The following is a 56565-nucleotide window of genomic DNA, read 5'->3' as shown; positions in this document are numbered from 1 at the left end:
CGTCCTTGAACGCCACTCCGGGCCGGATGACGTCGATGCCGGCCTGCTGCGCGGCGTGGACGATGTCGTACACCTGCCGTTGCAGCGGGGTGAAGGTGCCCGAGACCGGCACCACTCGGGTGACGTCGGCGGTGTAGAGGTTGCGGCCCTCCACCCCCATGTCCATCAGCAGCAGTTCACCCGGCCGGGTGAGGCCGGTGTTGTGGATCCAGTGCAGGATCGTCGCGTGCTCTCCGGAGCCGACGATCGAGTTGTAGCCGACGCCGTTGCCGTCGTGCCGGGCACGCAGACCGAAGACGCCCTCGATCAGCCGCTCGGTCACCGGCCGGTCGGCCGGCAGCACCCGGGCAACGTCCTCGAAGCCGCGTACCGTGGCGTCGATCGCCTCCTGGAGCTGGGCGATCTCCCACTCGTCCTTGACCAGCTTCTGCTCGGAGAGCAGGGCGGCCAGTTCGCGGTCCCGGCCGAGCGGGGCGGGCTGCTCCTCCTGCCCGGCGGCCGGCGCCTCCGGCCGGCGCGGCTCGTACGGACGTACGGCGGCGTCGACCGACGGGTCCAGCCCGCGCAGCACCCGGGTCCGCCGGGGGGCGCAGTCGGCCAGCGCGTCCGCCAACTCCTCCAGCGGCGCGGTCTCGATGCCCAGTTCGGTGGACTTCTCGGCCAGGGTGTGCCGGCGGCCGACCCAGAGTTCGCCGTCGCGGCTGCGGAAGAACTCGTCGTTGTCCCGGGACGACCGGGGCCGCATGTACAGCACGGCGTCGTGACCGGAGCCGTTCGGGCGGAGCACCAGCACGCTGTCGGGAGCGTGGTCGCCGGTCAGGTAGGCGAAGTCGCTGCCGGGCCGGAACGGGAACTCGGTGTCGTTCGCCCGGACCTTCTCCCGGCCCGTGGGGATCACCAGGGTCTCACCGGCCAGCGCGGCCGACAGCGCCGCCCGGCGCTTGGCGTAGTTCGGCACCTCGGGACGCGGCCCGACCGGCAGCGTGGTGTCCCGCCATCCCTGCCGCATGAACTCGAGGAACTTCTCCGGGAAGTCCGGGTCGTGTGACTCGGTACGGGCCGAGTCCGTCTGTCCCGGCTCTGCCGTGATGTCGGTCCGCTCGTCGGACATCGCCGCTCCTCCCTCGTCCGGCTCGGCCCGATCTCCCGCGACGTCTGGTCGGATCCTCGCGAGGTCGATCCGGTTCCTCGTCCGGCTGACCTGATCCCGCTTCTGGCGTGATCCGACGGTACCGTGCCGGGCCGGGTCCGGTCTCCCGGCGGTGCCGGCACGCCGCACAGGTCCGCGTGGAAAGATGACCGCCATGTGCGGACTCCTGGCCTTTTTCAGCGCGCACGGCAACGCCGGCGCGCATCGGGACGCCCTGGCCGGCGCGTTGGAATGCCTGCACCACCGAGGACCGGACGAGACCGGTGTAGAGGTGATTTCGACGCCGGACGGGTACACCGACGCCGTCTTCGCGCACAAGCGGTTGTCGATCATCGACGTGGCGCTCAGCCACGAGCCGCTGCCGTACGCGAACGGCCGCTACCTGCTGACCTTCAACGGTGAGATCTACAACTACATCGAGCTGCGTGAGGAACTGGCCCGGGACTACGGCGCGCAGTTCTCCACCAACGGCGACGGCGAGGTGATCGTCGCCGGGTTCCACTACTGGGGTGAGCAGGTGCTCACCCGGCTGCGCGGGATGTTCGCCTTCGTCATCTGGGACCGGCAGTTGCGCCGGGCCTTCGGCGCCCGGGACAACTTCGGGATCAAGCCGCTGCACTACCTGCAGACCCGGGACGGGGTCTACCTCGCCTCGGAGAAGAAGGCGCTGCTGCCCTTCGCCCCCTCGGCGCACGCCGGTGACGCGGGCGTGGACACCGCCAGCCTGTCGCACTACCTGACCCTCCAGTACGTCCCCGAGCCCGGCACCCTGCACCAGGGGATCAGCCGGATCGGCTCGGGGGAGTACCTGACCTGGACGCCGGGCCAGCAGATCGAGGTACGCCGCTGGTACCGGCCGGTGTTCCGGCCCGCTCCGGTCCAGGAGCCGCAGAAGCTGTACGACCGGATCCGCGAGACGCTGCGGGAGAGCGTCCGGATGCACATGCGTGCCGACGTACCGGTGGGCTGCTTCCTGTCCAGCGGCATCGACTCGACCGCCGTGGTGGCGCTGGCCCGGGAGTTCAACCCGAACATCCTGACCTTCACCGTCGGCTACGACGTGGACGGCTACTCGGAGATCGAGGTGGCCCAGGACTCGGCCCGGCACCTCGGGGTCACCACCATCCCGACGAAGATCGGGCCGCAGGACATGATGGAGGCGCTGCCGAAGATCGTCTGGCATCTGGACGACCCGGTCGCCGACCCGGCCCTGGTGCCGCTCTACTTCGTCGCGAAGAAGGCCGCCGAGCACGTCACGGTGGTGCTCTCCGGCGAGGGCGCGGACGAGTTCTTCGGCGGGTACACCATCTACCGGGAGCCGCTGTCGCTCGGTGCGGTCAACGGCCTGCCCGGCGGCGTCCAGAAGGGGCTGCGCGCGGTCTCCAAGGCGATTCCGCAGGGGGTGAAGGGCAAGAGCTTCCTGGAGCGCGGCACCACCCCGATCGAGCAGCGCTACTACGGCAACGCCCGGATGTTCACCGAGGAGGAGAAGCAGCACCTGCTGCGCCGGTACGACCCCTCGGTGCGGTACACCGACGTCACCGCCCCGATCTACGCCGAGTCCACCGAGCTGGACGACGTGACCAAGATGCAGTACATCGACCTCTACACCTGGTTGCGCGGCGACATCCTGGTCAAGGCGGACCGGATCTCGATGGCGCACTCGCTGGAGGTGCGGGTGCCGTTCCTCGACCGCGAGGTCTTCGACGTCGCCGCCGGCATCCCGGTCGACCTGAAGCTCCCGCCGCGCTCCGACGCCACCAAGTACGCGATGCGGCAGGCCCTGCAGGGCGTCGTCCCGCCGGCCATCGTCAACCGGCGCAAGCTGGGCTTTCCGACCCCGACCCGGGTCTGGCTGGCCGGCGAGATGTACGACTGGGCCCGGCACATCTTCTCGATCTCCGGCGCCGGTGACCTGCTCGACCTGTCGTACGCGATGCGGCTGCTGGAGGAGCACCGGCGGGGCGAGGCCGACCACTCCCGCAAGATCTGGACGGTCCTCATCTTCTGCGTCTGGCACGCGATCTTCGTGGCCCGCACCCTCGACCCGGGCATCCAGCGCAACCAGTCGGCCCTGCTCACCAAGCCGGTAGTCGGCAGCATGGTCCGCTGACCCGAGTGTAAGGAAGGGCCCCTTCTTATCGCTTTTCGTAGAAGAAGGGCCCCTTCTTAACACCTCTGCACCCGCACCCGCACACACGCGTACGCGTACGCGAACGGGCCCGGCACCATCGGCGCCGGGCCCGTTGCGGTGTGCGGTGGTGGTTACGGACTGCTGCAGGTCAGCGTCGGTACGGCGTTGGCGCTGCCGCTGACGCTGCCGGTGAAGCCGAACGTGCCGGTCGCACCGGGTGCGAGATTGCCGTTGTGGCCGACATTGCGCACCGTCACGGAGCTTCCGCTCTGGGTGTGCGTACCGTTCCACAGGCTGCCGACGGTCTGGCCGTTCGCGAAGGTCCACTGGACGGTCCAGCCGCTCAGTGCCGAGGTTCCGGTGTTGCTGACCGTCACGTCCGCCTGGAAGCCACCCGACCAGTTACCGGTGAGCCGGTACGCGGCCGAGCAGCCGGCCGTGCCACCCGGCGGGGTGGTCGGCGGGTTGTTCGGGGGCGTGGTGGTGGGCGGGTTGGTGGGGTTCGTGCTGCCCGACCCGACCCCGGTCACCTCGCCGTTTCCGCCGTCGAAGACCACGTCCGAGCAGCCGAAGAAGTTCTCCTGGCTGTCCGAGCGGACCCAGCGGGAGTAGATGATGTGCCGGCCGCTCTTACCGGTCGGCAACCGCCCGCTGAAGTAGTAGTGGCCCTCGTTGCTGCCGACCGCACCCTGCTGCGGCGGGTTGGTCACCGTCAGGAACGGCGTGCTCTCCAGGCTGCTCCAGTTCAGCGCGCTGGTCGGGCTGAAACCGTCCCGGGTCACGTAGAAGTAGAACGTGCCGGGGTGGTGGGCCCAGTTGCTGTACTTGAAGTTGAAGTTTCCGCCGGCGGTGAGGTGGGTCAGCGGCCAGTCGTTGCGGGCCAGGTTGAATCCGCTGAAGGTGCTGTTGCCACCGCTGCAGAGCTGCCCGTCCGGGACGAAGCCGGTGGTCCGGCCGCCCGCGTCCGAGCGGAGCACGCTGAACCAGTTGTAGAGCGTGTTGGCTCCGCTCTGCGCGACTGCCGCCGCGCAGGCCGGGTTGTTGGGGCGGATGTCGCCCTGCGGGCTGAGCCCGTCCTTCCAGCACAGGAAGGTACGGCTGCCCGGCGCCATGGCGGCACCGTGGGCGACGGCCGGAGTGGGATTCACCACCGTGATCACACCGGCGGTAAGCGCGGCCACGGCGCCAAGCACCGCGATCCTGCGAAGACGTTTCACCGAGTTCTCCTTCTGGGGGGCACTGCCGCAGCGGGAAATTGACGCTGCGGGCAACCTGCGGGGGACCCGCGTCACGCGGGCGCCCGCTTCCGACACTGCTTGCGGTATCGCCGGTCTGCCCCGGAAGGTGGTGGGCTGGTATCTGCCGAACGGCAGGCGGCGACACGGCGCACAGTCCGATCACGGATGTGTGCTCCTCGGCGTGGCCCCTGCCGGCACCCGGCACAGCGCGTCAGCCCCCGCACTGGCTCGGTAGGGGCAATCGCATCACGGATCCGAGCCCGATGCAATAGGCAAGTCTCGATGAGATATTTTCGGCCGATCGACGGTGGTCGACCGGCCGGAAAGCTGACCAGGGGTCGGATCAGTAGTTCTCGGCCAGGTGCTCCCGACCGGCCGGCGGATCGTACGGCTCCGGCCAGAACTCGGTGATCCGGACGATCAGCCCCGCGTCGTCGAACTCGAAGAAGGAGAGCGCGGGTAGATCCTCCCCGTCGAGGGCGACCCGGACCCACGACGCCGCGTGCGAGCCCTCGCCCACCACCCGTTCGACCGTCACGTGCCAGTCGCCCGGATACTCGACGTTGAAGCGTACGAACGCGTCGCGCCCGTTGATCCGCTGACGGGGTTGCGGCAGGTCGTAGACCACGTCCTCGGCGAGCAGCGCGGCGAAGCCCGCCCAGTCACGCGCGTCGCAGATGGTCCAGTATTTCGAGACAGTCTCGTGTGCCGTCGTCATGGCACCGGAGTGTGCCCGGCGGGTGTGACATCAGCTCGACTGTGCCGTCGGCGCGGGCGCGAGTGCGGGTGCGACTGTGGCGTCGGGCGGGTGCGACTGTGGCGTCGGTGCGGGTGGGGCGTCGCCGGGTGCGGCGTCGGGGCGGGTGTGTCAGGGGTGGCTTCGGGGCAGGTGTGTCACGGTCGGCATGGTGCTCGGTGGTGGATCGGGGAGGCGCGATGGGTTACGCGGTGGTGCTCGGCGAGGCACTGGTCGACCTGTTGGACGGGGAGCACGACGGGCAACCGGTGTACCGGCAGGCGATCGGCGGAGCGCCGCTCAACGTCGCCATCGGGGCGGCCCGGCTCGGTGCCGAGGTGGAGTTCGTCGGATCGCTCGGTGACGACGTACTCGCCGGACGGATCCGGGACTTCCTCGACGCCGTCGGGGTCGGCCGGCGGGGCGTCGTGGTGCGACCCGCTCCGACCACGCTCGGGGTGGCCACCTTCGCCGGGGCCGAGCCGGACTTCCGGTTCTACGGCGAACCGCTCTCCTACGGGCTGCTCGGGCCGGAGGATCTCGACGTACCGCTGATCGAGGGCGCGGCGGTGCTCTACGCCGGTTCGATCGTGCTGCTCTGCCCGCCGGTGCTCGCCGCCGCCCGGCGGGCCTGGGCGCTCGCCACCGGCCTACGGGTCTTCGATCCGAACGTCCGGCCCCGGCTGCTGCCGGATCAGGCTTCGGTTGCCGACCTCCGGGAGGTGGTGGCCGGCTTCGTCGCCTCCGCCGACCTGGTGAAGCTGAGCGCCGCCGACGCCGAGGTGCTGTACGGGGACGCCTCGGCCGAGGCCGTGGCGCTGCGGTTGCACGCTCTCGGGGCCGGCGCCGTCGTGGTCACCGCCGGGGCGCGCGGCGCACTGGTTTCGACGGGCGCGAGCGGATCGCCGGTGTGGCTGCCCGCTCCCGTGGTCCAGGCGGTCGACGCGACCGGAGCCGGCGATTCGGTGATGGCGGCCCTGATTGCCGAGCTGATCGCCGACGGGGCGCCGACGGAGCCGACCGGCTGGCTGGAGCGGGTCGGCTACGCGCTCCGGGTCGCCGGGCTGGTCTGCGAGTCGCCCGGCGGGGCGGTCGCGATGCCGACCCGGGCAGAGGTGGCCCGCCGCTTCCCGACCTGACCCCGGCCGCGTCGGCCGTCCGTCGCGTCCCCGGCGGCGACGGGAGTCGCTCAGGCGTCCCCGGCGGGCGAAGGCGGGCACCGATGCCGCCCCGGCGGGCGAAGGGCGGGCATGCCGCCCCGGCGGGCGACGGGGGTCGCTCAGGCGTCGCCGCGTAGTTCGGCGTAGCCACGCCGGACGGCGGTCAGCCCGGCTTCCGGGTCGAACGGTGTCCGCGCGGCGACCCGCTCGGCCGGTGCCCGGTCGGCGTCACCGTTGCGGATCAGCCAGCTCATCGTGGCCAGGTCGTCGTGCTGGACCTGGATGAAGTCCGGGCCGACCACCGCGCCGTGTCCGGGTACCACCACGGTGCCCGGGGTGGTGAGCCGGAGCAGTGCGGCCACCGTCTCCACCCACTCCAGCGGGTACGCGTCCTCGAACGCCGGTGGCCCGCTCTCCTCGATCAGGTCACCGGTGACCAGTACGTCGGCGTCGGGCACCTGCACCACCAGATCGCCCTCGGTGTGCCCCCGACCGAGGTGCCGGAGGACCACCGCCCGGCCACCGATATCCACCGCGGATTCCTGGCGTACGGCGTGCGTCGGCGCGAGGATCGTCGTCCGGGCGAGTTCGGCGGCGAGCCCGGGATCGGCGGGCAGCATCTCGTCGTACGCCTCCCGGCGGCACGCGGCGGCGTGCTCGCGGAGCAGTTGGGCGGTCGCCTGGTGGGCGTACACCGGTCGTTGCTGGTCGGCGGCGACGGTGGCGTTGCCGAAGCAGTGGTCGAAGTGGTGATGGGTGTTGACCACGGTCAACGGGGCCGGGGTGACCACCCGGGCCGCGGTGACCAGTTCGGCGGCCTGGGCGGCGGTGGAGAGCGTGTCCACCACCAGCGCCTCGCCGTCGCCGAGCACCAGGGTGACGTTGACGTCGAGCATCGGCTCCCGCAGCACGTACACCCGGTCGGCGATCTCGGTGAAGGCGATGGTCATGAGTTGCCGAGCGCCCGGTCCACGAAGCGCTGCCGGTCGACCATGACCCGCTCGACCCTGCCGTCCGCGACGGTCGTCGTCCCCTCGGTGGCGGTCACCTCGAACAGCAGCCGTCGCCCGTCGACCTTTGCCAGCCGGGCCTGCGCCACGACCGTGCGGCCGACCGGGGTCGGTACCCGGTGGTCCAGTTCGACCCGCAGGCCCACGGTGGTCATACCGGGCGGCAACCGGCGGGCCGTCGCGGCCACCGTGGCCGCCTCGGCCAGCGCCAGCACCTGGGGCGTGCCGAGCACGGGTACGTCCCCGGAGCCGACCGCCTGCGCGGTGTCGATGTCGGTGACGGTCAGTTCGACCCGGGCGGTCAGCCCCGGCGGAAAGACAGCCTCGGGCTCGGGCGCATGCTCGCGGTCCTGCCGCTGACCCGTCCCCTGGTCCGTCTCCCGGCCCGATCCCGGCTCCCGGGCCGACTCCGGCTCGACGGGGCGCTGCTGTTCCATGGTCAGAGCCTAGATGTTTCGACTGCGTCGATTGGCGACACGCGCTGACCCGCGCCGAAAGGATCGGATGGTCGACAGCCCGGTGCGGAGGGTTCCGGCGCCTGAACTTCCCGGTTCCATGGGCTGCGGGTCACCCCGTCCGGTCTGGTCGGCCTCGCCGCATGCGGAACGCCTGATGGACGAGAGAGGGCTGATGCTGACCGAACGTTATCGGGCGATTCCACTTCGGAGGTGTCGGGTCCAGCCGGGGGTGGAGGTCGCCGGCCGGGTCAGGCACTGACCGGCACTCGACACCCGGCCACCCGGCCCGCACCCTTCGATCTCACCGGTCCCCGGGCGGGTCGGGTCGCCGCAGCGATCACCGACCGGCCCGGGACCCGGCCGTTCCCGCTGGCCCGCCCCGATCAGGGCCGGCGTAGCTGCTCGGCGGTGATCCGCTGGGTCAGCCAGGCCGGTACCGCGATCAGCACCAGCCCGGCCGCCAGCGCGCCGGCCGCGAGCCCCAGGGTCGGAGCTATCCGGTCGAGGACCTGGCGTACGGCGAGATCGCTGAGCACGGCCAGCACGCCGGCCAGCGTCACGGTCGCCAGGCTGGCCAGGACGAGCCCGATCACCAGCGGCAGTGCACCGAACCCGACCTCGCCGGCAGTGATGGTGCGCGGGCTGGTACCCACCACGGCGAGGGTGGCGTTGTCGCGGCGGCGTTCCATGGTCCGGTCGACGGCGGCGGCGGCGAACGCGCCGATGCCGAGCACGAAACTCACGGTCAGCCCGGCGACCAGCAGCGTCACCAGGAGATTGCCGTCGAAGCCCCGCTGCCCGCCGAGGTCGCCGCTGAGATAGCCGGCCGGGTACCGGGCGGCGATCAGTTGGGCGGCCCGGTCGGCGGTGGACCGGTCCGAGGTGACCAGCAGTGGCCGGGACGACGCGGCGCCGTACAGAGTCTCGGCGCCCGGCGCCTGCCGGGTGACCAGCATCGTGCCGCTCTGGCCGAGGCTGAACCTCATGTCCAGGTGGAGGACCTGCTCGGGGGCCGGAGTCTGGATGCCGCCCTCCAGGACCACCTCGGTTCCGGGATCGAGCGGCCTCCTGCCCCAGTTGGCCGGTTCGAACTCCAGCCGGTAGTTCCTGCCGTCCACGCACGACTCGCCCGCACCGAGCCGAAACATGCCGGTGAGGTCGGCGCAGGTCCCGAGGAGCACGTTGTCCGGCTGGCCGGCAACGGTGGCCTCAAGGTTGCGCAGGTCGACGAGTTGGGTGCCGGGGATCTGCCGCAGGTCGTCGGTCGGCATCGTCTCGGCGCCGAGGATCTGGTACATCTGGGCACCGCTCTGGTCACCGGTCGGCAGGAGTTCGCGGTCGTTGGCCACCAGGCCCACGCCGAGGGATCCCAACCCGACCACGTAGATCATCACCGTGAGCGCGGCGACCAGCCGGGGCGCCACCCCGGGCGCGTGCCGCAGCCGGGCGGCGGCCAGTTCCAGCCAGACCGGGGTACGTGGCAGCCGGGCGAGCAGGCCGGCGGCCCCGTACCCGAGGATGGGCAGGGCGAGCGGCAGCGCCAGTCCGGTCAGCAGCAGCGAGCCGGCGAAGAGAAACGCCTCGGTCCGCCCGGGATCGTCCCGGCCGAGCACGGCGGCCAGCGCCGCGCCGCCGAGTCCGGCCAGTAGTGGCCCGAGCCGCCACAGCCCGGGGCGACTGCCCGGCGCGTCCCGGCGTACCGCCAGGGGGTTGGTCCGGGCGGCCCAGGTGGCGGAGACCCCGACCGCGACCGCGTACGCCACGGTGAGTGCGAGCACGCCGCCGATCACCGCCGCCGGTACCGACACGTCGGCCGCGTACCAGTACAGCCGGCCGATCCGCCAACCCTCGGACAGCGGGCCCAGCAGCGCGTACGCGGACAGGCCGAGCAACGCGCCACCGGCGGTGACCACACCGGTCTCCACCGCGTTGACCAGAGTCGCCTGCCGACCCGAGACCCCGAGCAGGCGCAGCGCGGCGATCCGCCGGTCCCGGGTGGACGCCGACAGCCGGGCGCAGGTGACCAGGAAGGCGCCGAACGGCACCAGCACGAACAATCCGAAGGCGACGGCGAGCAGCCGGGCCGGGGTGAACACGTCCGGACCGAACGTCTGCGCACCCAGGGCGTACCGCAGTGGCCCGCCGAAGCTGGTGACCGGTTGGTTCTCCCGGGCCTGCGCCGTCTCCGGTGTCGGTGGGACGAACTCCGCGCCGACGTACGCCATCAGCTCGTCCGGGGCGAGCAGACCCGCCGGGCCGATCGTGCCGACGACCCGCTGCGGGAACCGGCCGGCGGCCCGGGAGTCGGTGGCCAGCAGGTCGCGTAGCGCGGGGGAGACCACGATCTCCCCGGGCCGCGGTAGTGCGGCGATTCCGGGTGGGTGCGGGCTGGTCGCGGTGACACCCGAGACCACGGTACGGCGGAGCACCCGACCGCCGATCGCGTCCTCGATGTCCGACACCCGCAGGCTGGCCGGGCTCGCACCGCTCTCGTCCCAGACCGGGGTACGTGCCAGGGCCCGCTCCTGTTGCGCCCCGGCGACCGAGACGGTGGCGAACGACGCCAGCACCAGCAGTACGCCGATCGCCGCGCCGGACGACATCAACGCGGTACGCAGCAGTCCGCCCCGGCCGGAGCCGATCGAGAGCCGCAGCCCGAGCCAGATCCAGCGCCTCACGCGGCCACCCGCCCATCGCGGAGGAACACGGTGCGGTCGGCGTACGCGGCGACCCGGGCCTCGTGGGTGACCATCACGACCGCGCTGCCCTCCTTGCGGGCCAGTCCGGTCAGGGTGTCCAGCACCACCTCACCGGCGGCGCTGTCCAGGGCCCCGGTGGGCTCGTCGGCGAAGATCACGGTCGGCCGGTGTGCCAGGGCCCGGGCGACGGCGGCCCGCTGCGCCTGGCCGCCGGAGACCTGGCCGGGGCGCCGGTCGGCCAGCTCGTCCACCTCCAGGTGCCGGAGCAGTTCGGTGCCGCGTACCCGGGCCTTTGCCTTCGGTACGGCGAGCAGTCGCATCGGCAGTTCGACGTTCTCCCGCAACGAGAGTTCGGGTACCAGGTCGCCGAACTGGAGTACGAAGCCGAACGACCGCAGCCGCAGTCGGCTGCGCCGGCTGTCGGAGAGGTTGTCGATCCGCTGGTCGCCCAGGCGTACCTCGCCGTGCTCGGGGCGGAGGATTCCGGCGAGCACGTGCAGCAGGGTGGACTTGCCCGACCCCGACGGTCCCATGATGGCGAGGATCTCGCCGGGGGAGATCGCCACGTCGGCGCCGTTCAGCGCGATGGTCTGGCCGAACCGGATGGCGAGGTTGCTGCCCTGGAGGATCATCGTCAGTTCTCCTTCTCCGCGCCGTCGGCGCGGTGTACGAGCGTCGCCAGCCGGTGGAGCCGGGCGACGGCGCCGTCGATCCATTTCAGGTCGGCGTCGAGGTGGTACATCTCGAAGTCGGCGTCGAGCTGCCCGAGCAGGTCGCCGGCCTGCCGTTGGGCGCGCAGCTCCCGCATCCGGGCCAGGTGTGCCTGGCGTTGCCGGTCGAGCATCGGCTCGGCGGGCCGACCGCTGGAGAGCGCGATGAGCACCTTGGCGAAGAGCACCTTGCGGCTGCCGGTCACCTCGGGCACGTCCGGCTCGTCGAGCCAGCGGTCCAACTCGACGACGCCGGCCTCGCTGATGGCGTAGACCCGACGGTCGGGGCCGACTCCGGCGGCGACCCCGGCGAGATTGATCAGCCCGTCGCGGTCGAGCCGGTTCAGGGTGGCGTAGACCTGGGCCGACTTGAGTGGCCGGCTGGTGCCGAACCACTCGTCGTAGCGGCGCCGCAGCACGTAACCGTGCTGTGAGCTGGGTTCGAGCAGTCCGAGGAGGATCCGGGACACTGACATGCCGGGACACTAGCAATCGAGTTACTACGCTAGCAAGCCAGTTGCTAGTGGTGCCGGGTCGAGCCGTTCCGGCGGCGCGCGGCCCATCCGGCCGCGCTAGTCGGGCTCCGTCTGCCCGGAAGCGGTGACGTTCGACAGGACGTCCCGTTCTATGACGTTGCTCAGCGCCAGGGTGATCTGCGGGCTGAGATGGTGTCTGTCGATGTAGACCAGGGTGTCGCCGATGATGGCGGGACATTCCTGCGCGGAGCAGAGGTAATCGTTGAGGTCGCGCACCTGGCGACCCCTGCCGCGTACCAATTCTGCCTCGCCCCGACTGAAGTCGGCGTTGACGGAGGTGGCTCGGGAAAGGGTGCAGGACAACGCGGCAGAGAGCCGTGCCGACAGGCAGCTCGGGACGTCGGCGTCGGCATAGGGGGTGTCCGCCAGCACCGTCAGACGTGGTAGGAAGGAGAGCCGGTCGAGAGTCTTTCCCATGCCGGCCAGCCACTCCTCCTTCGGAACGATTCCATCGTGTGTGGCGTTCGTACTGTTCGCAATGACCACCAGTTCGGGCTGCTCCCTGACGATCCGGTCCAGGGCTCGGGAGCGCCATTCGTCGCACTCGTGGTATTCCCGGCCGAGATAATTGCTCGTCTTGCGTACGCTCGCGCTCGGACATCCGGACTTCGTCAGCGACACGAGCCGGAACCCGTGCCGGTCGGCGACCGCTCTCAGCGGCGGAAACCACTGGGCGGCATGTGAATCGCCGAACAGGACCACGGTGACGTCCGAACCGGCCCGCCCGTACACGCAGTCGTGGACGACCACGTCGCGGAAGTCGGCGTGGCAGCCGTCGGAGAAGACCGACGGGAAGTTGGCCCCGGCGGACTGCAGGGGAGGGGTGAGGTTGCTCGGGACGTAGCTGGTCCAGTCGTCCCGCCCGGAGCCGGCGACGGGCTCGGCCGTGCGATCGACGTGGAGGACCGGTGGCATCGCGATCAGGACGGCGGCGGCCGCGCCGACGGCGGTGCTGGCGGCACCGGCGGCAATCGACCACCCGGGCCTCGCGCTGAGCCAGCGTTGATGCCGTAGCGGATTCTCCACCAGTCGATAGGTCAGCCACGCGACGACCACGGTCCCGGCGAGTACGGCTCCCCGGGCCGACCAGGGCAGCGAACCGCCACGGACTCCGCCGGCCAGGACCAGCAGGGGCCAGTGCCACAGGTAGATCGAGTACGACAGCCGGCCGATGAAGGTCAGCGGAGCGCTGGCGAGCGCCGTCTGGAGCGGCCCGCGATGACGTGTGCCGGCGGAGATCACCAGGACCGCCCCGATCACCGGTACGGCTGCGGCCCACCCCGGAAATGTCGCGATTTCCACCAGCAGCGGCGGCGCGACGAGGATGAGCAGAAGCCCGCACCAACCAAGGGCCTGCGCCAGCGGTGCCGGCCAGGAACCCACTCGACCGAGGAAGAGGGCGAGCAGACCGCCGGCGGCCAGTTCCCAGGCGCGGGTCGGCAGGCTGAAGAACGCCCACGGCTGGGCGGACGTCGTCAGGACGACGCTCAACGCGAACGACGCGGCGAGCACACTGGCGATCACCACCCGGGCCGCGGTGATGACTCCGAGCCGGTTCAGCACGAGGCAACCGGCGATGAGCAGCACCGGCCAGACGAGGTAGAACTGCTCCTCCACCGCCAGGGACCAGTACTGCTGGTACAGCGACGCCCCGGCGTGATCGTGCAGGTAGTCAGTGTTCCGAAGCGCGAACCAGTAATTGGCCAGGTAGCCGAGTGTGGCAAGGGCGTCCCGGCGCAGATCGAGCAGTCCCAACGGTGACAGGACGAGCTTTGCCAGGCCGAAGGTGGCGAGCGCCACCACGATCGACGCGGGCAGCAGCCGGCGTACGCGCCGGGCGTAGAACCGGCGCAGGTTGATTCGCCCGGTTGTCTGTCGCTCCTTGATCAGGAGTCCGGTGATCAGGTAGCCGGAGATCAGGAAAAAGACATCGACTCCGACGAAGCCGCCGTCGAATCCCGGCGTACCGCAGTGGTAAAGCGCCACCAGGATGACGGCGAGCGCTCGCATGCCCTCGATGTCAGGGCGGAAGGACGACACCTGTGACACCGAAAGCTCTTCTTGTTTGGACGGTGCCGCCATTGCTCTCCGGCCGACTGATATTCAGCGAATTCTCGGAAATCGTAAGTGGCCGAAGGGGCGTATTGTCCGAATTAAGCGAAATCCGCCTTCTCTGCCTGCCGGTAGCCGTGCGGTAGCGGCGGCCGTCGACCGCTCGGCGCGGTGCCGTCGTCCCTCCCGCAGTCCTCCGTAGTGGCGCCGTTAACCTGGTGGGCGATGCTCGTTACCGTTACCGACACCCCGCCCGCGTCGCCGCCCGGCCCACCGGTGCCGGAAGGCCTCCGTCGTCGTCGGCTCGTCGCCATGTCGATCTGGGCCGTGGCCTTCGTCGCCGGCTGGTTCCTGATCGGCCTGCCGACCGACCCGCTGTACGCCTTCGCCTGGCTCTGGGCCGCCACCATCGCGTGGCGCAGCGACCGGCCCTGGCGAACCCACCTGGGCTTCGCCCGGGACTGGCTGCCCGTGGTGGTGCTGCTGGCCCTCTACAACCTGTCCCGTGGCTTCGCGGACAACGGGGCGACGCCGCACGCCATGGAGTTGATCGTCGCCGACCGGTGGATGTTCGGCTGGGCCATGGACGGCCAGGTGCCGACCATCTGGCTGCAACAGCACCTCTACGACCCCGACGCCATCCACTGGTGGGACGTCGGAGTCAGTTGGGTGTACTTCTCGCACTTCGTGGTCACCCTGACCGCCGCGGTGGTGCTCTGGCTCCGGGAGCGGGCCCGCTGGGCGGCGTTCATGCGCCGCTGGGGCTTCCTCTGCGCCAGTGGCCTGGTCACCTACTTCATCTACCCGGCCGCGCCGCCCTGGTGGGCCGCCCAGTACGGGATGCTGGAGGAGGTCGCCCGGATCTCCACCCGGGGTTGGCGGGAGTTCGGCATGCACGGCGCCGGCAACCTGCTCAACGCCGGCCAGATCGCCTCGAACCCGGTGGCCGCGATGCCGTCGCTGCACACCGCCTGGGCACTCTTCGTGGTCGTCTTCTTCCTCGGCGTGACCCGGCGACGCTGGTGGCCGCTGCTGCTCTGCTATCCGCTGGCGATGACCTTCACCCTGGTCTACGCCGGTGAGCACTACGTGATCGACGTACTGGTCGGCTGGGCGTACGTGGGGCTGACCTTCCTGGTCGTCGGGCTCGCCGAACGCTGGTGGGCGGCCCGCAAGGCCCGACGCCGCCCGACCGGGCCGGAGCCGGCGACCGCCGGCTCGGAGCCGGTGGACCCGCCGCCCGCCCCGGTCGGTGCGCAGCGCTCCGGCCCGGACGAGACCGACCAGGAGCCGGGCCCCGGCTCGGAGCCGGACCGGGAGCTTACCCACCGCCGGTGAGCCTGGCGCTCACCCACCGCCGGTGAGCCGGGCGCGCTCACCCACCGCCGTCGAACTCGGCGCTCACCCTCGGCCGGTGAGCCGGGCCGACCGGGCCCGCGCGGTGAGTTCCGCCGCCAGCGCCCAGGCCTCGTGTATGTCACGGTCCCGGGCCGCCGCGCCCGGACCGCCGGCGGTGTCGGCGTAGACGGTGGCCAGCCGCAGCCGCCGTTGCAGCGGACCCTGTACCACGCGGACGCTCTGGATCCGGGCGTACGGCACGACGAGGAGTTCCCGGGTCAGCAGCCCGGAGCGGACCGCGAACACCCGCGCCGAGAGGCCGGCGCCGAGCGAGGTCCGGGCCAGCGGGTGCACCCAGCGGGCTCGGGCCGGGGGTGGGGTGAGCACCCCGCCGAGCTTCACGCCCGGAAGCACCTCCGCCATGATCATCTGAGCCGTGGCCAGGTCACCGACCGGAAGCAGCCGGTCCGGGTTCTTGCGGTCGTCCAACTCGCCGCTGGAGTAGCCGGCCACCGAGAGGCGCAGCCGCAGCCATCCCTTCATCCGCCAGAGCAGCGGCCAGGTCGCCCCGACCGCCTGCAACCGGTCCAGCGGTACGGTCTGAGCCCGCGTCTCCAGCAGGCCGTGCCGGACCCGCAACGCCGAGTCGTCCCGGGCCAGCCGGAAGTCCCAGTCGTCGAGCACCCGCCGGATCGGTTGCAGCACCACCCCGGCCATCGCGGTGAGAGTGCTGGCGACGGCGATGAACGACCAGGAGTCCTCGGTGAAGAACTGCGCCAGCACGAAGGCGACGCCGAACGGCAGCAGGAACGCCTGCGGTGTGAGGAGCTGACTGATCAGCAGGTTGCGGTTGGATACCGAGTGCAGGTGCCGACCTGGGGGCGGCGTGCCGACGTTCGGTATTCCGGGCAGACCGGCTCCGGTCGCCGGCTGACCCGGCCCCACCGCCTCGGGCTGGTTCGGCAGTCCCACCGTGGACTGTTCGGACGGCGCCGCTCCGGACCACTCCGGAGCCTCGGTGAACGACGCCGGTGCGGCATGCGGGGCCCGACCGGCCAACGTCAGCAGGCGCTCCCGGAGGGCCACCGCGTCGGCGACCGTGACGTACGCCAGCGGTGCCTCCGTCTTGCCGCCGCCGACCACCTCCAGCCGGAGTTCGGCGAGGCCGGTGAGCTGGGCGAGCAGCGGTCGTACCACCTCCACCGACTGCAACCGTTCCAGCGGAATGGCCCGGGTCCGGCGCCACAGCAGGCCCTCGTGGATCCGCAACTCCCGCCCGACCACGTGGTAGCCGGTGTTGTACCAACTGATCACCGAGAGCACGACGGCGCCGACCAGGAGCACCACCACCAGCAGGCTGAAGAAGCCGATCCCGACCTGGGACAGGGTCGACCAGGAGAGCGCCGCGACGATCACCACCAGGGACTTCGCCGACTGCAGCACCGGGCTCAGGGGATGCAGCCGCCGCCGGGGCTCGGTGATGTCGCCAGTGGTCACAGGCCCTCCGCCCGGTCCTCGCCGAGCGCGGTGAGCCGATCCCGCAGCCGGGACGCCTCGGCTGGCCGCAGGCCCGGCACCCGGGCGTCGCTCGCCGCCGCGGCGGTGTGCAACTGCACGGTGGCGAGCTTGAAAGCCCGCTCCAGCGGCCCGGCGGTGACGTCCACGAACTGCATCCGGGCGTACGGGACGATCGACAGTCGTCGGACCAGCAGCCCGTGCCGGACGAGCAGGTCGTTGTCGCGCTCGGCGTACCCCCAGGCCCGAACCGCCCGCGCGATCACCAGCAACCGCCAGATGGTCAGCAGGACGGCCAGGCCGAGCGCGAGGCCGAACGGCCAACTGCCGGTCAGGACGAGGCCGAGCAGGAGACCCACGATCACGACCAGCATCCCGATACCGAGCCGCAGCGCCTCCACCCAGATCAGGTCCTGGGACACGGGCTGCCATTGGACGGTGTCCGGCCACGGCTCCAGCGGATCCGTCGGCCCGCCCCCCGGCTGCTCCGGCGGTACGGGACCGCCTACCGGTTCCGGAGGTACGGGACCGCCTGCCGGCCGGGGCGGTACGGCGCCGGCCGGCGACTGCTCGCCGTGCTCACTCACGTCGCCGCCCCGTTCACCCGTCGGTCGCGCCGTTCGCCCGGGTTGCCGCCTCGCTCGTTCACGTGTCGAGCGTAGGCGATCCGCCGGCCGGTGCTACCTCCCGAAGGAACCCGCGCGCGCCGAGAAACTCGCCGAGCGACTCACGGTGCGCGGCGCAGGCGAGCCAGATCTTCCTGCGCTCGGGAGTGTGCAGCCGGGGATTGTTCCAGCGCAGTTCCCAGACCGCCGGGGCCCGACAGCCACGGGCCGAGCAGATCCGGTGCGGCTCTGCGGAGGAGGTGTCGCTCACGGCGGCGAGTCTACGGCGGCCGCAGTGTAGAGATCGCCGGGCGGCCACGGGGGGAGCCGCCCGGCGATTCGCTGCATCGTACACATGGAAACTCCCCCTATGTCTACCCATCCCGAGCCGTTTCGCGGATTGCGGTGGCTCGGAACCGCAAATCCGGTTCTCCCTTCGTCGGCTCACAGCCGGACGTGCGAGGCTTGGGGGCGTCGGCCTCGCGCCGACCCATTCGATTCCGTGACCCCGCTGTGGAGGACCGGTGGCCCAGCCGACCACGCCCGACGCCCAGACCCCGCCCGACGTCGGGGGTGCCGGCCCCGCCGCGGGCTCCACCCCGGCCGAAGACGCGACCCTGCTCGAACGCGCCCTGTTCGAGGTCAAGCGGGTGATCGTCGGGCAGGACCGGATGGTGGAGCGGATGTTCGTCGCCCTGCTGGCCCGGGGGCACTGCCTGCTCGAAGGCGTACCGGGGGTGGCCAAGACCCTCGCCGTCGAGACCCTCGCCCGAGTGGTCGGCGGCACGTTCGCCCGGGTGCAGTTCACTCCGGACCTGGTACCGGCGGACATCGTGGGTACCCGGATCTACCGGCAGTCGAGTGAGAAGTTCGACGTCGAACTCGGCCCGGTGTTCGTCAACTTCCTGCTCGCCGACGAAATCAACCGGGCACCGGCCAAGGTGCAGTCGGCCCTGCTGGAGGTGATGTCCGAGCAGCAGGTCTCGATCGGCGGGCAGACGCACCGGGTGCCGAACCCGTTCCTGGTGATGGCCACCCAGAACCCGATCGAGCAGGAGGGCGTCTATCCGCTGCCCGAGGCGCAGCGGGACCGCTTCCTGATGAAGATCCTCGTCGGCTATCCCACCGACGCCGAGGAGCGGGAGATCGTCTACCGGATGGGCGTCAGCCCGCCGGAGCCGTCGTCGATCTTCACGCCGCTGGAGCTCGTCACGTTGCAGCAGAAGGCCGACCAGGTGTTCGTGCACAACGCGTTGGTCGACTACGCGGTACGGCTGGTGCTCGCCACCCGCGCCCCGGCCGAGCACGGCATGGCGGACGTGGCCCAGCTCATCCAGTACGGGGCCAGCCCCCGCGCCTCGCTCGGCATCGTCCGCGCCACCCGTGCGCTCGCCCTGATGCGGGGCCGTGACTACGCGCTGCCGCAGGACGTGCAGGACATCGCGCCGGACATCCTCCGGCACCGGCTGGTGCTCAGCTACGACGCGCTGGCCGACAACATCCCCGCCGACCACGTCGTCGACCGGGTGATGTCCACCATCCCGCTGCCCTCGGTCGCGCCCCGGCAGAACGCCAGCCCGGTCGGTCCCACCTCCGGTCTTCCGCTCGGCTCCACGCCGGGCGCGCCGGGCCCGGCGGCCGGTTCGACGTGGCCGGGACGCCCGCCGGCATGACGAGCGGTACGCCGACCAACCCGAATCCGGCCCGAGCCGAGGCCGTACTGTCCCGGTTGCAGTTGCTCGTCACCCGGAAACTGGACGGGCTGCTCCAGGGCGACTACCTCGGCCTGCTGCCGGGGCCCGGTACCGAGGCGGGAGAGTCCCGGGAGTACCGCCCCGGCGACGACGTACGCCGAATGGACTGGCCGGTGACGGCCAGGACCACGGTTCCGCACGTCCGGCGCACGGTCGCGGACCGGGAGCTGGAGAGCTGGATGGCGGTGGACCTCTCCGCCAGCCTCGACTTCGGCACCGGCCGCTGGCTCAAGCGGGAACTCGTGGTCGCCGCCGCGGCGGCGATCGCCCACCTGACGGTGCGGGGCGGCAACCGGATCGGTGCGGTGATCGGCACCGGTCCCGGCGGGGCCACCGGCTCCGGCTTGACGACCGGCGGATCGGGCATCCTGCGACTGCCGGCCCGGCCCGGTCGCAAGGAGGCTCAGGGCCTGCTCAGGACCATTGCCGGGCTGGAGCTCAGACCCGGGCGTACCGATCTCGGCGCCCTGGTCGACGCGCTCAACCGACCGCCGAGGCGGCGCGGGATGGCCGTGGTGATCTCGGACTTCCTGGCCCCGCCCGAGCAGTGGGGACGCCCGGTGCGCAAGCTCGGGGTCCGGCACGAGGTGCTCGCCATCGAGGTCGTCGACCCCCGCGAGCTGGAGCTGCCGGACGTCGGGGTGCTCGCCGTCGTCGACCCCGAGAGCGGTGAGCTGCACGAGGTGCAGACCGCCGACCCTCGCCTGCGGCGTCGTTACGCCGCCGCGGCCGCCGCCCAGCGCGCCGCGATCGCCCACGAGCTGCGGGCCGCCGGCGCGGCGCACCTGCGGCTCCGTACCGACTCCGACTGGCTGCTGGACATGGTGCGCTTTGTCGCCGCGCAGCGGCACGCCCGTACCCGGGGGACGACTCGATGATTCGATTTCTGCAACCATGGTGGCTGCTGGCCGTACTGCCGGTGCTCGCCCTCGCCGGGGCGTACGTCTGGCGGCAACTGCACCGCCGCACGTACGCGCTGCGCTTCACCAACGTCGAACTGCTGCGTACGCTCGCGCCCAAGGGGCTGGGCTGGCGCCGGCACGCCGCCGCCGGTGTCTTCCTGCTGAGTCTGCTTGTCCTCGCCACCGGGATGGCGCGGCCCTCGGTGGACCGGAAGGAGCCGCTGGAACGGGCGACCATCATGCTGGCGATCGACGTGTCGCTGTCGATGGAGGCCGACGACGTGGCGCCGAACCGGTTGGAGGCGGCCCAGGAGGCGGCCAAGCAGTTCGTCGCCGAACTTCCGCCTACCTACAACCTGGGCCTGGTGTCCTTCGCCAAGTCCGCGAACGTGCTGGTACCGCCCGGCAAGGACCGTCCGGCCGTCACCCAGGCGATCGATGGCCTGGTGCTGGCCGAGGCGACCGCCACCGGCGAGGCGGTCTTCACCTGCCTGGAGGCGATCCGGTCCGTTCCGGCGGACGGCGCCCAGGGCATCCCGCCGGCCCGGATCGTGCTGCTCTCCGACGGCTACCGGACCTCGGGGCGGTCGGTCGAGGAGGCCGGTGCGGCCGCCCAGGCGGCCAACGTGCCGGTCTCGACCATCGCGTTCGGCACGGACTCCGGCCAGGTGGACATCGGCGGCCAGGTGCAGCGGGTACCGGTCGACCGGTTGGCCCTCGCCGAACTCGCCGAGACCACCCAGGGCTTCTTCTACGAGGCGGCGTCGGTCAGCGAACTGAAGCAGGTGTACCAGGACATGGGGAGTTCGATCGGGTTCCGCACCGAACCCCGGGAGATAACCCAGTGGTACGCGGGCATCGCGCTGCTCTTCGCGCTCTGCGCGGCGGGGATGAGCCTGATCTGGACGTCCCGACTGGTGTGACGGGCGGACGGCGCAGGCGCGCTCTGACGCCCGACACGGTCGTACGAGGTACCCGGCCGGTTTCCCGGTTACCGGCCCGGCCGGGTACGCACCGAGGTGACGGGTTCGGTGCTCACGGGGTCGCGCGGACCAGCATGAAGACCACGACGATCCAGGCCGCGGCGAGGGTGAAGCCCAGTGGGGCGACGTAACGGTTCATGATTCTGCTCTCCGGTGGCGACTGAGACGTCCCGGGTCGGCGCAGGGCCGGGCAGGGAGGTCTGGGGATCAGCGGACGCGCACACGAAGTCGTGACCGGGAGGCTCCACACGCTCGAACTCGGCGACAGCCGTCGAGGCGCGCAGCCCTCGGCGTGCCGGACAGCTGCCGGCAGGGCCTGGGATGCGGTGTGGAGCGAAGCTGGGTCAGTCGGCCAGGGAAGTCAATGGCTCAGGCGGACTGACCAGAGGCCCGGCCACGACTAGGAGGATCGCTATCTCGCACAGCGATCACCTCCTCCTGTCGGCCGAGCCTCGAACGCCAATCATCGTACACCCGCACCACCGGTCGGGGTGAAGCCGGTCGACGGGTTGCCGACTCTCGGCGGTGGAGACCCTGGGACCGGCCGTGCCGGTCGTCCGACCAGCACCGCCAGGACCAGGCCGAGCAGTGGCAACCAGGCCAGCCGGGCGAGCACCCAGCCCGGCCCGTCCGGCGCCGAGTGCAGACCGGGCACGGCACCGGCACCGGCCAGCCGGGCGACGAGCGCGGCGAGTGCCGTGACCCCGAGCAGGATGCTCTGGTGCCACAGGTAGACGGCCATCGCGGCGGTGTTGAGCCGGTGCACCGGTCGCCACCGGCGGGGCCGGGCCAGCCAACCGGCCAGGGCCGGCCGGATCAGCACGGCCACGCCGATCTGGGCGAGGGCCAGGGAGACCGCGAACAGCGACGGCGGGTCGAGGTTGGACATCCCGTCCCCGGGCACGCCGACCGCGCTGGCCGGATAGCCGCCGTACAGCACCAGGCCGGTCATCCCGGCCGCTCCGCCCAGCAACAGCCACCACCCGGTACGCCGGTCGCCGAGCCGACCGCCGGCCAGTGCCATGCCGAGCAGGTACGGCACCAGCCAGGCGGCGAGCACGGCGACCGGTACCCGCCAACTCCCGTCGCCGGGCAGCGGCACCGGCCAGTTTCGGGTGTCCGACAGGTTCCGTCCGGCCAGATCGCCGAGGGCGACCAGGGCCACCGCCGCGATGCTCAACCGCAGTGGTCCGTACCGGTGCAGTGCCCGGGACAGGGGACCGGTCAGGACGATCAGCACCACCATCGGCAACAGGAACCACAGTGGACTGACCACCAGCATGGCGGCGGTCCGCAGGGTCGCGGCCGGGGTGCCGAGCATCGCGGCGACGGCCAGCGCCGCCATCCAGCCGCCGAGCAGCAGCAGCACCGGCCGGACCAGCCGACCGAGCCGCCGCCGCAGCCAGTCAGCCGTCCCCAGTCCACGGTCGGTGGCCGAGCGCAGGGACCTGGCCGAGCCGTAGCCGCTGACGAAGAAGAACAGCCCGAGCGTCTCGAACAGCCAGGTCGCCGGCACCAGTTCCGGCATCGCGATCAGCGGACTGGCCGGCCGCAGCGCGCCGCCCGGGGCCAGCACCAGCGCGGTCACCAGCCAGTGTCCGAGCACCACACCCCCGATCGCGTACGCCCGCAGCCCGTCGATCCCGCGATCCCGCCCGTCGATGCCGCGATCCCGCCCGTCGACGTCCCGGTGCCGCGTGACCGGAGCCTGCTGCCGTTGCACGGTGCTCATCGGGCCGCCACCGCCGTCCCGGTTGCCGACCCGGTCCGGCCGAGCGTGAGCAGGGCCATCGCGTGCAGCGTGGCGGTGCCCGACACCAGGTAGCCGTCGTGTCCGGTCACCCCGTCGACCGGCATCCGCCGGGCGCCGAACCCCGGGGCCGCCGGCCGGACACCGTGCCCGAATCCGAGTATCCGGAGCGGCGGCAACCAGCGGATCCAGTCGTCCGGCGCCTCGGCGGCCCAGACGGTCGCGCCGGTGCGCAACTCGCCGACCTCGTCCACGCCCATCCCGACCCCACCCACGGTCACGAGTTGGGTGACCTGGGCCGGTAGTGCCGACGCGGCGAGCCCGATCACCAGTGCGCCGTAGCTGTGCCCGATCAGGGTGACCGTGGCGGCCGGGCGGTGCCTGGCCAGCGTCCGGACCAGGTCGAGCAGGGCCCGGGCTCCGGATCGGGCGGTGTCCTCCCTGGCCGCCGCCCGACCCAACCCGTTCGGAGGGTCGTAGCCCAGCCAGGCCAGCACCGCCACCCGTGCGTCGGGTTCGGCGGCCCGGATCTCGTCGTACAGGGTCCGGGCCTGGACCGACGGCGCTCGCCGGGTCACCCCGCCGAGTCCACGGTCGAAGTCCCGCAGCGTGGTGTCCACCCCGGGCACCAGCACGGCGATCCGGTCCGCGGTGCCGAGGTCGCCGAGCACCTCCACCGCCAGCCCGTCGCCGCGCGGATCGAAGGCGAGAAAGGACCGGCCGGCGGCGACCCAGTCGGCGTACGGCGTTCCGGCCGCCCGCATCGTCGCGGCGACGTCCGGGTAGGCGTCCACGAACCGGGCCGACCCCGCCGCAACCTGTGCCGCCCCGGCGGGTGGCGGTGGCACGAGCAGCCCCAGGGCCAACAGGCCCGCCACCGTGCCCCGTACCGCTGATCGCCATCTCATCCGCCGTCTCCCTCCGGTCGATACCGGAGAAAGAATGCGGAGCCGGGTACCGGTGGCGCGTCACGCCACGGAGTGGTCCTGGGTGGGCTACCGGAGGGCTACTCCCCGGCCGCGACCAGACCCGACTCGTACGCGAGGACGACCGCCTGGGCCCGGTCGCGCAGGTTCAGCTTGCCGAGGATCCGCCCGACGTGGGTCTTGACGGTCTGCTCGGCGACCACCAACTCCGCGGCGATCTCGGCATTGGACCGGCCGCGCGCGATCAGCCGCAGCACCTCGGTCTCCCGGGGAGTGAGCGCGGCCAGGGTGGTCGGTCGGGGCCGGGCCCGGTCGGGCCGGGCGGCGAACTCGGCGATCAGCCGGCGGGTCACCGCCGGTGCCAGCAGCGCGTCACCGGCGGCGACGACCCGGACCGCGTGCACCAGGTCGGCGGCCGGCGCGTCCTTGAGCAGGAACCCGCTCGCTCCGGCCCGCAGCGCCTCGTAGACGTAGTCGTCCAGGTCGAAGGTGGTCAGGATCAGCACCCGGGGCCGGGCCGAATCCGGACGGTCCCCGACGAGCTGCCGGGTGGCGGCCAGCCCGTCCAGCACCGGCATCCGGATGTCCATCAGCACGACGTCGGGATCCAACCGGCGGGCGGCGGTGACCGCCTCCGACCCGTTGGCGGCGTCGCCGACCACCAGCAGATCGGGCTGGGCGGCCAGCAGCGCGCCGAACCCCTGCCGGACCATCGCCTGGTCGTCGGCGATCAGTACCCGAATCATCCGGACGCCTCCGCGTCGTAGGGCAGGTACGCGGTCACCGCGTACCCGTGATCGCCGGTCGGTCCGGCGGTGAACCGGCCGCCGAGCAGCCGGGCCCGCTCCCGCATCCCGGTAAGCCCGTGCCCGCCGCCCCCGGCGCTGCCGTCGGGCCCGGCCGCCGGGTCGGGCGCTCCGGTCGGGTCGTTGCGGACGTCGACCGTCAGGGCCTCGTCGTCCGCGCTCATCGACACCCGGACGGTCGTGCCCGGGGCGTGCCGGCCGGCGTTGGCCAGGGCCTCCTGGATGATCCGGTACGCGGCCAGCCCGACCGCCTCGGGCACCGGCCGGGTCGCGGCCGCCCGGGACACCTCGGCCTCGGGGGCCGGCCCGGTGGTGACCGTCACCGACATGCCCGCCCGGCGGGCCGCCTCGACCAGCTCCGGTACGTCGGCCAGGCCGGGCTGTGGCGCGGTCTCCGGCACGGCCGACTCGCTGCGCAGCACGCCCAGCAGCCGGCGCATGTCGGTCAGCGCCTCCCGGGCCGAGCCGGCGATCGCGGTGAACTCGGCACGGGCCGGCTCCGCCAGTCCGGTCAGCCGGTACGGGGCGGTCTCCGCCTGTACCGCGATCATCGACATGTGGTGGGCCACCACGTCGTGCATCTCCCGGGCGATCCGGGTGCGTTCCTCCAGCACCGCCCGCCGGGCCTGCTCCAGCTCGCTCAGCTCGGCCTGCTCGGCCAGGGCCCGCTGACTCTGTCGGCGCCGCCGGACCTGGTCGCCGACGATCAGGATGACCACGAAGAGGATGGCGACGCCGTGCGCGTTCGCCGGGGCGTCGACGAACAGGTACGCCGGCAGCACGCTGAGCAGTCCCGCCCAGGCTGCCACCCCCGGACCGGCGCGAGCGGCCAGCACCAGCAACACGAACAGGAAACCGATGATCTGCACCGGATTCCACGGCCATGCCTCGTCCCGCTGCGCGCCGATGACACCGAGGTAGAGCAGCGGATAGGCGACCCGCCAGGCGAGCAGTGGCCGGACCGGGGCCAGCGCCGCCGGCAGGACGGCGCCGATCCCGAGCAGGATCGCCAGCGGCTCGAGCAGTCCCCGCTCGTCCGTCAGGTACTGCACCCCGGCGATGCTCAGGCCGATCATGGCGAGCAGCAGCAACGGGAGCAGGAACGGCCGCAGGCGTCGCCACCGCCGTCGCCACCATCCCGGTGGGCCGACCGGCGGGGACGGCGGATAGTCCGCCCCGACCAGCAGCCGGCGCAGGTCGTCCAGTGCGCCGCGGAGCACCACGCCGGTCCCGTCCTCCATCAAGGGCAGGGTACGGGCGCAGGAGTGTGCCCGTCGTGACCCCGTGGTGTGATCCTGCCGGTAGTACCCGGGTAGCACACCGGGTAGGGCGCCCCCGGGTTACGGATTACCTGCCGGTAGCGCCTAGTCTCCAACCCGCACGTGGCGTACGTGCCCGCGTGCGCATGTGCCCAGCGTCCGTACCGTCCGTGAGGAGGACACCGTGGCCCGAACCGTGCTGGTGACCGGAGGAAACCGGGGCATCGGCCTGGCCATCGCGCAGGCCTTCGCCAAGCAGGGGGACCGGGTGGCGGTCACCCACCGGGGCAGCAGCCCGCCCGCCGACCTGTTCGGGGTGCGGTGTGACGTCACCGACAGTGCCCAGGTCGACGAGGCGTTCTCGGCCGTCGAGGCGGAGTTGGGCCCGGTCGAGGTGCTGGTCAACAACGCCGGGATCACCGCCGACACGCTGCTGATGCGGATGTCCGAGGAGCAGTTCACCAGCGTGATCGACGCGAACCTGACCGCGGCGTTCCGGTGCGCCAAGCGGGCCTCGTCGAAGATGCTCCGGGCCCGGTGGGGTCGCATGATCTTCGTCTCCTCGGTGGTCGGACTGGCCGGTGGCGCCGGCCAGGTCAACTACGCGGCGAGCAAGGCGGGTCTGGTCGGGGTGGCCCGGTCGATCACCCGGGAGCTGGGCAGCCGGAACATCACCGCCAACGTGGTCGCGCCCGGCTTCATCGACACCGACATGACCGCCGTGCTCTCCGACGAGCGCAAGGCCGAGATCCGCAAGGCGATTCCGGCCGGCCGGATGGCCACTCCGGACGAGGTGGCCGGCGTGGTCACCTGGCTGGCCTCCGACGCCGCCGGCTACATCTCCGGGGCGGTCATCCCGGTGGACGGCGGCCTCGGCATGGGGCACTGACTGACACAATCGCCCAGGCACCGTCGGTCGGCCGGGACAGACCCGGTCCGGCCACGGGACGCGGGGGACCACGAGGGTATGGAGGGATCTTCACGTGTCTGGACTGCTGGCCGGCAAGCGGCTGCTCGTCACCGGTGTCATCACCGACCAGTCGATCGCGTTCTCGGTGGCGAAGCTCGCCCAGGAGAACGGCGCCACGGTCGTACTCACCGGCTTCGGCCGGATGTCCCTGGTCGAGCGGATCGCGAAGCGGCTACCCGAGCCCGCGCCGGTGATCGAGCTGGACGTGACCAACAGCGAGCAGCTCGCCGGGCTGGCGGACCGGGTCCGCGAGCACGTCGACGGGCTCGACGGGGTGGTCCACTCGATCGGGTACGCCCCCCCGAGCTGCCTGGGTGGCGGCTTCCTGGACGCACCGTGGGAGGACGTGGCGACCGCGGTGCACGTCTCGACGTACTCCTACAAGTCGCTGGCCGTGGCCGCGCTCCCGCTGATGAGCCCCGGCGGTTCCGTGGTCGGGCTCACCTTCGACGCCACCAAGGCCTGGCCGGTGTACGACTGGATGGGCGTGGCCAAGGCCGGGCTGGAGTCGGCGTCCCGCTACCTGGCGCTGCACCTGGGCCCGAAGGGGATCCGGAGCAACCTGGTCTCGGCCGGACCGCTCCGCACCATGGCGGCCAGGTCCATCCCCGGCTTCGAGCAGTTCGAGGACGCCTGGGCGCAGCGGGCTCCGCTGGGCTGGGACCTCTCCGACCAGGAGCCGGCGGCCCGTGCCTGCCTGGCCCTGCTCTCCGACTGGTTCCCGGCCACCACCGGTGAGATCGTGCACGTCGACGGCGGCTACCACGCCCTCGGCGCCGGCAGCTGAGGTGTAAGGAAGGGCCCCTTCTTATCGTTTTCTGTATAGGAAGGGCCCCCTCCAAGCACATCGGTGGGGCGGGGAGAATGGCGGTATGTCGTACGACGCCGTGGTGCTGATCTCGTTCGGCGGGCCGGAGCGGCCCGAGGACGTGCTGCCGTTCCTCGCCAACGTGACCCGGGGCCGGAACGTGCCGCCGAACCGGCTGGCCGAGGTCGCCGAGCACTACCAGCACTTCGGCGGTGTCTCGCCGATCAACCAGCAGTGTCGGGACCTGCTCGCCGCGATCCGGACCGACTTCGCCGCGCACGGGCTCGACCTGCCGGTCTACTGGGGCAACCGGAACTGGCATCCGATGCTCGCCGACACGGTGGCCCAGATGCACCACGACGGCATCCGCTCCGCCCTCGGCTTCGTCACCAGCGCCTACGGCGGCTACTCGTCCTGCCGGCAGTACCTCGAGGACATCGCGACCGCGCGGTCGGCGGTCGGACCGGACGCCCCGAAGATCGACAAGTTGCGCCAGTACTGGGACCACCCCGGGTTCGTCGAGCCACACGCCGCCGCGGTCGCCGCCGCGCTGGCCACCCTCGACGCCGACCGGCGGGAGAGCACCCGACTGGTCTTCACCGCCCACTCGATCCCGGTCGCGATGGCCGCCTCCGCCGGCCCCGAGGGCGGCCGGTACGAGGCGCAGTTGCGCGAGACGGCCGGGCTGGTGGCCGAGCGGGTGGCTCCGGACCTGCCGTACGACCTCGTCTGGCAGAGCCGGTCCGGCCCGCCCCAGGTGCCGTGGCTGGAGCCGGACGTGAACGACCACCTACGTGCGCTCGCCGCCGAGGGTGTGACCTCGGTCGTGGTCAGCCCCATCGGGTTCGTCTCCGATCACCTGGAAGTGGTCTGGGATCTGGACACCGAGGCAGCCGCCACCGCAAAACAACTCGGCCTGGACTTCGTCCGCGCCGGAACTCCCGGCACGGATCCGAGGTTCGTGTCGATGGTTCGGGAGTTGGTGACGGAGCGGCTTAACCCGGCCGATACGGCCCCGCGACGTCGGCTGGGTACGCTGCCCGCCTGGGACACCTGTCCGGACGGCTGCTGCCTGCCGGTCCGGCGGCCCTGACCGACCCGCAGCCCGAGCCCGCATCCGATTCCGATTCCGGGTCCGACTCCGACCCCGGTCCGCCCGGACCGACCGGCCGGTGGACCCGGATCCTTCCGCCCCGAACCAGGAGAGCGATGAACCAGAGCAGCCAGCGAGTTGTCCGGCCCGGAGGCCGGGCATGACCGAGCGGAGCGAGGTCATCGGTCTGCCCGGTCGAGCAGGTCATGGGGGCGACGAGCGAGGCGAGGAGCGGCCATGACCGATCGCAAGCCGGTGGAGAGCTGGCTCACCGACATGGACGGCGTGCTGGTGCACGAGGGGCAGCCGGTGCCCGGAGCGCCCGAGTTCATCAGCCGGCTCCGTTCCTCGGGCAAGCCGTTCCTGGTCCTCACGAACAACTCGATCTACACGGCCCGGGACCTGCAGGCCCGGTTGAACCGGATGGGGTTCGACGTTCCCGAGCACGCGATCTGGACCGCCGCGCTGGCCACCGCCCAGTTCCTGGCCGACCAGCGGCCCGGCGGTACGGCGTACGTGATCGGTGAGGCGGGTCTCACCACGGCGATGCACGCCGTCGGCTACGTGCTGACCGACTTCGCCCCCGACTACGTGGTGCTGGGCGAGACCCGGACGTACAGCTTCGAGGCGATCACGAAGGCGGTGCGGCTGATCGACGGAGGGGCGCGGTTCATCTGCACCAACCCCGATCCGACCGGCCCGTCGACGGAGGGCGCGCTGCCCGCCGCCGGCTCGGTCGCGGCCATGATCTCCAAGGCGACCGGGGTGGAGCCCTACTTCGTCGGCAAGCCCAACCCGATGATGATGCGTTCGGCGCTGAACACCATCGACGCGCACTCCGAGACGACGGCGATGATCGGCGACCGGATGGACACCGACATCCTCTGCGGACTGGAGGCCGGGCTGCAGACCGTACTGGTGCTCACCGGGATCAGCACCCGGACCGAGGCCGAACGGTATCCGTACCGGCCGTCCCGGATCGTCGCGTCGGTCGCGGATCTGATCGACGAGATCTGAACCCGACTCCTCGGCCGGATCCGCCACGGGTCAGCCGACGACCTCGGCACCGACCGAACGGAGCGCGTCGATCAGTACCTGACCGCTCTGGTCGGTGAGCGTCTGGGTGGTCCACGGCTCGGTGATGGTGATCCGGTGGCCGGTGCCGAGTTCGAGATCGGCCCGGACCGGGATGCTCCGGTTGACCCGGGCCCGCACGATCTCCTCGTACCGGATCAGCCAGTTCCGGTCGGCGATCTCCGCGACCGGCCAGCGCCGGATCAGCGTGAGCAGCCGCTCCCGGCCATGGTGGAACGGACCGGGGTCGCCGATCAGCACCAGGCCGACGTCGAGGACCAACAGGTCGTACTGGGCGTTGTCGACCTTGACGTTGGCCAGGCCGTCGAGCACCCGGGCACCGTCGGCGCCGCGGCCACCCGAGGGGACCCCGGCCTGCCCTGCCGGGCCACCGCCGGTGGATCCGGCCACGGGTACGGGGCCGCCGTCGGCCGACGGGCGCGGCAACCGGCCGCTCGTTTCCGAGCCGAGCAGTCGGATCAGCACGCTGTCGCTGTCCTTGTTCAGCAGGGGCGTCGTCCAACCGGCCGCGAGGGTGAGCTGACGGCCGTCCGTCAGGGTCAGTTCGGCACGCAGCGGTACGGACTTGAGGATCTGGGCCCGGCCGATCTCGGCGTACGGAACGAACTGGTGCCGTTCGGTCAGCTCCGCGACGGGCATGCTCTCGATCAGCCGGGTCAGCCGCTTCTGTCCCAGTTCGGACTTGTCCGGGTTGGCGACCAGGATCAGCCCGCTGCCGAGTACGAGCACGTCGTGCGGAACGTCGTTGACCTTCAGGTGGGCGAAACCACCCAGCACCTGGTCGGCCGGGGGCCCGGCGTGCGCCGTACCCGTCTCCGGGCCGCCCGGGGAGCCCGACGCCGGGGTGGCGGACAGCGGTGCGGCGAGGTCGACCCCGAGCGCGCCCAGCCAGTACCGGGCCCGGGGCGCGGTCTCCGGTACGACGGCGAGCTGGGCCAGCTCGGCCAGGTCGAGTGGCCTGCCGTCCTGGACGCCCAGCAGTTCGGGCGGCCCGGACCAGGAGTGCCGCCACCGGACGGCCCCGGAACGCAGGGCGGCCAGGGTCAGCACCGGAACCAGCATCGGCGCGAACTCGCCGGGAAGTTCCCGGCGGGTGGCGGCCGGCAGCAGCGGCTGGGCCAGCTCGACCAGCCGGTTCGCCTCGACGAGGTCGAGCAGGATACCCAGGCACGGCGGCGCGGTGCCGGCGACCACCTCGGTCAGCCTCGTCACGACCCGGTCGGCGGCCCGTTCGGTGGCCGCCCCGGCGGTGAACGCGGTCAGTTCCGGCCAGGACAGCACAGCCCGGCCGTCGGTGTCGATCAACGCGGCCTGCAACTCGCGGCCGAGCAGGTCGAGTTCGGGGAGCAGCAGCGCGGCCGGGCGGTCGTCGACGGCCACGTTTTGGACCGGGGCACCGGCGATCGCGGAGAGCCGCTCGGCCAGTGGCGGATGGGTGTCCCAACGCGAGGGTTGATCGTCCGGAGTGGTCTGTCGGAGCCGGGCCAGCTCCGGCTGCCGGTTGGCCAGCAGGTGGCGGAAACCCCCGAAGAGATCCTCCGGGGTGTGTCCGGACTCCCAGGCCGGCCCGACGTACCGGGAGAAGTAGAAGTCCCAGGCGGCGTCGATCACGTGCAGTTCACGCAGCGCGTCACCGGCGGCCTGCCGGCCCGCCACCCGTACGGCGGCGCGGTCGGCCTCCAGCTCCTGGCGCCGTACCACCGCGTGGTCCACCAGCAGGTACAGCCGGGCATAGCCCTTGAAGCCCCAACCGATGGGGTTGTAGCGGCCGATCCGGGCGATCGTCCCGCCGATCGCCAGCCGTCCCCGGTAGGCCACCGCACCGAGCGCGGTGTGCCGGCCCGAGTAGTGCCCGAGTTCGTGCGCGAGTACGGCGTAGAGCTGGGCGAGGCTCAGTCCGTACAGCAGCGGAATGCCGAGGTAGAGATGGCGCCGCCCGGAGAGCAACCCGAGCAGTCGGCTCTGCTCGACCACCGCGGCGTTCACGATCGGTACGAGCCGGATCTCGTCCGGGGGTCGGGTGCCGACCTCGGTCGCGAGGTTCCGGACCACGTTCCACAGCATCGGCGCCTGCGCCGGGGTGACGGGTAGTCCCTCCGGCGGTTCCGGCCGGCTGCGGATCGCCCGCCAGAGCGCCAGGCCCACCGTTCCGGACGCCGCGACGAGCAGCGGCCAGATCAGTTTCAGCGCCAGCAGCCCCGGTATCAGGCTGGCCAGCCAGGCACCGAGCCCGAAGACGGCGACGAGTTGGACGAGCGCGAGCAGGTAGAAACCGGCGAGCATCGCAACGGCCACTCCCGCCCGAACCGTAGCAATCATGCGACATTCCCCCGTGGTCGCTTGCTCGTTTCGAGGACGGAGCGGGACGCTATCGCTTCGGACCGTGCCCCCACAAGACCCGTCGATGTCCGTACGATCCGTGCCGACCGTCTAGAGAGGACATGACCTGTGTGGCCGTTCCGTCGTGGCGCCAAATTGACCGTTCCGACGATCGACCCGACGCTCGGTGATCCGGACGCGGTGATACTGCTCGATCATCTCGCCAACCGGAACTGGCGTCCGGTGCACGAGTTCCTGCGTACCGTCGAGGATCCGGACGACTTCGCCTGGTACATCGACATGGCGGCGGAGACGACGGGGATGCAGGCCTGGATCGGTGAGTGGATCGAGGCCGAGCCCCGGTCGGCACTGCCCGTGCTGGTCCGTGGCGCCCACGCCATCCGCTGGGCCTGGCAGGCCCGGGGCAGCGGGCGGGCCACGGACACCTCGGCGGCCCAGTTCCAGATGTTCGCCCAACGGCTGAAGCTCGCCGAGGACTGCCTGGACGAGGCGGTGCAGCGGGCCCCGAACGACCCCACCGGCTGGGCGCTGCTGATCGTCACCGCGATGGGACGTGGGTCGGGCGTCGAGGAGGCCCACCGTCGGTTCTCGGAGGCCACCGCCCGGTACCGCTGGCACCACGGGGCACACAGCAGAATGTTCGGTCAACTCTGCGCCAAATGGGGCGGCTCGCACGAGCAGATGCACAGCTTCGTCGACGAGACGGTGGCCAACGCGCCGGCCGGCAGTGGGCTCGGCGCCCTGATGCCGAAGGCGCACATCGAACGGTGGCTGGACCTACCCGACGGGCCGGACCGGGCGCACATGCGGCAACCGGAGGTGCGCGCCGCACTGCACTGGGCGGCGGACCGGTCCGTCCGGCATCCCGACTACCGGCGTCGGCCGGGCTGGCCGGGTCCGCACAACAATTTTGCGATGGCCTTCTGGCTCGCCGACGAGCACGCCGCGGTGGCGGAGCAGTTCGACGCGGTCGGTGACCTGGTGACCGAGTATCCGTGGAACTATCTGGCCGGCGAGCCGGCGGAACGGTTCGCCCGGGCCAGGGCGCAGGCGTACCGGGAGCGGACGACCGTACCGGGCTGACCGGGAGTTGTCCCGGGCCGGGAGTTGTTCCCGGGCCGCGTGATGGTGCGGGCCTGGTGGTGGTGCGGGGGTGGATCGGCGCCGGGGTGTCCGACGTCGCGGCTACGCCGAGAGCGGGGCGTTGCAGGCGGCGACGACCGCCCGGCGACAGGCCGCGGTGAGCGGTCGCAACGCGGCGTCGCGTTGCTGGGCCTCGTGGCCGTTCACCGAGCCGCCCGGCGCGGCGTGTTCGGCCAGCGCGAGCACCTGGTCCAGCACGCTGGCCCGGGCGAACAGCCGGCGGGAGCGCGGATCGAAACCGGGCGGCAGGTCGATCCCGTTGTCCGGGCGGCGCAGCGCGGCGAGCGCCCCGGCCAGTTCCGGTCGCCACTGCGCGACGTCGAGTCGGGTCAGCGCCGCGGTCGCCTCGGCGAGGGCCATCGAGAGTTCCGCCTCGGCCTCGGCCGCGCCGGGATTGACCAGCGAGGCGGCGGGGGCGTTCTCCGGCAGTGGGTACACCCGCCACAGCAGCGTCTCGAAGGTCACTCCCGACCCGGAGGTGTGCGTACGCACCTCGGGGATGACGCCCAGGTCGCGGGCCACGACCGCCTCACCGGCGAGCAGCGCGGCGGAGGCGAACGGGCCGGGGCCGGGCAGCCCGCGCGGATCACCGGGGGCGGGCAGCACCAGGCGGATCTCGTCGGGCGAGTGCTTGGAGAAGGTGGCCAGTGCGTCACGCAGCGGCACGTCCGTCCAGGTGCCCGGAGCATCGGCGACGAGGTGTTCCTCGCCGCGGGCGATCTCCTCGGCGATCTCGTCGTACGGCACCAGCCCGGCACGCCAAGCGCGTACCCAGGCCACGAAACGGCTGGACCGGCGCGCTACAAGAGTCGCCGCGCCCGTTGCGGGGGACATGCGGCTAGGGTACGTGCTCGGCGTGGCGGCTGTCTCGGGTGCCCGCCGGGCGGCGCGTCTACGACACTGTTCGGCCGGTCACGGCTAGCGTCGGCCCTCATGGGGAGGATGTACGGAGACGACGTGCTCGCCGGAAACTGGCGGCGCCGCAAGGTCGTGCCCGAGGTGGACGCCGAGCCCGATCTGGTGGTCGAGGATGCCGACTCGGGCTTCTGTGGCGCGGTGGTGGGGTTCGAGTCGGGCGCGGTGGTGCTGGAGGACCGGCACGGGCGACGGCGCAACTTTCCGCTGCTGCCGGCGGCGTTCCTGCTCGACGGGAAGCCGGTGACGCTGCGCCGACCGGGGCCCGCGATGGCGGCACCGGTGCGCCAGCGGACGGCGTCGGGCTCGGTCGCGGTGGCCGGGGTACGGGCACAGGTCGCCAAGGCCAGCCGGATCTGGGTGGAGGGGATCCACGACGCCGCGCTGGTGGAGCGGATCTGGGGCGACGACCTGCGGATCGAGGGCGTGGTGGTGGAGCCGCTCGACGGCATCGACGAACTCGCCGCCGAGGTCCGGAACTTCGGTCCCGGGCCGGGGCGCCGGCTGGGCGTCCTCGTCGACCACCTGGTGCCCGGGTCGAAGGAGAGCCGGATCGTGGCGGCGGTGACCTCGCCGGACGTCCTGGTCACCGGGCATCCGTACGTGGACGTGTGGCAGGCCGTGAAGCCGTCGGCGGTCGGCATTCCCGCGTGGCCGGTGGTGCCGCCGGGACGGCCGTGGAAGGAGGGCGTCTGTGCGGCGCTCGGTGTCGCCGAGCCGGCACAGATGTGGCGGCGGATCCTCTCCCGGGTCGACAGCTTCCACGACGTGGAGACACCGTTGATCAACGCCATGGAACGGCTGATCGACTTCGTGACGGTGCCATCCGGTTCGTGACGGGCCGTCCGGCTCCTGGTCGGTCCGGTCGGGGTCCTCCTAGTCGGTCCGGTCCGGGTCGCGGGTGAAGACGAAGGTGGCGATGTCGAGCGCCGTCGCGGCGCCAGTCGGGTCGCGGCGCACCACGAGGACCTCGCCGTCGTTCAGGCCGGACCGGCCGCGCCACCGTCCGGTGCTGTCCCGGCTGAACCGCCAGGGCGCGGCGGCGCTCGGCGACAGCTGGGCGATCAGCAACTCGTCGGTGGTCGGCTCCCAGGCCACCTCGATCTCCCGGCCCATCCACCACCAGCGACCGGTCAACTCGGCGATCTCCGGTGCCGGCGGCGCGGACACCGGTCGCCAGGGCCGGACCGGCACGGGCTCGGAGTCGAGCACCGTACTGAGCACCTGCCGGCCGAGCACGGGAAGCGAACCGGACCGGAACCCGTACGAGTTGGCGAAACCGACGACGCCGGTGCGGGACGGCCGGTGCACCGACAGGGTCGCGACGTAGCCGGGCATGGAGCCGCCGTGCCCGACGTACACCCGGTCGCCGACCCGGTGCAGTTCCAGGCCGAGCCCGTACCCCGAGGTCCAGGAGTCGAGGTCGGAGATGGCCACCGGAACGCACATCTCGGTGAGCGTGCCGGGGGCGAGCACCTCCGGATCCGGCGCGGCGAGGAAGGCGGCCCACCGGGCCAGGTCGGTGGTGGTGGCCCAGATCTGTCCGGCCGGTGCCATCGCCCCGGTGTCGGTACGCGGTTCCTCCCGCAGCGTCCCGTGCCAGGGATGTACGACGTATCCGCGCGCGAACGGCTCCGTCGCCTGGTAGGAGGTGCGGACCATCCCCAGTGGATCGAGCAGCCGGGTCCGGACCAGTTTCCACCACGCCTCGCCGGTGATCCGTTCCAGCACCGCCCCGAGCAGCCCGTACGCCAGATTGGAGTAGTGGAAGGTGCGGTGTGGCGGGTGGGCCAGCTTGGCGGTGGTCAGCCCGGCCAGCAGGGTGTCGAGGTCGGCTCCGGCGGAGCGTTCCCACCAGTCGCCGTCCGGCTCGCGTTGCAGCCCGGCGGCGTGGCCGAGGAGCTGGCGGAGTCGTACCGCCCCGACGGGGGTGCCGGGCAGGTGCTGGTCCAGCGGGTCGTCGAGGTCGAGTCGCCCCTCGTCGCGCTGTTGGAGCAGCAGTACCGCCGTCATGGTCTTGCTGATCGAGCCGATCCGGTACTGGGTGTCCGGATCGGGTTTCGGAGTCTGGCCGGCGGCGGCGACGTGTGCGAGCCCGCCGTCGCGGAGCACGCCGATGATCAGCGAAGGTGCCCGGCCAGTGGCCTGGGCCTGGGCGACGAGCGCGTCGATCCGGCGGGTGGTGTCGGGCAGCAGGCCGGACTCCGGCGGCAGGGGGACCACGTCGGGTACCTCCTCGGGCTGGGGGACGGGGGGCGGAACTGGTCGTCGGGGACCGGAAAGTCGGGACCGGGAAAGTCGGGGCCGGGGATGCGGACCGGCGGTTTCGGTACTGGTGCGCGAATCAGATCAAAAACCGACGCACAGGATCTTATCGGTACCGATGCGTCGTTGGCCGACAGGTGCACCAGCGTGACAGGATCAGTGTGTGGAGCCACTCCTGTGGATCGTATTGGGCGTCGTGCTGGTCGTCGCGGAGATCTTCACGACGACGCTGTTCCTGATCATGTTCGGGATCGGAGCGTTCGCCGCCGCGGGCGCCGCCGCACTCGGTGCCCCGGTGCCGCTCCAGGCCGTGGTGTTCGCCGCCGTCTCGGCACTGACCCTGGTGTTCGCCCGCCCGACCATCCAGCGGCACCGCCAGGCGGCGCTGGGTGGCGACGAGCAGCCGTTCGGCATGCAGGCGCTGGCCGGGAGCACCGCGTTGGTGCTCGAACGGGTGGACGCCGAGAGTGGGGTGGTCAAGATCGACGGCGAGATCTGGACCGCCCGTTCCTACGACGTGACCCAGGTGTTCGCTCCGGGTGAGCGGGTGCGGGTGATCGAGGTCAAGGGCGTGACCGCCCTGGTCTGGCACGACGATATCGCTACTGGTGAGCAACCCGATACAAAGAGGTGAGCAGTGTGGAAACTGTGGTCGGTCTACTGTTGGCCGCCGTGGCCCTGATCGCGGTGGTCACTCTGGTCAGGGCTGTCCGGATCGTTCCGCAGCAGCGTCAGGACGTGGTCGAGCGGCTCGGTAAGTACAAGCGCACCCTGCACCCCGGCCTCAACCTGCTGGTGCCGTTCATCGACGCGGTACGGACCAAGGTCGACATGCGGGAGCAGGTCGTCAGCTTCCCGCCCCAGCCGGTGATCACCTCGGACAACCTCGGGGTCTCGATCGACACGGTGCTGTACTTCAAGGTCGCCGACGCGGTGAAGGCGACCTACGAGATCTCCAACTTCCTCCAGGCCATCGAGCAGTTGACGGTCACGACCCTGCGTAACGTGATCGGCTCGCTCGACCTGGAGCGGGCGCTCACCAGCCGGGACCAGATCAACCGGCACCTGTCCGGTGTGCTCGACGAGACGACCGGACGCTGGGGCATCAAGGTGACCCGGGTGGAGATCAAGGCCATCGAGCCGCCGGCGAGCATCCGGGACTCGATGGAGAAGCAGATGCGCGCCGAGCGGGACCGCCGAGCGGCGATCCTGAACGCGGAGGGGCAGAAGCAGTCGCAGATCCTCACCGCGGAGGGCGAGAAGCAGGCCGCGGTGCTCCGCGCCGACGGTGACCGGCAGGCACGGATCCTCCAGGCGGAGGGCCAGGCCAAGGCGATCCGTACCGTCTTCGACGCCATCCACCAGGCCAACCCGAGCCAGAAGGTGCTGGCCTACCAGTACCTCCAGGCGCTGCCGCAGATCGCCAACGGCACCGCGAACAAGGTCTGGATCGTGCCCGCCGAGTTGAACAAGGCACTCGAAGGTATCGGCGGCGCGCTGGGCGGTTTGAGCCAGATGGTCGGCGACATGCCCCGGACGACGGTCGACTCGGGTGCGGTCGAGCGCGAGGCGGCCGAGGCGGCGGAGGCCGCGGCCGAGGCGGCCCGGCAGGTCAACGCCGAGGTACGCGCCGCCGAGGCGCAGGTGACGTCCCGGTCCACCGACAGCCCGGAACTGCCGGCGCCCGAGCCGGTCTCGCCGGCCAGCCTGGTCGACGACTCCAGTGTGGATCGGCGGGAGGAACGCGGCTGAGCCTCCGGGCCTTCCGCCCGCGCTCCGGCGGCTGATTCGCGAAAGCGTCCGCACGGCACCCCGACACCTGACACGATCGGTCCTAGCGACGGGTGGTGACCAGGAGCGGGGTGCCGGAGCGGATGCGCCCGCGCCCACCCGCGCAGCACGTGGAGCGAGGTGACGGCGTGTGATCCACCCCTCGAAATCGGAAACCCACCCCTCGAACCCCAAGTATCACCTCGCACCACCAAAACGAACGAAGCCACCAAAGCGGACGAACTCGCCACAGCGGACGATCGGCGGCAGTGGGCCCACGCTCGACGGTTCCACCGGCTCCGGACCCACGGTCGGCCACACCGCCGATCCCGTGTCGGGGCGGTGGCCGTACGGCGGGTTCGCCCTGTTGCCGTTCGTCGTCGAGCGCGGGACCGGCCAGCCGGCGAGCGACGCCACCTGGGCCTGGTCACTGCGCCGGTTCGCCCGCGCCGCCGTCTGGGTGCTGCCCGGTTACGCCATTGTCTACGGTTCGGTGACCCTGGTCGGATCCGGTTCGGCGCCCTTTCTCACCCAGCAGCGTCCGGCCCACCTGCTCGGCTGGATCGGCGCACTCTGGCTCGGCCTGCTCGGCGTGATGGCCGTGGCCAGCCTGCTGGTCGCCGCCCGGAGCCGGGTGATCGCCACCGCCGGGCTGCTGGTCGCGATCGCCGGGACGATGCTGCTGTTGCCGTTCGGCGGACTGCCGGACGACACGGCGGCGTTCGGTACGGCGGGCCGGGTCATCGCGATCAGCGGCGGGGCGCTGTACTCGCTGGGCTGGTGGCTGACCGGCCTGGCGGTGTTCCGCTCCGGTGTGTTCAGTCGGGCCGACGGCACGCTGTTGATGATCGCGGCTCCGTTGCTCGGAGTCGGCGGGCTGCTGGTGGCCGCGCTGCACAGCCTCGGCGCGATGTTCGTGCTCGCCGCCGGGATCGGCGTGGCCTGGCGGGCGGGACGACTGGTGCCGCCGGTCGGCCGGGCCGCCCTGACCCGCGCGAGTACGGCCAGCGCGGTCGCCGCGGTCGTACCGACCGGTGGCGGGGTCGTACCGACCGGTGGCGGGGTCGTACCGATCGGGTCCGGGGTCGTACCCACGGGTGGCGGGATGGTCCCGACGGCGCCGCCCGAGCCCGCCCCGTCCTGAGTGGACCAGCGCCGGCACCACCGCGCTTCTCCGGCCGGACTCACCGGTCCGAGGGTTCGTCCTGCGCGGCGAGCAGGTCTGATGGTTCGTCCTGCGCGGCGAGCAGCTCCGCGAGGCTGCGCAGGACGTGCGACCGCCAACCGCCACCCATGATCTTGAAGGCCAACCGCTGGGCCGGGTCGTCGGGATCGAACCCGGCGTGCTCGACCACGAGCCGGGTACCGTGCCCCTCGGCCGTCAACGTCCAGGTCACGGTGGAGTCGAGGTGCCCGCCGCGCCAGGCGAACCGGAGCAGGCGAACTGGTTCGAGTTCCAGGACCTCGCAGTGCACGACACCGTCGAAGTTCTGCTCCGGCCGGGCCTTCGTCCGGAACGTGAACCGGTGCCCCAGTACCGGCTTGAAGTCGTTGGGCATGAACCAGCGCGCCAGCAGTTCGGCGTCGGTGAGGGCACGCCAGACGCGTACCGGTGGATGGGTGAGGAACTGTCCAGCCCTGATCACACCCAGTTCAGCCATCGTGGGCCTCCGTCTCCTGGTCATCCTCCGCGTCGAGCAGGTCGCGCAGGTTGGACAACTTCTCCCGCCAGAACCGCTCGTACGGGGTCAGCCACTCGGCGAGGTCCCGCAGCGGCTCCGGGCGCAGCGAGTACAGCCGTTGCCGGCCAGCCCGGCGCTCGACCACCAGGCCCGCATCCTTGAGGACCCGGAGGTGCTCCGACAGGCTCGGCCGGCGCATGTCGAAGTGTTCGGCCAACTCCTGGACCGGACGGGCGCCCTGGTCCAGGAGCAGGCCGAGCAGTTGTCGCCGGGTCGGGCTGGCCAACGCGGCGAAGACGTCGACGTCAGCCACGGGCGGCGGTCGCCTGGAGCACGATGCCGTTGCCGTCGGGGTCGTCGAAGCTGACGTACCGGCCCCAGGGGGCGTCCTGGATGCCGCCGTCGACCGGTACGCCCCGACGGGTCAGGTCGGCCACGTCGCCGTCGAGGTCGTCGGTCTCCAGCACCAGGCCCTTGACGGAGCCGGGCGGCATGGTGTCGAACCAGGTGACCAGGGTGATCGAGGTCGCGGCCCCCTTCGGTGCCACCTGGACCCAGCGTTGGTCGGGGCCCATCCGGTTGTCGCCGAGCAGTTCGAAGCCCAGGGTGTCGACGTAGAAGTCCTTCGCCCGGTCCTGGTCGGTCACGGGGATCGAGAGGAGCTGGATTTTTGTGATCGTCATGCGGGAAACAATAGGTAGGAGATGTCCTACCAGTCAAGGGTAGGAGATCTCCTACCTGAATCGGTCGCCCCTCCCGACCGGGGCGGCCCCGGACCGGCGCGAGGAAGCGGGCGCGGGGGAGAATCGGCGCCGTGTCCGCCGAAGAAACCCCCAGCACCCTGCCCGGCGAGGTCGGCAAGCGCGCCGGCGCCGTACCGGTGGCGGCGATCGAGGAGATCACCGAGCCGGGCGACCCCCGGATCGCCGACTACCGGGCGCTCACCGACGTCGAGCTGCGTACCCGCTGGGAGCCACCGCACGGCCTGTTCATCGCCGAGGGCGAACTCGTGCTGCGCCGGGCGGTCCGGGCCGGCTACCGGCCACGGTCGTTCCTGGTCGACGCGAAACGGATCGACCAGCTCGGCGACCTGGACACCGACGGTGCGCCCGTCTACGCCGCCAGCCCCGCCGTACTGGAGCAGACGACCGGCTTCCACGTGCACCGGGGCGTACTCGGCTCGTTCCAGCGCCGGGAACTGCCGAGCGGGTCCGAGGTGCTCGACAGCGCCCGTCGGGTGGTGATCCTGGAGGACGTCAACAACCACACCAATCTCGGAGCGATTTTCAGGGCGGTGGCGGGACTCGGCGTCGACGCGGTACTGCTCTCCCCGTCCTGCGCGGACCCGCTCTACCGGCGCAGCGTACGGGTCAGCATGGGTGAGGTCTTCGCGGTGCCGTACGCCCGGCTGTCGCCCTGGCCCGACGGGCTCGCGGAGGTACGCGCGGCCGGCTTCGCGGTGCTCGCGCTCACCCCGGCGGTGGACGCGGTGCCGATCCAGCGCCTCGGACCGGAGCACCGGGCTCGGGCGGCGCTGCTGCTCGGCGCGGAGGGCGCCGGCCTGTCCCGGGCGGCGCTCACCGCGAGCGACGTACGGGTGGCGATCCCGATGCGTCGGGGGGTCGACTCGCTGAACGTCGCCGCGGCCGCCGCCGTCGCCTGCTGGGAGCTCGGCCGCGACGACCCGCTGTAGGCGGATCCGAATGATCACGGAGAGTTCGGCCGGCGTGGACCGGCCGCACGTTACGTGATCATCCCAGCCGTTGCGGGGGCGTGGGCGGGAGTTGTGGCGCGGAGTCGGGCGGTACCGTCGAGCCCGTGTTTCCTACCGTGCGTGAGGTCCTGGCCCTCGACCCGGTCCGGCACGGTGGGCCGAGGGTGGTCGCCGGGGCGGACCGGCTCGACCGGCTGGTGCGCTGGGTGCATGCCGCCGAGGTGCCGGACATCGCCGCCCTGCTCAGCGGCGGCGAACTGGTCCTCACCACCGGAATCGGGCTGCCGGGCGACGACGCGGGGCTGCGGGCGTTCATCGGCGAGCTGGCCGACGTCGGGGTGTCCGGGCTGGTGGTCGAGCTGGGCCGGCGTTATCCGGCGGTGGTACCCCGGGCGATGGTGTCGGCGGCCGAGCGCCGTGGCCTGCCCCTGGTCGAACTGCACCGGGTGACCCCGTTCGTCCGGATCACCGAGGCGGTGCACGGGCTGATCGTCGACGCCCAGCTCACCGAGTTGCGCGCGACCGAGGAGATCCACCAGCGGTTCACCGAACTCTCCGTCGAGGGGGCCGAGCCGGCCGAGGTGGTCCGGCAGGCGGCGGAACTGGCCGGCTGCCCGGTGATCCTGGAGAACCTCTCCCGGCAGGTGCTCGCGTACGACCCGGCGGGGGAGAGCGCGGAACTGCTGCTCCGGGGCTGGGAACAGCACTCCCGGCGGGTCCGGCCGACCGGGCGGACCGGATACGACCCGGACGCGGGCTGGCTGGTGACCACCGTCGGTGCCCGGGGGCAGGACTGGGGGAGGCTGCTGCTGCGCTGGCCCGCCGGTGAGCTGGCGGCCGGGCCGGGCGCCCCGCCGACCCGGTTGACCATCCTGATCGAACGGGCCGCCTCGACCCTGGCGCTGGGCCGGCTGCTCCGCCGGGACGCCGAAGGGCTCGAACGGCAGATCCACCGGACCCTGCTCACCGCCCTGCTCGACCACACCCGGCCGGTCGACGAGGTGGCGCTGCGGGCCCGCGCCCTCGGGGTGGCCCTGGAGCGTCGGCATCTGGTCGGCGTCGTGGTCCGGTACCGCGCCGACGAGGCGGGAGCCGGCGGTGCCGGGTCGGGCGGCCCGGCCGGCCAGGCCCGGCTGCGGGACCTCGCCGAGGCGGTCAGCCAGGCGCTGCGGGACGCCGAGCTGAGCGGGCTGTCCAGCACGCTCGACGACCAGGCGGTCGGCGCCGTACTGGCGTTGCGGGACGCGGCGGTCGAGGAGCGGGCGCTGGCCGCCTTCGCCGCGGCGCTGGACCGGGTACGTCTCGACGCGGGCCCGGCCACGCTCCGGGCGTACGGCGCCCCGGGCGCGGTGATCGTGGCTGCCGGTTCCGGCGTGGGCACCGTACGGGAGGCGCGGCGCTCGCTGATCGAGGCCCGGCAGGTCGCCGACGCGGCCCGGCGGGGGCGGCGGGACCTGCCCGTGTACCGGCTGCCGCACGTCGGGCTCGCCGGTCTGCTGCACCTGCTCCGGGACGAGCCGAGGTTGCAGACCTTCGTCGAGCGGGAACTCGGGCCGCTGTTGGTGCACGACGCCGAACACCCGCGCGAGCAACTGCTCGGCACCCTGCGCGGTTACCTGGAGAGCGGCCGGAACAAGTCGGCCGCCGCCGTGGCGGCGCACCTGTCCCGGCCGGCGTACTACGAACGGCTGGCCCGGATATCCCGGATCCTCCGCGTCGACCTGGACGCGGTGGACGACTGCCTCTCGCTGCACGTCGCCCTGTTGGCCCTGGACGCCGTCCGGGACGGCTGAGCCGGTCGTCCGGCCCGGCACGCTCGGCTACCTGGTCGGGCTGCCGGCGGTGACGTGGCACCATGGACGCGTCCGCCGCCGGGTGCCGGACACGACATCGATGGAGTCGGGATGACAGGACTGGCCGGCACGCCGGTGCCGGGGCTGGCGCCACTGTGGACACACGACCCGGTCAGCGCCGGCCCGTACCGGCTGGTCGGCCGGCTGGGCGCGGGTGGCCAGGGGGTGGTCTATCTCGGCGAGGACGACCAGGGCGACCAGGTCGCGGTCAAGATGATCAATGTCGATCTGAGCGACTCCCGGGTACGGTCGCGGTTCATGAAGGAGATCGCCGCGGCGCGCCGCGTCGTCCCGTTCTGCACCGCGCAGGTGCTCTTCGCCGAGGTGGACGGGGAACGGCCCTATGTGGTCAGCGAGTTCATCGAGGGCCCCACCCTCTACCGGCACGTCCAGGATCATGGCCCGGTCGCCGGCAACGCGTTGCACCGGCTCGCCGTCGGCACCGCCACCGCGGTCGCCGCGATCCACCGCTCCGACGTCGTGCACTGCGATCTGAAGCCCGACAACGTGGTGCTTGGCCGGGACGGCCCACGGGTCATCGACTTTGGCATCGCCCGCGCCCTGGGTGGCACCGACACGGTGACCAGCCGGGTGATGGGGACCATCGCGTACATGGCCCCGGAGCGGTTCCGCAATGACTCGGTCGGCCCACCCTGCGACGTCTTCGCCTGGGCCGCCACGATCGTCTTCGCCGCCGGTGGCCGGCCACCGTTCGGCAACGACTCGCCCTTCGCGGTGATGCACCGGGTGCTGAACGACCCGCCCGATCTGCCCCCGCTGCCGCGGGGCCTGGACGAGCTGCTCCGGCAGTGCCTGGCCAAGGATCCGACGGCCCGGCCGGATGCCGAGAATGTACTGATGCGGCTGCTCGGGCAGGACGACAGGGTCACCGGCCCGCTCCGCCGGGAGACCGTGCTCCAGGTGGGTAACGAGACCGCCGGCACGGTGCCGCCGACCCAGCCGCTGTCGTCGCCCCGTCCCGGGTCGGCGGCACCGTCGCAGTACCGGGCTCCCGCGTTCGCGTCCGGTGCTCCCGCCGCGCCGTCCACACCGGGCGGCGGCTGGGGGCGCCGGCTCCGACGTGAGTCGGTTGACGCCTGGGGCATCTCGACCGCGATCTTCCTCGGCTCGGTCGGCGCCGCTGCCGGCTACGTCGCGTCGAGCGCGTTGGACGCGGCCGCGGCGACCGGGGCGGCTACCTTCGTGGTGGTCTATGTGGTCCGGTTGCTGGTCGCGACGGCACTCGGCGACTCGTCCGACCGCCGCTGACCGGCGGGGAGCCGGACCCGGCCTCTCCGGTGGCGATGCACCGATAGTTTGACTCCATCAGGTAACTGCCGAGGAGGACGTCCAGATGGCCCCAGCCCCGTCGCGTACCCGACAGTGGTTGCCGTACACCGCCGCCGTCACTGCCGGGTTGCTGGTCATCGCCGGCGCGTTCGCGCTCGTCCAACAGCGGGATGCGGACACCGACGGGCCCCGGGCCGACTGCACCACCAACCTGGAGGTCAACTCCTCGACCGAGAAGGCGGCGTTGCTGGTCGAGCTGGCCGAGCGGTACAACAGCAGCGACCGGTCGCTCGACGGCGGCTGCGCCCAGGTGCACGTCAGCGCTCTGACCTCCGGCAAGGCCACCGAGGCGCTGGACGCTGGCTGGAGCGGCATCGGCCTGCCGGAGCCGCAGGTCTGGTTGCCGACGTCGAGCCTGTGGACCGGCCAACTCCGGTTGCTCGACAAGGCCGCCGGGCGGGCGTTGCAGACCCCGGGCCAGTACCCGTCGATCGCGAACAGCCCGTTGGTGATCGCGATGCCGCAGTCAAAGGGCGAGCTGGTACGCCAGCGCGGGCCGCTGGGCTGGGGAGAGATCCTCGGCCTCTCCGGACGGGACGGGTGGGCGGGCTTCGGCAGGCCCGAGTGGGGCCGCTTCACCTTCGGCAAGGACAACCCGAACCTCTCCACCTCCGGGCTGGCGGCGACCATAGCCACCTACTACGCCGCGGTGAACCGGTCCAGCGACCTGACCCGCTCCGACCTGGCCGACCCGGGGGTGACCGGGTTCGTCCGGCGGATCGAGGCGAACGTGTCGCACTACAGCGACGACGTGGTGGACCTGCTGCGCAACCTCGCCGAGGCCGATCTCGCCGGTGGGGGTGCCAGCACGGACGACATGAGCGCCATCGTCATGCAGGAGGAACTGGTCCACCTCTACAACGAGGGGGAGCTGAGCCCGAAGCAGCGGGGCGAGGAGCGGGGCCGCCGGCCGAACGTCCCGCTGGTCGCCGTCTATCCGAAGGAGGGCACCTTCAACCTGGACCACCCGTTCGTGGTGCTTCCCTCCGCCGACGAGGGGCAGCGCGCGGCGGCGGCCGACTTCCTCGCCTTCCTGACCGAGGACGCCCAGCAGGAGAGCTTCGCCCGCCTCGGCTTCCGGGACCACGAACGCCGAGCCGCGGCGGGGCTGCTCGCCAGCGTCGGCGCGGAGCCCACCGGTGGGCTGACCTATTTCGCGCCGCCGGACCCGACGGTGGTCGGGGCGATGCTGGACGGCTGGAGCACGCTGCGTAAGAAGGCCAACATCCTGATCGCGCTGGACACCTCGGGGTCGATGGAGGCGGCGGTCGGCGAGCGTACCCGCTTCCAGGTCGCCTCGGCGGCGGCGGCCAAGGGGCTCGCGCTGCTCAACGCGGAGGACCGGGTCGGACTCTGGTCGTTCTCCTCGGAGACGTCGGAGCGGTCCGACAGCCCGTACCGGGAGGAGGTCCGGCTTGGCGCGTTCGACCAGAAGCGGATCAACAGCCGGATCGCCGACCTGCACGTCGAGGGGAGCACCGCGCTCTACGCCACGGTCCGGGCCGCCCACCAACACGTGCTCGAACGGTACGACCCGACACGGATCAACGCCGTCGTCGTGCTGACCGACGGCAAGAACGAGTACAGCCGGGACAACGACCTGGCGGGGCTGCTCGCCGACGTCGCCCTGGACCCGAAGCGCCCGGTCAAGGTCTTCTGCATCGCCTTCGACCGGGAGTCGGACTTCGGGACGCTGAGCCGGATCGCCAAGGTGTCGTCGGGCAAGGCGTTCGACGCCACCGACCCCGCCATGCTCGACGAGGCGTTCGTGAAACTGGTCAGCAGCTTCTGACGGCGGTTACCCGGCTCAGGAGATCGCGGTCAGCGCCTTGGCGTACGTCGGCGGTACGAAGTGCGGGCCGGACGGGGTGAACACGTCGGTGGCGTTCGCGGCCGTCCACGCCTGCGCCGGAATGGCCGCCAGCAGGGTCCGGACCACGGCCGCGTCCCGCCAGTCCGGGTGCTCGGCGACCAGGCCGAGCGCGACCACCGACTCCTCCACCTCACCGACGCACTCGAACGGCTTGTGCGCGTCGATGCCCAGCAGTTCGAGGTAGCCCGGCGCCTGGGCCGGATCGGCGAGCAGGTCGGTGCCGAAGATGTGCACCAGCCGGGCCCGGGGCATGAACGGGGCCAGCGCGAGGAAGATGAACTGGCACTTGGGGCAGTTCCCGCACCAGCGGGCGCTGGGGTCACGCAACTTGAACGCCGCGTTGCAGCTCGTCACCACGTCGTCGTACCGGGAGAACTGGGCGAACAGCCGGGCGATGTGCAGCTCCGAGAGTGGGCGCAGCAGCGAGAAGTACGGCTCGGTCAGGCCCGCGTGCCCGGCCAGCGCCGCGCGCAGCAGTCCCTCGGCCTCGACGCCCTTCGACCACTGGTGGTTGACCTCGTGACCGTTCCAGATCAGATTCGGATCGGAGGCGGAGCGCTCGTTCGACATCACCACCGGGCCGAGCCCGTGCAGCACGGCGGTGGCCACCGCGATCAGCGAGTTGATCGCGGTGACCGGAATGTGCCCGTTGCGGGCACCGGCCGCGTTCAGTTCCATCAGCGTCGGGTCGAGCCGGCGGCGGGCGGCCAGCGGGGTCAGTTCGGACGCCTCGTTGACCGACACGATGATGTGGTTGGGGTTGACCGAGAACGGCACCGGATCGAAGCCGCCCCGGCGCAGCGCCTCCAGGCTGACGATCGAGTCCTTGCCGCCGCCCACCGTCGACAGCGGCCGGCGGTCGGAGTTGTCCAGCAGCTCCGGCTCGCCGACCTCCCCGTCCGGCGCGGTGGGCGTCAGCTCCAGCACGTACGGCAGGTCGTTGCGGTACGCGTACTCGGCGAGGCCCTTGGTGTAGACGGCGGTGACCAGCGCGGTGGCGGCCTCGCCCAGCGGCGCCGGCAGGATCAGCCGGGGCGGTGCGGCGGCCTTGTAGTAGCTGACCCCGGCGACCAGGTGCAGCAGCTCCAGCACCCGGCCGAAGGCGTCGAGGGTGCGCGGTGACGGCGGCGTCTCCGGCCGGGGAAAGGTGATCACCTCGGTGAACCGCAGTTCGCCGTCCGGGCCGGTCAGCGCGTACTCCAGCGCCGCCTTGCCGGTGGCCGGGTCGAACGAGTGGGACGGGAAGGTGAAGGCGTCCATCCGCCGGAGTTGTTCGTTGGGCACACGCAATAGTAATCAACCCCCGGTTGACGGCATGTCAATGTCCGGTGCCGGTTGACCTACAGGATGGAAGTTGCCCGCCGTACCCGCCTGGTGGGAGCGTGCAGTGGTCCGCGTACCCGGGTGAAGGGTGTGATGACCATGACCACCGACGAGCTGCTGGCACGGCACCGGGCGGTACTGCCGTCCTGGATGCCGCTCTACTACGCCGAGCCGATCGAGATCGTCTCCGGCTCCGGTCGCCGGGTCACCGACGCGCAGGGGCGCAGCTACCTCGATTTCTTCGGCGGAGTGCTGACGAACATGATCGGCTACGACGTCGCCGAGGTACGCGAGGCGGTCCAGCGCCAGCTCGGCACCGGGGTGGTGCACACCTCGACCCTCTACCTGATCCGCCAGCAGGTCGAGCTGGCCGAGAAGGTCGCCGCGCTCTCCGGCATTCCGGACGCCCGGGTCTTCTTCACCAACTCCGGCACCGAGGCCAACGAGGCGGCGCTGCTGGTGGCCACCAACTACCGGCGGTCCCACCAGATCCTGGCGGTGCGGAACAGCTACCACGGCCGGTCGTACGCCGCGATGGGGATCACCGGGCACCGGAGCTGGTCGGCGAGCGCGCTGAACCCGCTACAGGTGAGCTGGCTGCACTCCGGTGACCGGCTGCGTGGCCTGCTGTCCCGGCTGAGGCCGGACGAGTACGTCGACGCGGCGGTCGACGACCTGCGCGAGGTGCTCGCCACCCAGACCGCCGGGGACGTGGCCTGCCTGATCGCGGAGCCGATCCAGGGGGTCGGCGGGTTCGTGGCCCCGCCGGACGGGCTGTTCGGGGCGTTCAAGAAGGTGCTCGACGAGTCGGGCATCCTGTTGATCTCCGACGAGGTGCAGACCGGCTGGGGGCGTACCGGCGACCACTTCTGGGGCTACCAGGCGCACGACGTGACGCCGGACCTGCTGACCTTCGCCAAGGGGATCGGGAACGGGTTCGCCCTGGCCGGGGTGGTGGGCCGGGCCGAGGTGCTCAACGAGGTGCACGCCACGTCGTTCTCCACCTTCGGTGGCAACCCGATCTCGACGGCGGCCGGCAACGCGGTCCTGGACTACCTGCTCGAACACGACCTCCAGGCCAACGCGGCCCGGGTCGGCGGCGTCCTGCTCGCCGGGCTGCGCGAGGTGGCCGCCCGGCACGGCATCGTCGGCGAGGTACGGGGCCGGGGGCTGATGATCGGCGTCGAGTTCGTCCGGCCCGGCGGCACCGAGCCGGACCCGGTGGCCACGGCCCGGGTCTTCGAGGAGTGCAAACGCGGTGGCCTGCTGGTGGGCAAGGGCGGGCTGTACGGGAACGTGCTGCGGATGGGTCCGCCGCTGACGGTGACCGAGGAGGAGGCGGCCGAGGCGCTGGACATCCTCACCGGGGCGGTCGCGGCGGCCGAATCCGGCGGGTAGCCGCTCGAATCCGGGGGTAGCCGCTCGGCTCCGGACGACCGGTCGCCGGCCGGTCAGCCGGGGACCGAGCGGAGCAGCCGGAGCAGGGCCGCCCCGCACAGGTACGCGACCAGCGCCCCGGTGGGCAGGCCGAAGAGGTACTCGCCGCTCTTCGGGGCGGCGTTGTTGCTGAACAACCCGACCACGATTGCCGCGATCGCGAGCACCAGCAGCAGTAGCCGGGGGAGCGGGCGGTCCAGCGTGCGGCAGAGCGGGGCCGGCAGCCAGCGCGGGCGTACGGAGGGTCGACGGGAGCCGCGCAGCTCGATCCGGCCGAAGGCGGCGACCAGGACCGTCAGCATCACCGCCAGCAGGATCAGCCAGGGAATGCGCCAGAGCCACCACGCCGTACTGCCCACCGGCGGGGTGGGCAGTACGCCGAGCGCGTCCAGCGCGCCGGCCAGCAGGATCACGGCGGTGAGGTGCCAGAGGAAGATCGTCAGCACCACGGCGTTCATCCCGACGACCGCCGTCCAGGGCCCGGGCCGGCGCAGCCAGCGTTCGGCGGGGGCCCGGCACAGCATGATCAGCCCGAGCTGGGCGGTGGCCAGGGCGAGCAGTGCCAGGCTCGGCGGCGACATGTTCTGGATCCGCTCACCCGGTTGGTTGATCATGCTGGTCGGGTACGGGCCGAGCACCGTGAGCAGCGGCAGCGCGGCCAGACCGACCACCAGCAGCGGTACACCCACCCGGGGGCGCATCGGCAGGTCCCCGGTCCGCCAGGCGAACCCCACCTGGTGCATGGCCAGCCAGCCGAACAGGTAGTTCCCGTACGACAGCCGCTCCGGGCCGAGCAGTCGGGCGACGTCCCCGAGCGCGACCAGCACCAGCAGCACGGCCGGTACGGCGAGGCCGAAGCGCCGGTGCAGCGCGTACATGATCGGGGCCAGGAGCACGACGAAGAGGTACGCGGAGAGGAACCAGAGCGGGACGGTGGCGTACCAGATCACGTTGCGGACCTGGGTCGGCCCGGCGCCGAGCAGCCGGGCGAGCAGGGCGGCGGCGGCCAGCAGCACCAGCAGCACGGTGGTGGGCCGGATCAGTCGTCCGCTGCGGTCGCGCAGCCACGCGCCCGCGTCGCCGCCCCGGCGGCGGTGCGAGTCCAGCGACGCGGCGTTGGCGTAGCCGCCGACCAGGAAGAACAGCGGCATGACCTGGAACAGCCAGGTGCCGGGCCGGGCCGAGACGAGTTCCTCCAGCGCGGAGTGGCCGCGTAGCCCTCCGTCGCCGTCGTGGTCGATGACGGCGATCAGCCAGTGCCCGAGCACCACCATGGTGATCGCCACCGCGCGGAGCAGGTCGACGTAGCGCTCCCGCTGGGCGGGCGTACGGCCGGCGATCTCCCGCAGGCGGCGCATGTGGCCAGGCTATCGACTTCGCCGGGATACGGGCGCACTATGCGACAACCGGCCGTGGTGGATTGCCGGTGCGTAACGGTTCGGCTCCCGGGGCTTGCTGCCGGCACCCACTTCCGTAAGAATCCTTCAGTAACTTTGCGTGAAGTGAAGACAAGCACCACTTGGGTGAAACCAGCACCATCGGTCGACGAGTGCGGCCGCGGCGTCTACCTGGACCGGATCCGAGGAGAAGCTATGAACAGGCGTGACATCCTCCGTCGTACTGCGGCGGCCAGCCTGCTGGCGGTGCCCGCCAGCGGCCTATTGACCGGGTGCGCTCTCGGCGGTGGCGACGACAACGGCAGCGAGAGCGCCGAAGGCACGAAGAGCGCGCAGAACCCGCTCGGCGTGAAGGAGGACGCGCCGCTCGAGGTGGTCATCTTCAATGGTGGTTTTGGCGAGGATTATGCCAAAGCTCACGAGGCGATGTACACCGAGAAATATCCAAAGGCCACGATCAAGCACTCGGCGACGCAGGAGATCAACAAGACCCTGCAGCCCCGCTTCGTCGACGGCACCCCGCCGGACGTGGTGAACAACTCCGGCGCCGGCCAGATCGACTTCAACGGACTCGTCTCGCAGAACGCCATCGCCGACCTCAGCGAACTGCTCGACGCGCCCAGCCTCGACATCCCGGGCAAGACCGTCCGGGACACCCTGCTGCCCGGCGTCGTCGACGTCGGCTCGTACGACGGCAAGTTCCTGGTGCTGAACTACGCGTACACGGCCTACGGCATCTGGTACTCCAGCAAGCTCTTCACCGACAAGGGCTGGGAGTACCCGAAGACCTGGGACGACCACATCGCCCTGTGCAAGAAGATCAAGGCGTCGGGGATGGCGCCCTGGACGTACGCCGGCAAGCACCCCCGCTACATGAGCTGGCCGGTGATCTCGACGGCAATCAAGTTCGGCGGGCTGGACATCGCGAAGGCGATCGACAACCTGGAGCCGAACGCCTGGAAGTCGGACGCCATGAAGGCGTCGGCGGACGCCTGGTACCAGATCGTCAAGGACGGCTACATCCTGCCCGGTACCCCCGGCCTCGACCACGTGCAGTCGCAGACCGAGTGGTGCCGGGGCAAGGCGGCCTTCATCTCCTGCGGCTCCTGGTTGGAGAGCGAGCAGAAGAAGGTCACCCCGGCCGGCTTCAACATGGCCGTCGCGCCGACGCCCAGCCTCGGCAGCGGCGACAAGCTGCCGTTCGAGGCGATCCGGGGCACCGCCAGCGAGCCGTTCATGGTGCCGTCCAAGGCGAAGAACCGGGCCGGCGGGTTGGAGTACTTCCGCACCATGCTCTCGATGAAGGGGGCACAGGACTTCACCCGGAAGGTCTCCAGCCTGAGCGCGGTCGCCGGCTCGACCCAGGGGATCGAACTGCCGTTCGGGCTGAGCACCGTGGTCAAGGCACTGGACGCCTCCGGCAGCAACGGGTTCAACTGGGTGTACAACAACTACTACCGGAAGCTGGAGCGCGAGCTGGTCGACGCGGCCTGCGGCGAGTTCTTCAGCGGCCGGACCACCCCGGCGGAGTTCCTGGACCAGTGCCAGAAGGGCGCCGACCAGATCGCCGGAGACAGCAGCATCAAGAAGTACAAGCGCTCATAGTCGGGTTCCGTCGGGTGGGGGTCGGCCAGGCACGGTCGGCCCCCACGACGCGGTTGTCGCGGGGACAGGTCTTCCCGCGTGGAGTGGGCAGGATGTTGTTCTCGTGAGACATGGCAAGTACCCGCTGATCATCACCTTCCTGGTGCCACCGCTGCTGCTCTACGGCATCTTCGTGCTCTCGCCGTACCTACAGGCGTTCCAGATCTCCACCACCGACTGGCTGGGCTACTCGCCGACCGCCAACTACGTGGGTCTGGAGAACTTCGGGACGCTGCTGCGCGACGGGGCGCTGTGGAACGCGGTCCGGAACAACCTGGTCCTGCTGGTGATGCTGCCGGTCGTCACCATCGGGCTCGGCCTGTTCTTCGCCACCATGCTCAACATGGGCGGCCGGCGCGGCGTGGCCGGCGTGGTCGGGGTACGCGGTTCCTCGGTGTACCGGCTGGTCTACTTCTTCCCGCAGGTGCTCTCGGTAGTGATCATCGCGCTGCTCTGGAAGGAGGTCTACCACCCGAACAACGGGCTGCTCAACGCCACGCTGCGGGCGGTCGGGCTGCCGGCGCCGACCTGGCTCGGTGATCCCCGGACCGCGTTCTGGGCGGTGGTGGCGGTGATGGTCTGGAGCAACGTCGGCTTCTACGTGGTGCTCTTCGGCGCGGCCATGCAGGCCATTCCGCGCGACATCTACGAGGCGGTGATGCTCGACGGCGCGTCCCGGTTCACCACCCTGGTCAAGGTCACCATTCCGCTGCTCTGGGACACCGTCCAGGTCGCCTGGATCTACCTGGCCATCGCCGCGCTGGACGGGTTCATCCTGATCCAGCAGATGACCGACGGCGGGCCCAACCACTCCTCCGACGTGATCGGCCTGCGGATGTACAACACGGCCTTCGGCAGCGAGACCAAGTTCGGCTATGCCTCGGCGATCGGCGTGGTGATGTTCTTCCTGACCCTGTCGGTGGCGGTGATGGCGCTACGGGCCGCCCGGCGTGACCGAATCGAGTATTCATGACGACCGTCGACACCTCCGCGCCGGCCACGCCCGCCGCCGACAGCGACGGCCCGGCCCGGACCGGCGACCGGCCACCCCGCCGGGATCTGGGCGTGGTGAACGTCTTCTCGCACGGGTTCCTGCTGCTCTGGGCGCTGCTGACCACGCTGCCGCTGGTCTGGGTCGTGATCAGTTCCTTCAAGAGCGACGGTGAGATCCTCTCCGATCCGTGGGGGCTGCCCGCCGCGCTGCGCTTCGAGAACTGGGCCCGGGCCTGGACCGAGGCCCGGATCGGCCAGTACTTCCTGAACAGCGGGATCGTGGTGGCCGGCTCGCTGACCCTGACCATGCTGTTCGGCGCCACGGCGGCGTACGTCTTCGCCCGCTACGAGTTCCGGGGCCGGCAGGTCTTCTACTACCTGTTCGTCGGCGGCATGATGTTCCCGGTCTTCCTCGCCCTGGTGCCGCTGTTCTTCGTGGTCCGCAACGCCGGGCTGTTCAACACCTGGACCGGGTTGAGCCTGGTCTACGCCGCGTACTCGCTGCCGTTCACGGTCTTCTTCCTGACCGCGTTCTTCCGGACCCTGCCGACGTCGGTCGCCGAGGCGGCACTGATCGACGGTTGTGGACACTTCCGGCTCTTCTTCCGGGTGATGCTGCCGATGGCGCGACCGGGTCTGATCAGTGTGGCGATCTTCAACTTCCTCAGCCAGTGGAACCAGTTCATCCTGCCCCAGGTGCTGATGCAGGGGGACGAGTCGAAATGGGTGCTAGCCCAGGGACTGTCGGCGCTGGCGGTCAGCCAGGGCTACCAGGGCGACTTCAGCGGGTTGTTCGCCGGGCTCACCCTGGCGATGCTGCCGGTGCTCGCGGTGTACGTCGTGTTCCAGCGCCAGATCCAGTCCGGCCTGACCGCCGGCCAGTTGAAATAGCGCCGCCGACGGTACGGGGCCGGAGCGCGGCGGCCACCGTCACCGGCGGGCGAAGCTCACCGGCCCGGGGTCGGGCCGATCAGCCGGCGGTGCAGGTCGGCCGGGTCGGTCACCTCGGGCAGGGTCCGGGCGGCCAGCCAGGCGGCGGCGATGGCGCCGTCACCGGCGCCGACCAGCAGTGCCGACGGCCACCGCGCGGCCAGCGCCGGGCGTACCGCGTCGGCCAGCGGGGCGTCTCCGGTGAGCAGGCCGCCGCCGAGCACGATCGGCGTGCTGTCGTCCGCCGGCCGGATCCGCTGCACGTTGGCGGCGAGCAGCCGGGCGGCCTGGGCGAGGATCGTGGCGGCGGCCGGGTCACCCTCCCGGTCGGCCCGGATCACCAGCGGGGCGAGCCCGGCCAGTTCGACGGCGGGTCGTCGGGTCACCGTCTGGACGAGGACGTCCACGGTGTCCCGTGGCCGGGCCGCGACCTGCGTGGAGCCGAGCAGTTCGGTGAGGACGAGCGTGCCGAGCGGGCCGAGCGGGCGGTGCCGGTCCAGGTCGGCGAGGGCGTGCCGGACGGCCTCCCGGCCGAGCCAGAATCCGCTGCCGGCGTCGCCGAGCAGCCAGCCGTGTCCGTCGGCCACCCGGTCCAGGGTGAGTCCGCGTACCTCGGCGGCGATCGCCCCGGTGCCGGCGATCAGGATCGTGCCGTCCGGCGCGGCGGTCGCCGAGGCGTACGCGACGAGGGCGTCGCCGACGATCTCGTACGGACAGCGGAGCCCCACGTCGTGCCACATCCGGTCGAAGGCGTCCCGGCTCACCGGATCGGCGAGCAGCCGGGCGACTCCGGCCATCCCGATGGTGCCGGCCCGGACCAGGCCCGGATCGAGCCCGGCGAGGGCGGCGGACAGGGCCACCCGCAACTCTTCGGCGGCCCGTTCGGCGCCGTGGCTGGTCGGGTTGCCGCCGCCGCCCCGGCCGGCGCCCAGCCGCTCACCGGCGAGGGAGACCACCGTGGCCCGGGTCGAGGTGCCGCCGACGTCGAGCCCTACCACCATGCCGTCGGACATTCGTCGCCCAGCCCTTCCAGCGCGCCCACGGGTCGGGTCCATGCTGCTCGGTACGGCTGTCCCGGGCAAGCACCGATCGATCGTTATCAGGGTCGAGCCAGGTAACAGTTTGAAAACTTCACCCATCGTCTTGACAAGGAGGGGGCTTTAGTAAGAACTTTTACCACTAACAGTTAACTTCCTTTTTTGAAAGGCGTGCCCATGGTCGAGCAGAAGGCGGACACCATCGCGGGGACCGCGGTGGTCGACGCCGAGCCCGACCGCCGGGCCGCCGCCGGGCTGTCGCCCGCGGACAGCGTGCTGGTCCGGGTCCGGGCCCGGCTGACCGAGTTCACCGGTGCGTTGCAGCGGGTCGCCGAGCAGGTGCTCAGCGATCCGGCCGCCGCCGCCCGGGCGACGATCGTCGAGCTGGCCGAGCGCAGCGGCACCTCCCCGGCCACCGTCACCCGGTTCTGCCGGGCGATGGGCTTCGAGGGCTACGCCGACCTCCGGCTCGGCATCGCCGCCGAGACCGGCCGGGCGCACACCGCCGGCTGGACCGTCGACATCGGACGGGAGATCCAGCCGACCGACCCGCTGGAGCGGGTGCTCGGCCAGATCATCGCGGCGGACACCCAGGCCATGCACGACACCGCCACGCTGCTGGACCTGGGCGAGGTGGAACGGGCCGCCGAGGCGATCGCCGGGGCGTCCCGGGTCAACATCTTCGGCGCCAGCGGCAGCGCCCTGGTCGGCGAGGAGATGCAGTTCAGCCTGCACCGGATCGGCGTCGCGGCGTGGGCCTGGAACGACGTACACGAGGGGCTGGCCGGCGCGGCGCTGCTCCGCAGCGGCGACGTGGCCCTGGGCATCTCGCACACCGGGCAGACCCGGGAGACGATCGAGACCCTCGCCGAGGCGGGCAGCCACGGCGCCGTCACGGTGGCGCTGACCGGCTTCGCCCGCTCGCCACTGGCCGAACTGGCCGACATCGTCCTGCTCACCGCCAGCCAGGCGACCACCTTCCGGCCGGACGGACTCTCCGCCCGGCACCCGCAACTCGTCGTGCTCGACCTGCTCTACATCGCCGTCGCCCAGCGGACCTACGACCGGGCCCACGCCGCGTTCCAGCGGACGGCCCAGGCCGTCGGTGGGCACAAGGCGGCGAAGGAGGCGCGGCAGTGAACCTTCCATCGAACTTCCACGACCGGCATGCCACCGGTGCCGGCGGGCCCCGCCCGGCCGACCGGTGCCCGA

At 71.6% G+C, this 56565-nt stretch carries 49 protein-coding genes (1 of these 49 cut by a window edge); 24 read left to right on the top strand and 25 right to left on the bottom strand.

The window, feature by feature from the left end:
• Nucleotides 1-1111: the 5' portion of an aminopeptidase P family protein gene (locus ACFP2T_RS33210; protein WP_377428779.1), read on the bottom strand. It extends 419 nt beyond the left edge of the window; only the first 1111 of its 1530 coding nucleotides appear in the window; it begins with the start codon at nt 1109-1111; its stop codon lies off the left edge, out of view.
• A gap of 193 nt (nt 1112-1304) precedes the next feature.
• On the opposite strand from ACFP2T_RS33210, the gene asnB reads away from it, so the two are divergent.
• On the top strand, nt 1305-3263 hold the full coding sequence (asnB, locus tag ACFP2T_RS33205; protein ID WP_377428970.1) for an asparagine synthase (glutamine-hydrolyzing): 1959 nt from the start codon (nt 1305-1307) through the stop codon (nt 3261-3263).
• Nucleotides 3264-3415: 152 nt separating this feature from the next.
• Here the strand turns inward: asnB and ACFP2T_RS33200 are convergent, their stop codons facing one another.
• Both ACFP2T_RS33200 and ACFP2T_RS33195 read right to left on the bottom strand, forming a co-directional pair.
• Nucleotides 3416-4501, bottom strand: coding sequence for a lytic polysaccharide monooxygenase auxiliary activity family 9 protein (locus ACFP2T_RS33200; protein WP_377428777.1), 1086 nt, complete (start codon nt 4499-4501; stop codon nt 3416-3418).
• A gap of 364 nt (nt 4502-4865) precedes the next feature.
• Nucleotides 4866-5240, bottom strand: a complete 375-nt coding sequence (locus ACFP2T_RS33195; protein WP_377428775.1) for a nuclear transport factor 2 family protein — start codon at nt 5238-5240, stop codon at nt 4866-4868.
• 218 nt (nt 5241-5458) lie between these two features.
• On the opposite strand from ACFP2T_RS33195, the gene ACFP2T_RS33190 reads away from it, so the two are divergent.
• Complete coding sequence (locus ACFP2T_RS33190; RefSeq protein ID WP_377428773.1) at nt 5459-6397, top strand: PfkB family carbohydrate kinase; 939 nt, start codon at nt 5459-5461, stop codon at nt 6395-6397.
• 140 nt (nt 6398-6537) lie between these two features.
• On the opposite strand, the gene ACFP2T_RS33185 is transcribed toward ACFP2T_RS33190, so the two are convergent.
• The 6 genes from ACFP2T_RS33185 to ACFP2T_RS33160 form a co-directional block, all read right to left on the bottom strand.
• A complete protein-coding gene (locus ACFP2T_RS33185; RefSeq protein WP_377428771.1) occupies nt 6538-7368 on the bottom strand; it encodes an MBL fold metallo-hydrolase in 831 nt (276 codons plus the stop codon).
• The gene (locus ACFP2T_RS33180) at nt 7365-7733 is read right to left on the bottom strand and encodes a thioesterase family protein (RefSeq protein WP_377428968.1); all 369 of its coding nucleotides are present in this window, start codon (nt 7731-7733) and stop codon (nt 7365-7367) included. The genes ACFP2T_RS33185 and ACFP2T_RS33180 overlap by 4 nt, the downstream gene beginning before the upstream one ends.
• 536 nt (nt 7734-8269) lie before the next feature.
• The gene (locus ACFP2T_RS33175; RefSeq protein WP_377428769.1) at nt 8270-10564 is read right to left on the bottom strand and encodes an FtsX-like permease family protein; all 2295 of its coding nucleotides are present in this window, start codon (nt 10562-10564) and stop codon (nt 8270-8272) included.
• The gene (locus tag ACFP2T_RS33170) at nt 10561-11217 is read right to left on the bottom strand and encodes an ABC transporter ATP-binding protein (RefSeq protein ID WP_377428767.1); all 657 of its coding nucleotides are present in this window, start codon (nt 11215-11217) and stop codon (nt 10561-10563) included. The genes ACFP2T_RS33175 and ACFP2T_RS33170 overlap by 4 nt, the downstream gene beginning before the upstream one ends.
• A 2-nt stretch (nt 11218-11219) precedes the next feature.
• On the bottom strand, nt 11220-11771 hold the full coding sequence (locus ACFP2T_RS33165) for a PadR family transcriptional regulator (protein ID WP_377428765.1): 552 nt from the start codon (nt 11769-11771) through the stop codon (nt 11220-11222).
• 96 nt (nt 11772-11867) lie between these two features.
• Nucleotides 11868-13880 (bottom strand): acyltransferase family protein, encoded by a 2013-nt coding sequence (locus ACFP2T_RS33160; RefSeq protein WP_377428763.1) that lies wholly within the window; start codon nt 13878-13880, stop codon nt 11868-11870.
• 315 nt (nt 13881-14195) lie between these two features.
• Here ACFP2T_RS33160 and ACFP2T_RS33155 point away from each other — a divergent pair, with 315 nt between their 5' ends.
• On the top strand, nt 14196-15221 hold the full coding sequence (locus ACFP2T_RS33155; protein ID WP_377428967.1) for a phosphatase PAP2 family protein: 1026 nt from the start codon (nt 14196-14198) through the stop codon (nt 15219-15221).
• Nucleotides 15222-15284: 63 nt separating this feature from the next.
• Here ACFP2T_RS33155 and ACFP2T_RS33150 read toward each other — a convergent pair whose 3' ends face one another.
• From ACFP2T_RS33150 to ACFP2T_RS33140, 3 genes are all read right to left on the bottom strand, one after another.
• On the bottom strand, nt 15285-16718 hold the full coding sequence (locus ACFP2T_RS33150) for a PH domain-containing protein (RefSeq protein WP_377428762.1): 1434 nt from the start codon (nt 16716-16718) through the stop codon (nt 15285-15287).
• Nucleotides 16715-17194, bottom strand: coding sequence for a PH domain-containing protein (locus ACFP2T_RS33145; RefSeq protein ID WP_377428965.1), 480 nt, complete (start codon nt 17192-17194; stop codon nt 16715-16717). Before ACFP2T_RS33145 ends, ACFP2T_RS33150 begins: the two co-directional genes overlap by 4 nt.
• Before the next feature lie 187 nt (nt 17195-17381).
• The gene (locus ACFP2T_RS33140; RefSeq protein WP_377428760.1) at nt 17382-17612 is read right to left on the bottom strand and encodes a hypothetical protein; all 231 of its coding nucleotides are present in this window, start codon (nt 17610-17612) and stop codon (nt 17382-17384) included.
• 253 nt (nt 17613-17865) lie between these two features.
• On the opposite strand from ACFP2T_RS33140, the gene ACFP2T_RS33135 reads away from it, so the two are divergent.
• From ACFP2T_RS33135 to ACFP2T_RS33125, 3 genes are read left to right on the top strand one after another with little or no spacing between them, the layout of a single operon-like run.
• Complete coding sequence (locus ACFP2T_RS33135) at nt 17866-19014, top strand: AAA family ATPase (protein WP_377428758.1); 1149 nt, start codon at nt 17866-17868, stop codon at nt 19012-19014.
• Nucleotides 19011-19973: a DUF58 domain-containing protein gene (locus ACFP2T_RS33130; RefSeq protein ID WP_377428756.1), complete on the top strand. Its 963-nt coding sequence runs from the start codon at nt 19011-19013 to the stop codon at nt 19971-19973. Before ACFP2T_RS33135 ends, ACFP2T_RS33130 begins: the two co-directional genes overlap by 4 nt.
• Nucleotides 19970-20920 (top strand): VWA domain-containing protein, encoded by a 951-nt coding sequence (locus ACFP2T_RS33125; RefSeq protein ID WP_377428754.1) that lies wholly within the window; start codon nt 19970-19972, stop codon nt 20918-20920. The genes ACFP2T_RS33130 and ACFP2T_RS33125 overlap by 4 nt, the downstream gene beginning before the upstream one ends.
• A gap of 523 nt (nt 20921-21443) precedes the next feature.
• Here the strand turns inward: ACFP2T_RS33125 and ACFP2T_RS33120 are convergent.
• The 4 genes from ACFP2T_RS33120 to ACFP2T_RS33105 form a co-directional block, all read right to left on the bottom strand.
• Complete coding sequence (locus ACFP2T_RS33120; protein ID WP_377428752.1) at nt 21444-22712, bottom strand: acyltransferase family protein; 1269 nt, start codon at nt 22710-22712, stop codon at nt 21444-21446.
• Nucleotides 22709-23638 carry an alpha/beta hydrolase gene (locus ACFP2T_RS33115; protein WP_377428750.1) on the bottom strand — a complete coding sequence of 310 codons (930 nt, stop codon included), beginning with the start codon at nt 23636-23638 and terminating at the stop codon, nt 22709-22711. The genes ACFP2T_RS33120 and ACFP2T_RS33115 overlap by 4 nt, the downstream gene beginning before the upstream one ends.
• A gap of 98 nt (nt 23639-23736) precedes the next feature.
• Nucleotides 23737-24402, bottom strand: coding sequence for a response regulator (locus ACFP2T_RS33110; RefSeq protein WP_377428748.1), 666 nt, complete (start codon nt 24400-24402; stop codon nt 23737-23739).
• Nucleotides 24399-25703 carry a sensor histidine kinase gene (locus tag ACFP2T_RS33105; protein WP_377428746.1) on the bottom strand — a complete coding sequence of 435 codons (1305 nt, stop codon included), beginning with the start codon at nt 25701-25703 and terminating at the stop codon, nt 24399-24401. Before ACFP2T_RS33105 ends, ACFP2T_RS33110 begins: the two co-directional genes overlap by 4 nt.
• 202 nt (nt 25704-25905) lie before the next feature.
• On the opposite strand from ACFP2T_RS33105, the gene fabG reads away from it, so the two are divergent.
• The 4 genes from fabG (at nt 25906) to ACFP2T_RS33085 (ending at nt 29609) form a co-directional block, all read left to right on the top strand.
• Nucleotides 25906-26610 (top strand): 3-oxoacyl-ACP reductase FabG, encoded by a 705-nt coding sequence (gene fabG, locus ACFP2T_RS33100; protein ID WP_377428744.1) that lies wholly within the window; start codon nt 25906-25908, stop codon nt 26608-26610.
• A gap of 94 nt (nt 26611-26704) precedes the next feature.
• Nucleotides 26705-27478 carry an enoyl-ACP reductase FabI gene (gene fabI, locus ACFP2T_RS33095; protein WP_377428742.1) on the top strand — a complete coding sequence of 258 codons (774 nt, stop codon included), beginning with the start codon at nt 26705-26707 and terminating at the stop codon, nt 27476-27478.
• A gap of 85 nt (nt 27479-27563) precedes the next feature.
• Complete coding sequence (locus ACFP2T_RS33090; RefSeq protein ID WP_377428740.1) at nt 27564-28592, top strand: ferrochelatase; 1029 nt, start codon at nt 27564-27566, stop codon at nt 28590-28592.
• A gap of 237 nt (nt 28593-28829) precedes the next feature.
• Entirely contained in the window at nt 28830-29609 is a 780-nt protein-coding gene (locus ACFP2T_RS33085; protein WP_192771022.1) for an HAD-IIA family hydrolase, read from the top strand.
• A gap of 30 nt (nt 29610-29639) precedes the next feature.
• Here the strand turns inward: ACFP2T_RS33085 and ACFP2T_RS33080 are convergent, their stop codons facing one another.
• Nucleotides 29640-32006 carry a M48 family metallopeptidase gene (locus tag ACFP2T_RS33080; protein WP_377428738.1) on the bottom strand — a complete coding sequence of 789 codons (2367 nt, stop codon included), beginning with the start codon at nt 32004-32006 and terminating at the stop codon, nt 29640-29642.
• 156 nt (nt 32007-32162) lie between these two features.
• Here ACFP2T_RS33080 and ACFP2T_RS33075 point away from each other — a divergent pair, with 156 nt between their 5' ends.
• Complete coding sequence (locus ACFP2T_RS33075) at nt 32163-33110, top strand: single stranded DNA-binding domain-containing protein (protein ID WP_377428736.1); 948 nt, start codon at nt 32163-32165, stop codon at nt 33108-33110.
• Nucleotides 33111-33212: 102 nt separating this feature from the next.
• Here ACFP2T_RS33075 and ACFP2T_RS33070 read toward each other — a convergent pair whose 3' ends face one another.
• On the bottom strand, nt 33213-34004 hold the full coding sequence (locus ACFP2T_RS33070; RefSeq protein WP_377428734.1) for a hypothetical protein: 792 nt from the start codon (nt 34002-34004) through the stop codon (nt 33213-33215).
• A gap of 99 nt (nt 34005-34103) precedes the next feature.
• Here ACFP2T_RS33070 and ACFP2T_RS33065 point away from each other — a divergent pair, with 99 nt between their 5' ends.
• Nucleotides 34104-34922, top strand: a complete 819-nt coding sequence (locus ACFP2T_RS33065; RefSeq protein ID WP_377428732.1) for a DUF3097 domain-containing protein — start codon at nt 34104-34106, stop codon at nt 34920-34922.
• Between the two features lie 39 nt (nt 34923-34961).
• Here ACFP2T_RS33065 and ACFP2T_RS33060 read toward each other — a convergent pair whose 3' ends face one another.
• A complete protein-coding gene (locus ACFP2T_RS33060; protein ID WP_377428730.1) occupies nt 34962-36308 on the bottom strand; it encodes a serine hydrolase domain-containing protein in 1347 nt (448 codons plus the stop codon).
• A gap of 205 nt (nt 36309-36513) precedes the next feature.
• Here ACFP2T_RS33060 and ACFP2T_RS33055 point away from each other — a divergent pair, with 205 nt between their 5' ends.
• The 3 genes from ACFP2T_RS33055 to ACFP2T_RS33045 all read left to right on the top strand — a co-directional run bounded on the left by ACFP2T_RS33055 (nt 36514) and on the right by ACFP2T_RS33045 (nt 39264).
• On the top strand, nt 36514-36984 hold the full coding sequence (locus tag ACFP2T_RS33055; RefSeq protein WP_377428728.1) for an NfeD family protein: 471 nt from the start codon (nt 36514-36516) through the stop codon (nt 36982-36984).
• A 5-nt stretch (nt 36985-36989) separates the two neighbouring features.
• Nucleotides 36990-38102, top strand: coding sequence for an SPFH domain-containing protein (locus tag ACFP2T_RS33050; RefSeq protein WP_377428726.1), 1113 nt, complete (start codon nt 36990-36992; stop codon nt 38100-38102).
• A gap of 349 nt (nt 38103-38451) precedes the next feature.
• Nucleotides 38452-39264, top strand: a complete 813-nt coding sequence (locus ACFP2T_RS33045) for a hypothetical protein (RefSeq protein WP_377428724.1) — start codon at nt 38452-38454, stop codon at nt 39262-39264.
• A 40-nt stretch (nt 39265-39304) separates the two neighbouring features.
• Here ACFP2T_RS33045 and ACFP2T_RS33040 read toward each other — a convergent pair whose 3' ends face one another.
• From ACFP2T_RS33040 to ACFP2T_RS33030, 3 genes are read right to left on the bottom strand one after another with little or no spacing between them, the layout of a single operon-like run.
• Nucleotides 39305-39781 carry an SRPBCC family protein gene (locus ACFP2T_RS33040; protein ID WP_377428722.1) on the bottom strand — a complete coding sequence of 159 codons (477 nt, stop codon included), beginning with the start codon at nt 39779-39781 and terminating at the stop codon, nt 39305-39307.
• Complete coding sequence (locus tag ACFP2T_RS33035) at nt 39774-40115, bottom strand: ArsR/SmtB family transcription factor (protein WP_377428720.1); 342 nt, start codon at nt 40113-40115, stop codon at nt 39774-39776. Before ACFP2T_RS33035 ends, ACFP2T_RS33040 begins: the two co-directional genes overlap by 8 nt.
• Entirely contained in the window at nt 40108-40485 is a 378-nt protein-coding gene (locus tag ACFP2T_RS33030; RefSeq protein ID WP_377428718.1) for a VOC family protein, read from the bottom strand. Before ACFP2T_RS33030 ends, ACFP2T_RS33035 begins: the two co-directional genes overlap by 8 nt.
• A 158-nt stretch (nt 40486-40643) precedes the next feature.
• Here ACFP2T_RS33030 and ACFP2T_RS33025 point away from each other — a divergent pair, with 158 nt between their 5' ends.
• The 4 genes from ACFP2T_RS33025 (at nt 40644) to ACFP2T_RS33010 (ending at nt 46511) form a co-directional block, all read left to right on the top strand.
• Entirely contained in the window at nt 40644-41495 is an 852-nt protein-coding gene (locus tag ACFP2T_RS33025; RefSeq protein WP_377428963.1) for a TrmH family RNA methyltransferase, read from the top strand.
• Between the two features lie 125 nt (nt 41496-41620).
• Entirely contained in the window at nt 41621-43309 is a 1689-nt protein-coding gene (locus ACFP2T_RS33020) for a PucR family transcriptional regulator (RefSeq protein ID WP_377428716.1), read from the top strand.
• Between the two features lie 111 nt (nt 43310-43420).
• A complete protein-coding gene (locus ACFP2T_RS33015) occupies nt 43421-44638 on the top strand; it encodes a serine/threonine-protein kinase (RefSeq protein WP_377428714.1) in 1218 nt (405 codons plus the stop codon).
• Between the two features lie 85 nt (nt 44639-44723).
• Nucleotides 44724-46511, top strand: a complete 1788-nt coding sequence (locus ACFP2T_RS33010) for a vWA domain-containing protein (protein WP_377428713.1) — start codon at nt 44724-44726, stop codon at nt 46509-46511.
• 15 nt (nt 46512-46526) lie between these two features.
• Here the strand turns inward: ACFP2T_RS33010 and ACFP2T_RS33005 are convergent, their stop codons facing one another.
• A complete protein-coding gene (locus ACFP2T_RS33005) occupies nt 46527-47876 on the bottom strand; it encodes a MurL-like N-terminal domain-containing (RefSeq protein WP_377428711.1) in 1350 nt (449 codons plus the stop codon).
• Between the two features lie 138 nt (nt 47877-48014).
• On the opposite strand from ACFP2T_RS33005, the gene ACFP2T_RS33000 reads away from it, so the two are divergent.
• Nucleotides 48015-49313, top strand: a complete 1299-nt coding sequence (locus tag ACFP2T_RS33000) for an aspartate aminotransferase family protein (RefSeq protein WP_377428709.1) — start codon at nt 48015-48017, stop codon at nt 49311-49313.
• A 53-nt stretch (nt 49314-49366) separates the two neighbouring features.
• Here the strand turns inward: ACFP2T_RS33000 and ACFP2T_RS32995 are convergent, their stop codons facing one another.
• The gene (locus ACFP2T_RS32995; RefSeq protein ID WP_377428707.1) at nt 49367-50710 is read right to left on the bottom strand and encodes an acyltransferase family protein; all 1344 of its coding nucleotides are present in this window, start codon (nt 50708-50710) and stop codon (nt 49367-49369) included.
• Nucleotides 50711-50944: 234 nt separating this feature from the next.
• On the opposite strand from ACFP2T_RS32995, the gene ngcE reads away from it, so the two are divergent.
• The 3 genes from ngcE (at nt 50945) to ACFP2T_RS32980 (ending at nt 54277) form a co-directional block, all read left to right on the top strand.
• A complete protein-coding gene (gene ngcE / locus ACFP2T_RS32990) occupies nt 50945-52354 on the top strand; it encodes an N-acetylglucosamine/diacetylchitobiose ABC transporter substrate-binding protein (protein ID WP_377428705.1) in 1410 nt (469 codons plus the stop codon).
• 103 nt (nt 52355-52457) lie between these two features.
• Entirely contained in the window at nt 52458-53366 is a 909-nt protein-coding gene (locus ACFP2T_RS32985; protein WP_377428703.1) for a carbohydrate ABC transporter permease, read from the top strand.
• A complete protein-coding gene (locus ACFP2T_RS32980) occupies nt 53363-54277 on the top strand; it encodes a carbohydrate ABC transporter permease (RefSeq protein WP_377428701.1) in 915 nt (304 codons plus the stop codon). The genes ACFP2T_RS32985 and ACFP2T_RS32980 overlap by 4 nt, the downstream gene beginning before the upstream one ends.
• A gap of 56 nt (nt 54278-54333) precedes the next feature.
• On the opposite strand, the gene ACFP2T_RS32975 is transcribed toward ACFP2T_RS32980, so the two are convergent.
• The gene (locus tag ACFP2T_RS32975; RefSeq protein WP_377428699.1) at nt 54334-55329 is read right to left on the bottom strand and encodes an N-acetylglucosamine kinase; all 996 of its coding nucleotides are present in this window, start codon (nt 55327-55329) and stop codon (nt 54334-54336) included.
• A 201-nt stretch (nt 55330-55530) separates the two neighbouring features.
• Between ACFP2T_RS32975 and ACFP2T_RS32970 the strand changes: the two genes are divergently transcribed.
• Entirely contained in the window at nt 55531-56493 is a 963-nt protein-coding gene (locus tag ACFP2T_RS32970; protein WP_377428697.1) for a MurR/RpiR family transcriptional regulator, read from the top strand.
• The last annotated feature ends 72 nt before the right edge of the window (nt 56494-56565 follow it).

Source organism: Plantactinospora solaniradicis, from assembly GCF_042658085.1.
Classification (GTDB): Bacteria; Actinomycetota; Actinomycetes; order Mycobacteriales; family Micromonosporaceae; genus Plantactinospora; species Plantactinospora solaniradicis.
Note: the sequence above shows the minus strand (reverse complement) of the source record. Positions and strands in the feature narration are given on the sequence as shown.

What these genes read in the sequence shown, in the direction of transcription:
- asnB (WP_377428970.1), top strand. Translation starts at nt 1,305, where the DNA reads ATGTGCGGACTCCTGGCCTTTTTCAGCGCGCACGGCAACGCCGGCGCG.
- ACFP2T_RS33195 (WP_377428775.1), bottom strand. Translation starts at nt 5,240, where the DNA reads ATGACGACGGCACACGAGACTGTCTCGAAATACTGGACCATCTGCGAC.
- ACFP2T_RS33190 (WP_377428773.1), top strand. Translation starts at nt 5,459, where the DNA reads ATGGGTTACGCGGTGGTGCTCGGCGAGGCACTGGTCGACCTGTTGGAC.
- ACFP2T_RS33185 (WP_377428771.1), bottom strand. Translation starts at nt 7,368, where the DNA reads ATGACCATCGCCTTCACCGAGATCGCCGACCGGGTGTACGTGCTGCGG.
- ACFP2T_RS33170 (WP_377428767.1), bottom strand. Translation starts at nt 11,217, where the DNA reads ATGATCCTCCAGGGCAGCAACCTCGCCATCCGGTTCGGCCAGACCATC.
- ACFP2T_RS33165 (WP_377428765.1), bottom strand. Translation starts at nt 11,771, where the DNA reads ATGTCAGTGTCCCGGATCCTCCTCGGACTGCTCGAACCCAGCTCACAG.
- ACFP2T_RS33155 (WP_377428967.1), top strand. Translation starts at nt 14,196, where the DNA reads ATGTCGATCTGGGCCGTGGCCTTCGTCGCCGGCTGGTTCCTGATCGGC.
- ACFP2T_RS33130 (WP_377428756.1), top strand. Translation starts at nt 19,011, where the DNA reads ATGACGAGCGGTACGCCGACCAACCCGAATCCGGCCCGAGCCGAGGCC.
- ACFP2T_RS33125 (WP_377428754.1), top strand. Translation starts at nt 19,970, where the DNA reads ATGATTCGATTTCTGCAACCATGGTGGCTGCTGGCCGTACTGCCGGTG.
- ACFP2T_RS33120 (WP_377428752.1), bottom strand. Translation starts at nt 22,712, where the DNA reads ATGAGCACCGTGCAACGGCAGCAGGCTCCGGTCACGCGGCACCGGGAC.
- ACFP2T_RS33115 (WP_377428750.1), bottom strand. Translation starts at nt 23,638, where the DNA reads ATGAGATGGCGATCAGCGGTACGGGGCACGGTGGCGGGCCTGTTGGCC.
- ACFP2T_RS33110 (WP_377428748.1), bottom strand. Translation starts at nt 24,402, where the DNA reads ATGATTCGGGTACTGATCGCCGACGACCAGGCGATGGTCCGGCAGGGG.
- ACFP2T_RS33105 (WP_377428746.1), bottom strand. Translation starts at nt 25,703, where the DNA reads ATGGAGGACGGGACCGGCGTGGTGCTCCGCGGCGCACTGGACGACCTG.
- ACFP2T_RS33090 (WP_377428740.1), top strand. Translation starts at nt 27,564, where the DNA reads ATGTCGTACGACGCCGTGGTGCTGATCTCGTTCGGCGGGCCGGAGCGG.
- ACFP2T_RS33085 (WP_192771022.1), top strand. Translation starts at nt 28,830, where the DNA reads ATGACCGATCGCAAGCCGGTGGAGAGCTGGCTCACCGACATGGACGGC.
- ACFP2T_RS33080 (WP_377428738.1), bottom strand. Translation starts at nt 32,006, where the DNA reads ATGATTGCTACGGTTCGGGCGGGAGTGGCCGTTGCGATGCTCGCCGGT.
- ACFP2T_RS33070 (WP_377428734.1), bottom strand. Translation starts at nt 34,004, where the DNA reads ATGTCCCCCGCAACGGGCGCGGCGACTCTTGTAGCGCGCCGGTCCAGC.
- ACFP2T_RS33065 (WP_377428732.1), top strand. Translation starts at nt 34,104, where the DNA reads ATGGGGAGGATGTACGGAGACGACGTGCTCGCCGGAAACTGGCGGCGC.
- ACFP2T_RS33040 (WP_377428722.1), bottom strand. Translation starts at nt 39,781, where the DNA reads ATGGCTGAACTGGGTGTGATCAGGGCTGGACAGTTCCTCACCCATCCA.
- ACFP2T_RS33030 (WP_377428718.1), bottom strand. Translation starts at nt 40,485, where the DNA reads ATGACGATCACAAAAATCCAGCTCCTCTCGATCCCCGTGACCGACCAG.
- ACFP2T_RS33015 (WP_377428714.1), top strand. Translation starts at nt 43,421, where the DNA reads ATGACAGGACTGGCCGGCACGCCGGTGCCGGGGCTGGCGCCACTGTGG.
- ACFP2T_RS33010 (WP_377428713.1), top strand. Translation starts at nt 44,724, where the DNA reads ATGGCCCCAGCCCCGTCGCGTACCCGACAGTGGTTGCCGTACACCGCC.
- ACFP2T_RS33000 (WP_377428709.1), top strand. Translation starts at nt 48,015, where the DNA reads ATGACCACCGACGAGCTGCTGGCACGGCACCGGGCGGTACTGCCGTCC.
- ACFP2T_RS32995 (WP_377428707.1), bottom strand. Translation starts at nt 50,710, where the DNA reads ATGCGCCGCCTGCGGGAGATCGCCGGCCGTACGCCCGCCCAGCGGGAG.
- ngcE (WP_377428705.1), top strand. Translation starts at nt 50,945, where the DNA reads ATGAACAGGCGTGACATCCTCCGTCGTACTGCGGCGGCCAGCCTGCTG.
- ACFP2T_RS32980 (WP_377428701.1), top strand. Translation starts at nt 53,363, where the DNA reads ATGACGACCGTCGACACCTCCGCGCCGGCCACGCCCGCCGCCGACAGC.
- ACFP2T_RS32975 (WP_377428699.1), bottom strand. Translation starts at nt 55,329, where the DNA reads ATGTCCGACGGCATGGTGGTAGGGCTCGACGTCGGCGGCACCTCGACC.
- ACFP2T_RS32970 (WP_377428697.1), top strand. Translation starts at nt 55,531, where the DNA reads ATGGTCGAGCAGAAGGCGGACACCATCGCGGGGACCGCGGTGGTCGAC.